Genomic DNA, 56,485 nt, shown 5'->3' on the forward strand with positions numbered 1-56,485 from the left:
GTCGGACGCGCGGCCGGCGCTGGTCCTGGTCGCGGGCGGGCTCGCGCTGCCGGTCGGGTGGGCGCTGTTCGCGGTCGCGGCGGGCGTTCCGGCCGCGGCGTTCGTGCTGGTCTTCGTCCAGGGTGCGCTGTCCTTCGCGGTCGGCTCGACCCTGATCGCCCGCGTCCTGTACGCCGCCGCCGCGGCGCCCTCGCTCGGCGGCTCCTTCGCCACGGCGGCGCTCAACGTGGGGGCCACCGCGGGCCCGGCGCTCGGCGGCGCGGCCATCGCCGCCGGGCTCGGCTACCGGTCGGCGTTGTGGGTCAGCGCCCTGCTGGTGGTCGTGGCGCTCGCCGTGGCGGCCGTTGTCCACAGGTCGCCGGCGAGCGTCACGCGGCGCTGACCGGGGACGGGAAGATGGTCCGGCGGCGGTGACCAGGCGCGGTCGCCGGGCGTGCTCTCGTGAATGCGACGGCATGCCCGGCGATCGTGTCGCTGTTGCGTAGCCAGACCGGGCTTCAGGGTGGAATATGCGGAAGGTAGGGTGTGGGCTTGTGACGACGTTCCGGATCAGCGAGGCCGCGGCGCTGCTCGGGGTCAGCTCCGACACCGTCCGGCGGTGGGTCGACGCGGGCCGGCTGGCGGCCGAGCGCGACGAGCACGGCCACCGGCGGGTCGACGGCGCCGATCTGGCGGCCTTCGCCCGTTCGCAGATCGAGTCCGACGGCGAGGGCGGCCGCTCCTCGGCGCGCAACCGCTTCCGCGGGATCGTGACCGAGGTGATCCGCGACGCGGTGATGGCCCAGGTGGAGATCGCCGCCGGGCCGTTCCGCGTGGTGTCGCTGATGAGCCGGCAGGCGGCCGACGAGCTGGGCCTGCAGGTGGGGGTGGTGGCGGTCGCCGTGATCAAGTCCACCAACGTCGTCGTGGAGATCCCCGGCCACGAGCGCGTGGCCAGTCAGGTGTGAGGAGCCCCCCTTGGTGTTCAGGCGTCTTTCGACGATCGCCCTGCCCGTCGCGTTCGCGCTGGCCGGGCTGGCCGGCTGCGGCTCGGGCGCGCCGGCAACGTCCGCCTCGTCCGCCGCCGCGTCCGCCGGCGGGGGCGCCGGGGAGGTGACGGTGTTCGCGGCGGCCTCGCTGACCGGCACGTTCACCGAGCTCGGCAAGAGCTTCGAGAGCGCCCATCCGGGAACGACGGTGAGGTTCAACTTCGGCTCCAGCGCCACCCTGGCCCAGCAGATCGTCCAGGGCGCCCCCGCCGACGTGTTCGCCGCCGCCAGCCCGGCCACCATGAAGACGGTCACCGACGCCTCCCTCGCGGGCGCCCCGGCCACGTTCGTCCGCAACAAGCTGCAGATCGCCGTGCCCGCCGCCAACCCGGCCAAGGTCGACGAGCTGAAGGACCTGGCCGACCCCGCGGTGAAGGTGGCGCTCTGCGCCGAGCAGGTGCCGTGCGGGGCCGCCGCGGTCAAGGCGCTCGGCGCGGCCGGTCTCAAGGTCACGCCGGTGACCCTGGAACAGGACGTCAAGGCCACCCTCACCAAGGTGCAGCTGGGCGAGGTGGACGCCGCGCTGGTCTACCGGACCGACGTGATCGCCTCCGGCGGCAAGGTGACCGGCATCGACTTCCCCGAGGCCGCCCAGGCGATCAACGACTACCCGATCGCGGCCCTGACCAAGGCCCCGGCCGGCGACCTGGCCAAGCAGTTCGTCGACCTGGTGCTGTCCCAGCAGGGCAAGGACGTGCTGGCCAAGGCCGGTTTCGAGGCCCCGTGACCGCTCGCTCCCGGCGTCCGGGCCCGGCGGACCCGCCCGCCGGGCGTCCGGCCGCGGGCCGTGAGACCTCGGGGCGGGCGCCGTGGATGCTGGTCGTGCCCGCGCTGGCGGGGCTGGCGTTCCTGGTGCTGCCGCTGGCCGGGCTGCTGATCCGGGCCCCCTGGTCCACGCTGCTCCAGCGGCTGGCCGAGCCGCACGTGCTGGAGGCGCTGCGGTTGTCGCTGCTGTGCGCCACCGTCGCCACGGCCTTCTGCCTGCTGCTCGGCGTGCCGCTGGCCTGGCTGCTGGCCCGGGTGTCGTTCCCGGGGCGGCGGCTGGTGCGCGCGCTGGTCACCGTGCCGCTGGTGCTGCCGCCGGTGGTCGGCGGCGTGGCGCTGCTGCTGGTGCTGGGGCGGCGCGGCCTGGCCGGGCAGTGGCTGGAGTCCGCCTTCGGCATCACGCTGCCGTTCACCACGGCCGGGGTGATCGTCGCCGAGGCGTTCGTCGCGATGCCCTTCCTGGTGATCAGCGTGGAGGGCGCGCTGCGCGGCGCCGACCAGCGCTTCGAGGAGGCCGCCGCGACGCTCGGCGCCTCCCGCTGGACAGTGTTCCGCCGGGTGACGCTGCCCATGGTGATGCCGGGCGTGGTGGCCGGGGCCGTGTTGTGCTGGGCGCGGGCGCTGGGCGAGTTCGGGGCGACGATCACGTTCGCCGGCAACTTCCCCGGCACCACCCGTACGATGCCGCTGGCGGTCTATCTGGCGCTGGAGACCGAGCCGGAGGCGGCGATCGTGCTCAGCCTGGTGCTGCTGGCCGTCTCGGTGGTCATCCTGGCGAGCCTGCGCGACCGGTGGGTGAGCGCGCCATGACCCTCGACGCCCGTCTGGTGGTCACCCGGCCGGCCTTCACCCTCGACGTCTCGCTGCGGGTCGCCGCCGGCGAGGTGGTGGCGCTGCTCGGTCCCAACGGCGCCGGCAAGACCACCGCCCTGCGCGCCCTGGCCGGGCTCACCCCGATGACCGGCGGGCGGATCAGCCTGGGCGGCGCGTCGCTGCACACGCTGCCCGCCGAGGGCCGCCCGATCGGCATGGTCTTCCAGGACTACCTGCTCTTCCCGCACCTGTCGGCGCTCGACAACGTCGCCTTCGGGCCGCGCTGCCAGGGCGTGCCCAAGGCCGAGGCCCGCCGGACGGCCGCCGCCCTGCTGGAGCGGGTCGGCCTCGCCGCCCACGCCGCCGCCAGGCCGCGACGGTTGTCCGGCGGGCAGGCGCAGCGGGTCGCCCTCGCCCGCGCGCTGGCCGTACGGCCCGAGCTGCTGCTGCTCGACGAGCCGCTGGCCGCGCTCGACGCCCACACCCGGCTGGAGATCCGCTCCCAGCTGCGCCGCCACCTGGCCGACTTCGAGGGCGCGACCGTGCTGGTCACCCACGACCCGCTCGACGCGATGGTGCTGGCCGACCGGCTGATCGTCATCGAGCACGGCACGGTCGTGCAGGAGGGCCCGCCGGCCGAGGTCGCCCGCCATCCGCGCACCGACTACGTGGCCCGCCTGGTCGGGCTCAACCTCTATCGCGGCGTGGCCGAGGGCGTGCGGGTCAAGGTCGGCCAGGTGCTGCTGCACACGTCGGAAGAGCTCGACGGGCCGGCGTTCGTGGCCTTCCCGCCCGCGGCCGTGGCGTTGTACCGCAGCCGCCCCGACGGCAGCCCGCGCAACCTGTGGCAAGCCCGGATCGAGGGCATCGAACGGCACGGCGACAACGTGCGCGTGCACCTCGACGGCCCCCTGACGGCCTTCGCCGACATCACCCCGGCCGCCGTCGCCGACCTCGACCTGACCCCCGGCCAGCGGATCTGGGCCTCCGTCAAGGCCACCGAGACGCACGCCTACCCGGCCTGAACGCCCCGATCCCACAACCGGTCGTCCACGCCGACCCGGATGCCGGTGACGCCGCTGACGTGCCGGCCGCCGCACCGGTCGCCCGGGAGCACCAGGTGCGGCCCCTGCTCGTCGAGGGCCCGGCAGTCCATGCACACGGCCAGCATCGCGGGCGTGTTGCCGAACTCCGGGTCGAGCTCGCCCCACGACAACACCGCGCGGTGACCGTCGCGGCCGAGCACCGAGATCAGGAAGCGCAGCCGGCTCTTGCGCTCGCCGGGGTCGAACAGTGGCCCGGCCGCGTGCAGCACGTCGAGGAGCAGCGGCCCGGCGAAGTGGTGACGCCGCGGCCCGGAGCTGCGGCACTCGAAGCTGACGGTGGTCTCGCGCTGCGGCATCGACCGGAGCGCGGCCATGCTCAGCTCGACCGGCACGCGTACCTCGCCGGTCAGCAGGACCGAAGTTCGCGCCGCCACGAGCCGCCTCCTCGCTTGCGAGGCTTTCAGCGTATACCCCTGGCAGATGCGATGCCAGACGGCCGAAACTCCTTGCTGTTTCAGGAGGACGGGTCGACGTACGTGATCTCCTGGATGGCCGCGACGTCGGCGAAGCCGGCGATCGTCAGGACGGGTTCGAGCACCGGGTTGGCGACGAGCCGGATCCGAGAGGCGTGCGTGAACAGCACGGTCAGGCCCGCGCTGTCCAGGTACTCCACCTCGCTCAGGTCGACGAGCACCATGCTGTCGCCGGTTCGGGCCAGCGCCTCCTCCAGGGCCCCGGCGTTGCTCATGTCGATCTCGCCGGCAGCGGCCACGACCTGCGTGCCGTCCGGCCGCGTCGAGGCCGCAAGGGTCAGAGGGGTGGTCATGAGCTGATCCTCGCTTGCATGTCGACGGTGGTACCGGCCGCGCCGGGTTCGATGGTGACCTCGTTCATCAGGGCGCGCATGAGCGCCACGCCCCGGCCCCGGTGCGGGTTCGCCTCCGGCTCCGGAGGCTTCCAGCGGCCGGTGTCGGCGACGGTGAGCCGCAGGTCGCCGGGGGTGGCGACGGCCCGCAGGCGGATCGTCCGGCCGGGGGCGTTGCGGTGGCCGTGCTCGATCGCGTTGGCGCACGCCTCCCCCGCCGCCACGAGCACGTTCTGCACCAGCGACGGGGTGAGCTGGCAGCGGGCCAGCCACTCCCGCAGGGCCGAGCGCACGGGGGCGAGCTGGCTCGACTCGGCCGGGAAGTCCACCTCCAGCGGGGCGGGCTGGCGGTAGAGCAGCAGCGCGACGTCGTCGTTGAAGCCGCCGTCCGGGGTGAGGGAGGACATGACGTCGCTGGCCAGCTCCTCGATCGGGGTGGACCGCCCGACCTGGACGGCGGTGCTGGCCTCGCCGATGCCCGCGGTCAGCGGACGCCGCCGCCGCTCGACCAGCCCGTCGGTGTAGAGCAGCAGGGTGGACCGGGGCGGCATGGTGCACCTGGCCTCGGTGCGCCCGCGGGCCGACCGTACGGCCAGCGGGGTCGAGCGGCCGCCCTCCAGCAGCTCGGTGCTGCCGTCCGCGTGGGCCAGGATGCCGGGGGGATGGCCGGCGCTGGAGTAGACGAGGTCGCCGGTGGCGGCGTCCAGGACGCCGCAGAAGACGGTGGTGCACTTGGCGCCCGGGATGAGGGCGGCGAACCGGTCGAGCGCGGTGAACACCTGGGCGGGCCCGGCGTCCTGGAGCAGCAGGGCCCGGCAGGCGCTGCGCAGCTGTCCCATGACCGCCGCGGCCTCCAGCCCGCGCCCCACGCAGTCGCCGACGACGATCCCGATGCGCTCGCCGGACAGCGGCACGATGTCGTACCAGTCGCCGCCGACCTCGAGCGGGCTGGTGGCGGGCTCGTAGCGCACGGCGAAGCCGCTGGGCAGCCGGGACGGGCCGAGGATGGCGCGCTGGAGCGCCACGGCCGCCTCGCGCTGCTGGTCGAGCTGGTGCACCCGGTGCAGCGCCTGGCCCAGGTGGCCGGCCAGCAGCGCCAGCAGGGTCTGGTCCTCGTGGGTGAACGGCCGGTTCTGGCCCAGGTCGATCCAGACGGCGAGCAGGCCCTCGGGGTGCTCCAGGGTGATGCCGGCCCCGTCCGTCTCGGAGGCGACGGCCCGCAGGGGCGGCTGCTCGCGCAGGCCCGTCAGCTTGGCCCGCACCTGTTCCGGCAGGTCCGGCCAGGCCGGGCCGGACGGCGCGGTGACCAGGCCGCGGAAGCCGTCCGCGTCCCAGACGACGGCCGCGACCTGCCGGGCGTGCCAGACCTCCTGCAGCGCGTCCAGCCCGCCGGCCAGGGCGTCGTTCAGATTGCCGGCCTGCGAGACGCCCAGGCCCAGCGCGGCGAGCGCGCTCTCGCGCTGCACGAGGTAGTGCTCGGCGGTTACGTCGCGCAGGGTGCCCACGACGCGGCGCCGCCGGGTGCCGGGGTCGGTGACCGAGTTGAACGTGACCGCTACCCACACCTGGTGCCCGTCGCGGTGGGTGACGGGGATGACCGCGCTGCCCCTGCCCTCGCCGACGAGCCGGCCGAACGCCTCGGCGACCAGGCCGTGGGCCTGCGGGTCGCGCTGCTCGTCCGGCCACCAGGGGTGGCGGGGCCGGTAGGGCAGGCCGTCGGGGCCGTAGCCGAGGATGTCGGTGAACGCCGAGTTGATCTCGATCACCGCGCCGTCCTCGTCGGTCACGAAGAACGCCTCCTGCAAGGAGTCGATCATGGCGTTGCGCCAGCGGGTGTGATGGTTGCGCAGCCGCGCCAGCTCCACGTTGGCCCGCGCCCGCGCCAGCAGCTCGGCCGCGGAGAACGGCTTGACCAGGTAGTCGTCGGCGCCCGCCTGTAGGCCCTCGATCGAGGCCTCCTGCCCGGCGCGCGCCGACAGCAGCAGCACCGGCACCCCGGCGGTACGCGGATCGGCCCGCAGGGCCGCGACCAGGGCCAGGCCGTCCAGGCGCGGCATCATCACGTCGCTGACCACGAGGTCGGGCTCCTCGGCGTGCACGGCGTCGAGCGCCTGGAGGCCGTCGCCGACGGCGGTGACGTGGTAGCCGGCGCCCTTGAGCAGCCGGACGAGGTACTCGCGCATGTCCCGGTTGTCGTCGGCGATCAGCACCCGGGCCGGCGGGCCGTCGCTCGGCCCCTGGGAGCCGCCGCCGTCCGCCGAGACGTCCGAGGACGTCCCCGCGCCGGTGACGTCGTCCTCGGGCAGCCAGCGCAGCGCCTCCTGCACGAACGGCTCGGCGCCGGACGAGACCGGCTCCGCCGGGCGGGCCGGCACCAGGCTCCCGGCCGGAAGGTGGCCGGCGCCGAAGGGCAGCCGGATGGTGAAGGTCGTGCCCTTGTCCTCGGCGCTCTCGGCGGTGATCGTGCCGCCGTGCAGGCCGACGAGCTCCTGGACGAGAGCCAGCCCGATGCCGCTGCCCTCGTTGGAGCGCGCGCGGGCGCTCTCGATCCGGTGGAACCGTTCGAACAGGCGCGGCAGCTCCTCGGCCGGGACGCCGATGCCCGTGTCGGAGACGGTCACCACGGCCTGCCCGTCCCGCACGCCCACCTGGACGGCGATCGAGCCGTCGAAGGTGAACTTCAGCGCGTTGCTCAGCAGGTTGAGCACGACCTTCTCCCACATGGTCCGGTCGATGTAGACCGGTTCGTCCAGCGGCGGGCAGTCCACCTCGAAGGACAGGCCGGCCTTGTCGACCGCCGAGCGGAAGACGCTGGCCAGGTCGGCGGTCACCGCCGCCAGGTCGACCGGCTCGTAGCGGGCCTGCATGCGGCCGGCCTCGATCCGGGAGAAGTCGAGCAGCGTGTTGACGAGCCTGCCCAGGCGCAGGGCGTTGCGGTGGACGACCTCCAGGTCCTGGCGCACCTCGGGGGCGGCGCCGGCCAGCGTGTTCCGCAGTTCCTGCACCGGGCCCATGATCAGGGTGAGCGGCGTGCGGAACTCGTGGCTGATGTTGGAGAAGAAGACGGTCTTCGCCCGGTCGAGCTCGGCCAGCTCCTCGGCCCGGCGCTGCTGGGCCTGGTAGCTGCGGGCCGAGGAGATGCCGGTGGCGACGTGCCCCGCGGCCAGCTCGACGAACCCGCGGTATCCGTCGTCCAGGGCGCGGTAGCGGTTGAGCGCGGCCACCAGGAACCCGTACGGCATGCCCCCCTGCTGCAGCAGCGGCATCACCAGCGCGTGCGTGGGCGGCTCCGGCCACTCCCCCGGCGGCAGCCCGGCGTATGGGGCCGCGTCGAGCGCCACGAGCGCCGGCTCGCCGCGGGCCGGGGCCCGGACCGGCCACACCGCGTCCGGGTCGCCGGGCGGGACGACGGCCGGGGCGGCCGGATGCCCGGCGGGCAGCCCGGTCGAGCCGGCCAGCCGCGCCCGGCCGTCGCCGTCGAACAGGTACGTCAGGGTGAAGGGCAGGTCCTGGAGGTTGCGACCGAGCTGGCGGCAGGCGAAGGCGAGCATCTCCTGCTCGGTGCGGACCACGCTGGGGTCGGAGCCGAGATCGCGCAGGGTGGCCATGCGGCGTTCGCCGATGACCCGCTCGGTCTCCTCGCTGACCACGCAGAGCATGCCGACCACCGAGCCGTGGTCGTCGCGCAGCGGGCTGTAGGAGAAGGTGTGGTACGTCTCCTCGGGGTAGCCGGCCCGCTCCAGGAACAGCAGCAGCGCCTCGTCCCAGGTCGCCTTTCCGGTGGTCAGGACGGCGTCGATCCGCGGGCCGATGTCGTCCCAGATCTCCGCCCACACCTCGCGGGCCGGCCGGCCCAGCGCCCACGGGTACTTCTGGCCCAGCGTGTCGCGGCGGTAGGCGGCGTTGCAGAAGAACGTCAGCTCCGGCCCCCACGCCATCCACATGGAGAACCGGGACGACAGCAGGATGCTGACCGTCGTCTGCAGGCTCTGCGGCCACTGCTCCGGACGGCCGAGCGGGGTCGCCTCCCAGTCGACCTCGGCCAGGTCGCGGCCGACCTCGTCGTCCACGGTGAAGATCCCGGCACCGGCCGCCGCCGTGGGCCGCCGCTCACCGTGGTCGTCGTGTGTCATCCGGCTCCCCCTCGTTCGCTGCGGGCGCGCCTACCCCGCGTCGCGCCGGTGATGCCGCCGCGGCCGTGGACCAGCAGGTCAGGTATCACCTCGACCGTAGGTAGAATAGGGCAAATCACTCCGGGGGTCGGGCCTCCGCCCCTGCTCGGCGCCCGTGCCGGCGGAGCGAGCGGAAGGAGCCGGACGTCAGCACCGCCGAAGACACGCACCGCGCGGCGGCCCTCCAGGGGCACGGACTCCCCGCCGTGCCGGGCCAGGCGACGCTGGACCGGGTGGCCTCGCTGGCCGCGCATGTTCCACGCCCCCATGGCGACCGTGACGTTCGCCGGTGACGAGGGGGTGCGCCGGGTGGCCGCCCATGGCACGCCGGACGGCCCGTTCCCCGGCGGCTGCGAGGACAGCCTGTACGCCGCCGTGCTCGCGCGGGGCGAGGTGTGCGTGATCCCGGACGTCACGGCCGACCCGGCGATGGCCGCCGATCCGCCCGGCGGGACCGGCGTGCGCTTCTTCGCGGCGGCCCCGATCACCGTCCCCGACGGCCGCTGCGTGGGCAGCGTCAACGTCATGGACGTCCGTCCCCGGCAGGCCGCGGACGAGGACGTCAGCGCCCTGCGGGACCTGGCCGCCCTGGTCACGGACGAGCTGGAGCTGCGCCTGGCCGCCTCACGCACCCTGGCCACCGAGCGCGGGCTGCGCGCCGACGCCGAGCGCCTGGCGCGCACCCTGCAGCAGACGCTCGTCCCGCACACCCTGCCGGAGGTGCCGGGCCTGCGCACGGCCGCCGCCTACCACCCCGTCTCGGTGGACGAGGTCGGCGGCGACTTCTACGACCTGTTCCCGCTCGACGGCAACCGCTGGGCGTTCTTCCTCGGGGACGTCTGCGGCAAGGGCGCCGACGCGGCCGTGCTGACCTCGCTCGTCCGCTACACCCTGCGCGCCGCCGCCGTCTACGACCCCGACCCGTGCGCGGTGCTGGCCAACCTGGACGCGGTCCTGCAGCAGGAGCACGCCGGTCAGGTCATGCCGCCGCCGTACTGCACGGCGGTCTTCGGAGTGCTCGACCCGGTGGCGGGCGGCTTCGAGGTCACGCTGGCGGGCGGCGGGCATCCGCCCTCGCTGGTGGTGCGCGCCGCGGGCGCGGTCGAGGCCGTCCATCCCGAGGGCGGGCAGCTCATCGGCATCCTGCGCGACCCGTACTTCGCCCAGGTGAGCACCCGTCTGGGGCCCGGCGACGCCCTCCTGCTCTACACCGACGGCCTGACCGAGGCGCGCACCGGCACCGGGGCCAGGCTCGACGAGGAGGGCCTGGCCGCCCACCTGGCCGCCGCCGCCCCCACCAGCGCCGACGGCCTGCTGGCCACGGTGCACAAACTGATCACGACCCTCGGCGACGGCGTGTCGGACGACACCGCGGTGCTCGCCCTGTCCGTCCCCGCCCGCTCGACGGGCGTCTCTTCTGAGGAGCCCCAGTGCAGCACGACCACGGTCTGACCATCACCTCCCAGCCCCACTCGGGACGCATCCGCATCCTCACGGTGGCCGGCGACCTCGACCACCACACCTCCCCCCGCCTGCACGAGGCCCTGGACGAGCTCGGCCTCGCGCCGGGCGACGGCCTGGTGATCGAGATGTCGGGGCTGCGGTTCTGCGACTCCACCGGCATCTCCGTGCTGGTCAGCGCCCATCAGCGGGCCCAGGACGCGGGCGCCGGCCTGGCGCTGGCCGGGCTCAGCCCGGACATCGAGCACCCGTTCAAGATCATGGGGCTGACCCGCCTGCTGTCCTTCCACGACGACGTCGACAAGGCCGTCGCCGCCCTGCGGTGAGGCGCTAGCTGGTGGCCCGCCAGGCGAGCGAGAGGCCGGTGGCCGCCCGTTCGGTACGGATCTCCATCATGGTGCCCAGGATGGTGGCGTGGTCGGACACGACGGGAACGCCGTCGGGCGTGTAGGTGATCCGGGTGCTGACCAGCACCGCGCTGCCCTCGGGCTCGTGCAGGCGGCGCGCGGCGGCGGCGTCGAGCAGGCCGGGCCCGACCACCTCCGAGGCGCGGGCGACCGCCACCCCCGCGTCGGCGAGCGCCGCGTAGAGGGAGACGGCGGTGAAGTCACGGTCGCGGATCTGGTCGGCCACCGGCCTGCGCACCCAGGACACCTGATGGACGGCCGGCCGCCCGGCGAACTCCCGCACCCGCTCCAGCCGCAGGGCCGTGTCGCCGGGACGCAGCCGCAGCTCCGCGGCGATCCGGTCGGGGGCCCGGCGCATCGCCCGCCCGGCCACCACGGTCCGCACGTCATGGCCCTGTTCCCGCAGGTCGTCGGCCAGGCTGCGGAGCGAGCCGAGCTGGTAGGCCAGGTGGGGCGGGGCCACGTATGTGCCCTTGCCGGGCCGCTGCACGATCAGGTGCTCGTCGCTGAGCTCACGCAACGCCTGGCGCAGCGTCATGAGGGTGACCCCGTAGGAGGCGCTCAGCTCCCGTTGCGGAGGAAGCGCCTCCCCGGGCGCGTAATGGCCCGACCGGATCTTCGCGGCGAGGTCGGCGGCGATGGCGCGGTATCTCGCCTCGTGCCCGGCGTCGGGGGTCATCGTGGTGCGTCACTCCTGGTCGAGGGCCTTCCGCAGGGTCGCGACGAAGGCCCGCAGGTCGTCCGGCCCGGCGCCGTCGAGCACCCGCCGCATGACCGCGGCCCCGACCACCACTCCGTCGGCGTGCCGGCCGGCCTCCCGCGCCTGGTCAGGCGTGGAAATGCCAAATCCTAGCAAGATCGGCCGGTCGGTGCTGCGTCTGAGCCGGGCGGTGAGCTCCGCCGCCGAGGCGGCCAGGGTGGACCGCTCGCCGGTGGTGCCCATCAGCGACACCGCGTAGACGAATCCGCGGCTGCGGCGCGCGATCTCGGCCAGCCTCGGCTCCGGCGTCGCCGGTGAGGCCAGCAGGACCAGGTCGATCCCGGCGGCGGCGGCCACGTCCGCCAGCTCGTCCGCCTCGTGCACCGGCAGGTCGGGCACGATCAGGCCGTCGACGCCGGCCCGCCGGAGCGCCGCGCAGAACGCCTCGGGCCCGTCGTGCAGCACGAGGTTGTAGTAGGTGCTGGCGATCAGCGGCACGCCCACGTCCCGCACGTCGGCCAGGTCGGCGAGGATCCGGCGGGTGCTCGCCCCCCGGGCCAGCGCCGCCTGGCTCGCCTGCTGGACGGTGACGCCGTCCAGCGTGGGGTCGGAGAAGGGCAGGCCGACCTCGACGGCGTCCGCGCCGGCCGCGGCGAACGCCCGCAGGTAGCGCGTCCAGCCGGGCGTGATGCCGCCGGTGATGTACGGCATGAGCAGGGCGCGGCCGGTGTCCCGGCGGGCACGCAGGTGGCGCTCGACCGCGCCGGGGGTCAGGATGTCGGTCACAGCAGCTCCTTCAGGGCGGAGACGTCCTTGTCGCCCCGGCCCGACAGCGTCATCAGGACGGTCGATCCGGCGGCCAGCTCGCCGCCGGCCGCGCGGATCACCCAGGCCAGGGCGTGCGCCGATTCGAGCGCCGGGACGATGCCCTCGGTGCGCGCCAGCCGCAGCGCCGCGGCGACGGCCTCCTCGTCGGTCACCGTGACGTACCGGGCCCGGCCCAGTTCGCGCAGGTGGGCGTGCTCGGGGCCGACGCCCGGGTAGTCGAGTCCGGCGGCGACGGAGTGGGCCTCGACGATCTGGCCGTCGTCGTCCTGCAGGAACAGCGAGCGGCAGCCGTGCAGGACGCCGAGCCTGCCGCGGGCCGCCCCGGCGCCGCCCTCCGCCTCGACGCCGACGAAGCGCGCCGTGGTGCCGGCGAAGCCGGCGAACGTGCCGGCCGCGTTGGAGCCGCCGCCGACGCACGCGACGACGTGGTCCGGGACGCCGGTCGGCTGGCCGGCCGCGAACTGGGCGCGCGCCTCCTCGCCGATGACCCGCTGGAACTCCCTGACCATCCACGGGTAGGGGTCCGGCCCGATGACCGAGCCGACGCAGTAGTGGGTGTCGCCGGTGACGCCGACCCAGTGCCGCATGGCCTCGCTGGTGGCGTCCTTGAGCGTGCGGCTGCCCGTGGTGACCGGGACCACCTCGGCGCCCAGCATGCGCATGCGGAAGACGTTCAGGCCCTGCCGCTCGATGTCGCGCTCGCCCATGAAGACGGTGGCCTCCAGCCCGAGCAGCGCGGCGGCGGTGGCGGTGGCCACGCCGTGCTGGCCCGCTCCCGTCTCGGCGATCAGCCTGCGCCGTCCCATCCGCCTGGCGAGCAGCGCCTGGCCCAGCACGTTGTTGATCTTGTGGGAGCCGGTGTGGGTGAGGTCCTCGCGTTTGAGCAGGAGCCGCACGCCCAGCTCCCCCGACAGCCGGCGGGCCGGGGTCAGCGGGGTCGGCCGTCCGGCGTGCAGCGCGAGCAGTTCGGCCAGCTCGCCGCGGAAGCCCGGGTCCGCCCATGCCTGCCGGAACGCCTCGTCCACCTCGCGGCACGCCTCCACCAGGGACTCCGGCGCGTACCGGCCGCCGTACTCGCCGAACCGGCCGCGGGCTCCCGGCTCGCCCATCAGCCCGGCCGCCGGGACGGGCTCGCGCAGTGGCGTCGCTTCTCGCATCCTGCTCACCTCGTTCTATAACTCTGACAAGAGTTCTATAACAGTGAGTGTGGCACGGCGACCGCCGGCCGCGCCACCCCGGCCCCGACCACGTCGCGGCGAACGGGGAATCTGGCACCTTCGAGTCGGAGGAGATCGTGATGAGCACCGAGGAGAGCGAAGGCGTGCGTCACGGGTGGGTGGACGACGTTCCCGTGGCATGGATCGAGCCGCCGGCCGGCGCGGGCGGAGCCACCGTGGCGTTGTGGCTCCCGCACCTGGGCGGCAGCACGCAAGCCTGCCTGCCCGCCATGCGCGAGCTGGCCGGACAGGGCATGATCGCCGTCAGCCTCGACCCGTGGCGGCACGGCCGGCGCGGCGGCGAGAGCGCCGCGCAGCTGACCGAGCGCGTCCTGGGCGACTTCCGTCAGGAGATGTGGCCGCTGCTGGGCCGTACGACGGTGGAGTGCGTCCGGGTCCTGGACTGGGCGGCCGCGGAGCTCGGCGCGGGACCCGGCGCGGTCGCGGGCGGGGTGTCGATGGGCGGCGACTGCGCGGTGGCGCTGGCCGGGCTGGACCACCGGGTACGCAGGGTGGCGGCCGTCGCGGCCACCGCCGACTGGACCCGTCCGGGCATGTGCGCGCTGGACGACCCGGCCCGCCTCCTGCCGCGGGGGCACGCGGGCCGCCATGCACAGTGGTGGTTCGACCGCCTGAACCCGCTCACCAACATCGGCGCCTACGCCCACGGACCGGCCATCGCCTTCGAGTGCGGCGCCGACGACAGCCATGTGCCGCCCCAGGGCGCCTTGCGCTTCCGCGAGACGATCGAGCACGTCTACCCGCGGCACGCCGGCCGGATCAGGGTGACCGTGCACCCCGGAACGGGCCACCTGGACGCGGCCCGCGACCCGGAACTGACCCGCCGGTGCCTGGCCTGGCTCGCCCAGCCCGACAGGCAGCCGTAGCCGCGGTCACGCCGGATCGGCGTCGGCGGTGGCTTCGAGGAGACGGGCGGCGAGGGCGCGGACGTGCCGGACGAGCTCGGGCGGCTCGTGCACCTCGAACGGCACGCCGAGCTGCGCGACCCACATCGCCAGCTCGTCCAGCGAGTGCGACCCGGCGGACAGGACGCAGGAGCCGTCGCCGGCCGGCTCGACCACCGCCATGGTCGGCGGCATCCGGGCGGCGACGACGTCCGCCGGCGCACGCACCGTGAATCGCCCCTGGTAGCGGTAGGGATCGACGGAGATCCGCTCGGAGACGTAGCGGACGAGGTCGGCGGCGGGCGGCTCACGGGGCGTGAAACGCGGGCCGTTCGGGATGTGCAGCCGCAGCCGGTCGACGCGGAACGTGCGCCAGTCCGCCCGGCCGGTGTCCCAGGCCACCAGGTACCAGCGGCGACCCGAGTTGACCAGCCGGTACGGCTCCGCGGTACGGCGATCCCCGACGCCGTCGTAGGAGCGGTAGTCGAACCGCAGGCTCTCCCGGCGGCGGACCGCCGCGGCGATCGCCGTGAGCGCGGCCGGGTCCACCGCCTCCGCCGCCCCCGCCAGCGGGACCGTCACCGAACGCAGGTCGCCGACGCGGTGCCGGAGCCGGGCCGGCAGCACCTGTTCGAGCTTGGCCAGGGCCCGGACCGAGGTCTCCTGAATGCCGGTCACGCCGGAGACCGCCGCCGTGCCGAGCCCGATGGCGACCGCGACCGCCTCCTCGTCGTCGAGCAGCAGCGGCGGGAGCCCGGCCCCGGCGCCGAGCCGGTATCCGGCCGTGCCCGGGGTGGCGTCGACGACGTAGCCGAGCTCGCGCAGCCGGTCGACGTCGCGGCGGACCGTGCGGGGCGAGACACCGAGGCGTTCGGCCAGCTCTGCCCCTGACCAGTCCCTGGGGGTCTGCAACAGCGACAACAGGCGCAACAAACGCGCCGACGTCTCCGGCATGCCGTCCATCCTAGGACGAGACCTGTCCTAACTCCTGCCTACTGTCATGGACATGAACGACGACCCGCGCATCCACCCGTTCCGCATCGACATCCCGCAGGCCCAACTGGACGACCTGCGGGCCCGGCTGACGGCGACCCGCTGGCCGGACGAGCTGCCCGGCGTCGGCTGGTCCTACGGCGTCCCGGTGGGCTACGCGAAGAGGCTGGCCGAGTACTGGCGCACCTCGTTCGACTGGCGGGACGCCGAGCGCCGGCTGAACGCCTTCGAGCAGTTCACCACCCTCATTGACGGGCAGAACGTGCACTTCCTGCACGTCCGCTCCCCCGAGCCCGGCGCGCTGCCACTGATCGTCACGCACGGGTGGCCGGGCTCGGTCGCCGAGTTCATGAACGTCATCGGCCCGCTCACCGACCCGGCGGCCCACGGCGGCGACCCGGCCGACGCCTTCCACGTCGTCGCCCCCTCGATCCCCGGCTTCGGCTTCTCCGGCCCCACCACCGAGCCCGGCTGGGACCTGGAGCGGGTCGCGCGGGCGTGGGTCGAGCTGATGGACCGCCTCGGCTACCCCCGGTACGGCGCGCAGGGCGGCGACAGCGGCTCGGTGATCTCGCCGATGCTCGGCCGCGCCGCGCCCGGGAACGTCGTCGGCGTGCACGTCAACGGCGCGCTCGGGTTCCCCAGCGGCGACCCGGCCGAGCTGCGCGAGCTCACCGCGGCCGAGCTCGCCCGCCTCGGCCAGTACCAGGACCAGGACCGGGCCGGTTACGCGATCATCCAGGCGACCCGGCCGCAGACCCTCGCGTTCGGGCTGCACGACTCCCCCGCCGGGCAACTGGCGTGGATCGCGGAGAAGTTCAAGGAGTGGACCGACCCCGCCCGCGAGCTGCCCGAGGACGCGGTGGACCTCGATCAGTTGCTCACCGACGTGAGCGTCTACTGGTTCACCGGGACCGCCGCCTCCTCCGCCCGCCTCTACAAGGAGGGGCAGAAGGGCTGGGGCGCGGTGGCCGGGTACTCCGGGCTGCCGCACGGCGTCGCCGTCTTCCCCGGGGACGCGGGGGTGCGCCGGATCGCCGAGCGCGAGCACAACGTCGTGCACTGGTCGGAGTTCGACCGCGGCGGCCACTTCGCCGCCATGGAGGCCCCCGACCTGCTCGTCGAGGACGTCAGGACCTTCTTCCGCCCCCTGCGCTGACTCCTCGGCTCGCGGCGAGCCGCCGGGGCCGGGGTGCGCCACCGACGGTCAGCCCAGGTCGGCGTCGTGCACGAGGATGGCGGCCTGCACCCGGTTGGCCAGGGCCAGCTTGCTCAGCACCCGGCTGACGTGCGCCTTCACCGTGGCCTCCGTCAGCCTGAGCTCCCGGCCGATCTCGGCGTTCGACAGGCCGCGGGCCACGGCCCTGATCACGTCCTCCTCCCTGGCCGTCAGCGCGGCGAGCCGCCTGCGCGCCGACTCGGCACGGGACGGCGCCCGGTCCACGAACGAGCCGATCAGCCGCTTGGTGACGGTGGGGGACAACATGGCCTGGCCCGCCGCGACCGTCCGGACGGCGGCGGCCAGGTCGCGCGGCGGGGTGTCCTTGAGCAGGAAGCCCACCGCGCCGAGCCGGAGCGCCTCGTGGACGTACTCGTCCAGGTCGAACGTGGTGAGCATGATCAACTTGGGTGCGTCGGGGGCGGCCAGGATACGGGCGGCGGCGGTCAGGCCGTCGGTGCCGGGCATGCGCACGTCCATCAGGACCACCTCGGGCCGGAGCCGGGCCACCGCGGCCACGGCCCCGTCGCCGTCGGCCGCCTCGCCGACGACCACGATCTCGCCCGCCGCCTCCAGGATCATCCGCAACCCCGACCTGACCAGCGCCTCGTCATCGACGACCAGGACGCGGATCATGCGGCGGGGATCCCGGCCAGCACCTGGAAGCCGCCCTCGTCCCGGGGACCGGCCTCCAGCCTGCCGCCGGCCAGCTCGACGCGTTCGCGCAGCCCGACCAGGCCCCAGCCCGAGCCGGGCAGGTCGCCGTCCGCCGCCGCGCAGGACCGGTTCCGGACCAGCACCTCCAGCTCGGCCGGCCGATACCGGACGTAGACGTCGGTCTCGGCGTCGCCCGCGTGTTTGTGCACGTTGGTCAGCGCCTCCTGGACCACCCGGTAGGCGGTGCGCTCCGCGGTGGGCGGCAGCGGGCGGGAACGTCCCTCGTCGTGGCGGTTGACCACGATGCCCAGGGCCCGGGACTGGTCGAGCAGGCGGTCGAGGTCGGCCAGCGTGGGCTGCGGGCCGCGTCCCGGATCGGGCGAACGCAGCACGCCCAGCACCTCCCGCAGGTTCGTCAGCGCCTCCCTGCCCACGCCGCCGATCAGCGCGGCGGCCTCGGCCGTACGGGCGTCGGGGGCGTTGACCTCCAGCGCGCCGGCGTGCAGCACCATCAAGGACACCCGGTGGGCGACCACGTCGTGCATCTCCCGCGCGATGCGCGCCCGCTCCTGGTCGCGCGCCTGGTCGGCGCGGAGCACCTGCTCGCGCAGCAACTGCTCGGACTGCGCGCGCATCGCGTCGAGCACCTGCCGCCGGGCGCGCACCCACAGGCCGGCGACCAGCGGCAGCCCGAGCATCGCGCCGCCCATCAGCAGCACGTTGACGGCAGTGCCCGCGACCAGCGCGCGATACCCCTCGTTCCAGGACGACACCAGCCCCGCGAGCGCGAACAGCACAACCGCGCCGACGACGTAGAGCCACAGATCGCGACGGCGGAGCCGCGTGCCCGCGTAGTAGGAGGCCACCACCGCGGCGGGCCACATCACCAGCCAGAGGTGGGCCACCGCGCCCACCACGACGAGCGGCCACCACCACCGCCGCCCGAGTGCCGCGGCCACCCCGCAGCACGCCGCCACCGCCACGAGCACCGGCAGGGGCAGCGCGGACCGCACCCCCGCCGAACCGGTCACCGAGGCCATGGACAGCAGGAGAACCGTCGTGCCGAGCGCCCACGGCGTGACCCGTTCGGCGATCGTCGATGTCCGGTCGATCATGGCCAGAGGCTACAAGTCCCGGCAGGCCACCCATCCCCTACGAAAGTCGCACATGGCCTGTCACTTTCGCGGGGGACGGTGCGGCGGGGGCGCGCGGCACGGTGGAGCGCATGAACAAGATCCTCGTCGCGAGCGCCCTCGCGCTCGCCGCGACCACTCCGTACCTCGACCACGCGGCGATCGTTGGGCCCGAGGCTGCTCAAGCGGTGACCGCCGCCCCCGTGACCGCGCTGCCCGCGCCGACCGGCCCGTACCCGATCGGCAAGGTGGACCTGCATCTGGTGGACCGCAGCCGCCCCGACCCCTGGGTGACCGGCCGCGACGCCCGCGAGCTGATGGTGTCCCTCTGGTACCCGGCCCGCAAGGGGACGAGCAGGCCGGCGCCGTACCTCACGCCGGAGGAGTCGGAACTGGTCCTCAAGGGCGTACCGCAGCTCAAGGACCTCCCGCCCGACACGCTCGCCAGGACGAGAACGCACGCCCGCGCCGACGCCCCCGCGGTCAGGCGGAAGGGCGGATGGCCCCTGGTGGTCCTGTCACCCGGCATGACGCTGCCCCGCGCGACGATGACCTCGCTGGCCGAGGAGTTCGCCACCCGCGGCTACCTGGTGGCGGCCATCGAGCACACCTACGAGTCGGTCGCCACCACCTTCCCCGACGGCCGTACCGTCACCTTCGAGGCCGGCAAGGCCGGTCAGACCCCCGAGACGGGCGAGAAGGTGGCCCGGGTCAGGGCCGCCGACACCGAGTTCGTCCTCGACGAACTGGACCGGAGCAGGCGCTGGAACGCGCTGATCGACGAGAGCCGCATCGCGATGGTCGGACACTCGGTCGGCGGCCAGAGCGCCGCACACCTGCTGCCCGCCTCCCGGCGGATCAAGGCGGTGGTCAACCTCGACGGCACCTACAACCCGAAGACCCCCGCCCAACCGCTGGACAAGCCCTTCATGATGATCGGCAACCCCCGGCACCAGCCGAGATCCGGCGGCCCCGACGGCTCGTGGGACACGTTCTGGCCGCACGTGACCGGCGACTGGAAGCGGTGGCTGACCGTGACGGGGGCCGAGCACATGAGCTTCATCGACTACGCGGTGCTCCAGCCGCAACTCGGCCTGCCCAAGACCCCGATCGACGGCGAACGCGCCATCGCGATCACCCGCAGGTACGTCACCGCCTTCCTGGACCTGCACCTCAAGCACAAGCCCACCCCCACCCTGGACAGGCCGTCACCGGCCTGGCCCGAGGTGCGCTTCTGGTAACCACAACCCGATGGCAGGACTCCGACGCCAGCGATCTGTGGGCGACCGAGGACGAGACCCGCGATCAGATCATCGGGTTCTACCGGCGCACGTGGGAACACTCGGACGCGACGATCAACGAGCTTCCCCTCGACGCCCCCGGCCACGTGCCGTGGTGGCCCGAGTCAACGCCGGCCTGGCACATGAACCTGTTCGCCATCATGGCCCATGTCCTCGGCGAGTCCACCCGGCATGCCGGGCACGCCGACATCCTGCGCGAGGGCCTCGACGGCCGGACCGGGTCGCGCGCCGAACACGGGGAGCAGATCGACGAGGAAGCCCGTGCTGCCTACTGCGCGAAGATCGAACAGGCCGCCAGGACGGCCCGAACCAATCAGGGCTCAACCCACATCGCGCCACCGTGGCCGCGCTCTTGGCGGCGCCACGGTTCACCTCCGCCCCCATCAGGCCCTCACCCCACCCGATTTCGGGGAAGGTGTCCTCGTCGCGCGGGTCCGTCCCGACCCGGCGCAATCGACAGACGTCCTCGGCCGAGGACGATGCCGCTCACAACCACCCCGTTCGGTGGCCCGGATAGCCGAACCGGTACGGCGCGGCAGTCATCCGCAGCGTCCGGCACGGGTATTCGGGCCGAGGGGCACCCGCCGCGAACCAGCAGCCGTTCAGAGGGTTCTCGCGCGCTCCCGGCGCGGACGTATGGACGATGGTCATGGTCTCCTTCGGGCCGCCCGTCGGTGCTCGCGCTGACTTCACCCTCAGGAAGGGCGCAGTGCTTTCTCATCGCCCGCCCACCTGGACTACTGCAGGGCCAGGAGCCGCGGCCTCCATGGTGGGCGCGCAAGGTCCGCGTTGGAGGCGCACCTTGATGAACGGTTTCGCCGTACTGGACGGGACGTCTGGATGAACCCTCCAGGCCGGCGGGGCGTCCTCTTGGTATGAAGAGATCGCGGTTGACCGTCATCGCGCTGCTCGCGTCGTTGTGCGCCTGCGGCCAGTCTGGTGCCGGCCCGGTGCCTTCTGTGGCCGGGACCGAGACGATCGTGTTGCCGCGGGCCGATCAGCCCAAAGCGCATCGGCCCACCCTGGAGCGGCTCAAGCGAGAGGCGGCATCGTCGGGCCGATCCCTGGAGGAGGTCGTCAAGCGGTACGCGAGCCGGATGGCTGCTACCTCCTCGCCCAAGCCGACGGACTTCGACGGTTACGACCCTGCGGTGACCGACCCGGACGTGGTGATCGACGGCATCCCCTACGCCGAGCTGGTCGACCTCGGGGCCGTCGCCAGATCGGAGGGCATCTCCTACGAGGAGGCCATCGACCGCTTCGGCTCACAGTCGTCCAACAGCCGGGTGATCGACAAACTCAATGCGGAGTTCCCTGACGAGATCTCCGGCGTCGGATACGTCGACGACCAGCGCGGGCTGCGCGTCGGCTTCAAGGGGCCCATCCCGGCTCGCGCGATCGAGCTGGCCAGGACCCTCCCCATGGAGGTCACCCTGATCGGCGGCAAGGGATTCTCAGCCTCGGACCTCCGGCAGGCCCAGGACACGGTCGTCTCCTGGCTCCGGTCCCGTCCCGAGGTGGCCACGATGACGGCGCACCCAGATGAGGAGACCGGCCAAGTCAAAGTCACAATCCAGCCGAAGGTGATGCCGGACGATGCCGAGGAGTTCAAGCGTGGGCTTCAGCTCCCGCAGCCGGACAATCCGCACATCACCGTCGAGGTCACGCTCTCCGCCGACTCGGTCGCCGTTCGGCCGCAGTGAGGGCCACCGAAGCCCCCGCGCGCACAGGCCCGACCCAAGCGCCCAGAAGCCCCCGTAACGACTCCGCTCGAACGCACTCCTGCCAGAGCCCTCACCGAGGTCGTCATCAGGCGGGCCCTCAGCGCCGACGACGCCATCACGCCCGAGGCCACGATGCAGGTGACCGAGCCGGTGGCCGTCCCCCTGCAGGACCTGTCCGAGCAGGACCGGCAGGCCCTCGCCGACCTGATCAACCCGTTCGCGCACCAGGAAACAGCCATCGAGCGGCAGCTGACGGCCTGGGAGACACCGGCGACGCTTGGGCCACTACCTGAATCACGACCCATACGCCGAGCCGGCGATCCCGAGCCCTGTGATCAGGGCAGATTCGAGCGCTGTTGCCGGCCACGAAGTCTCTCCAGCGCGGCCGCAACCTCACTGACCTGCTCAGGTTTCCGGGTGCTCCACTCGGAGACCTCGTTGAACCATCGGTTCCAGACCGCGCCCACAGCCTCGGCTGTGACCTCTTCCTCACCGCGCACCAGAGCGGTCAGATCACGCACTTCAGGGTCGTACTCGTCCTCAGGAGCCCCCATGCCTGACAGACCTTCGGGGTCGTACTGATTGATCAGCACACGGACAGCAGCGGCTGTCTGATCACCCTTCATGCCACCAGCATGCCCCGGCACCTCCGGGCCTTCCCATCACTTGCCGCACATGCCTGGCAGGCCTTCAAGCACTCTTCGCAATCGGTGACCGCATGCTCACTGCCTAGCCCCAGCCACTTGGCCACTTCCGCCGCGACCTCGTGCGCCTTGACCGAACCGCTCTCGCTTACCGGTCTCGGGATCGACGGTGATAGACATCCGGCGTGGAAGAGAATCTGGAGTTCCCTGACCTGCTGCGACTGATCGATGAACGGTCGACCGCCTTCCGGGGCGCCGTCGCCGCCGCGCCCAGTCTCGACGCACCGGTGCCGACCTGCCCCGAGTGGAAGCTGTTCGATCTGGTGAAGCACCTGGGCGGGGGAGACCGTTTCTGGGCCGCCATCGTCGGCGCGGGGCCTGCCGACGCTCCCCCGGCCGAGGCCGCCGCTGCGCGCGCCGCGCTGGAGGTGCCGCAGGAGCGCGAGGCCCTGCTGGCCTGGCTGGAGGAGTCCACGCACCTTCTGCTGGGCGTGCTGCGGGAGGCGGGCCCGGACGCCGGCTGCTGGGCGTGGTGGAGTGCCCTGCAGACGCCACGAACCTCCGGCGGAGTCGCCCGGCACCGGGTTCAGGAGAGCGCAGTGCACACGTACGACGCCCAGCTCGCCGCGGGCGCCCCGCAGCCGGTGCCGACCGAGGTCGCCCTCGACGGCGTCGAGGAGTTCCTGTTCACCTGCGTCGCGACGCCCAGCGCCTGGCCGCACAAGCCCACAGCCTTCGACTTCCACGCAGCCGAGGGCCGCTCCTGGCGCCTCACGGTCGACGGCGACGGCGCACGCTCTTCCCGCATCCCGTCGCCCACTGCCGCGGCCGGCGAGAACTCGGACGCAGCCGGCGCCTCCATCCACGGCACGGCCAGCGAATTGGTCCTCTACCTGTACGACCGTATCCAGGCCGGCTCGTTGCACGTTGACGGAGACGCAGGGCTGCTTGACCTGCTCCGCGCCTGGGAGCCGGAGGAGTAGGCCTCCGGGGAGGAACGGACCGGATCTTTGGCGCCATGAACTACCGCGGCGACCTGATCGCCTTCGCCGCCGGCGAGCTACATGGCGTCCCGTCGCCGCAACCCGAGTGGAGGGCCTCCGAGGTGCGTTCTCGGCAGCCCGCGGTGCGGGCAGGGCGCGGCCCGACGTGCGGTTCGGGCAGTGCGCGGCCCGACGTGCGGTTCGGGCAGTGCGGGGTGCGCGTTATGGGCGGCCCGAGGTTCGATTCGCGCGGCCCGCGGTCCGAGGTGCGGTTCGGGCAGCCTGCGGTGCAGGTGATGCGCGGTGCGGCGTGTGGTTCTGGTTGTCTGCGGCCGGGCGGGTGTTCCTGGTTGATGCCCGGTCCGCGCTGCCCGCGGGGCCGTTGCCCGGTGTCGCCTGCGGTCAGTCGGCCCGTGTCGCCTGCGGTTCGGGGGCGAGAGGTCGTTGGGTGAGTTCGGCGGCGACCGCTCGTTCCCGTAGGAGTGCGGCCTCGGCGCGTGCCGCGTCCAGTTCGGCCCGTACGTCCGCCAGGCGCATGCGCTCCAACCGCAACTCCCCCAGCAACTGGTCGCGTTCCTTGACCGCCGCCGCGGCCCGCACCTTCTCACGGGCGTGTTGTCTGCGCTCCTTGGCCAGCGCCGCGGCGGCGTCCTCCTCGGCCGACGCCAGCTTCCGGACCAGGTCGCCCACCTCGGTCGCGGCCTGGGCGGCCTCCCGCTGCGCGACCGCCCGGTCCCGTTCGGCCTCGGCGGCCGCCCGTTCGGCGCGTTCGGCCCGCTCCACGGCTCGCTCCCGCTCCTGCGTGGCCGCCTCCTCCCTGGCCGTGGCCGCGATCATGGCCCGCTCGGCCAGCTCGCGCGCCCGCCCGGCCGCCACCGCCTCCTCCCGGGCGCGATCTCTCTCCTCCCGCGCCCGGTCCGCCTCCAGCCCGGCCTGTACGGCCTGCGCCCGCGCCTCCTCGGCCCGCTCCTCGGCCGCCTCCGCCTGCTCGGCCAGCTCCTGGACGACCTGATCCCGGGTCTGCTCGGTCAGCTCCGCCTGGCGCGAGGTCTCTTTCACCCGCCGTTCGGCCTGCTCGGCCCGCCGGACCGCCTTCTCGGCGGTCTGCAACGCCTGCCGTTCGGTGCTGGCCGCCTCGCGCAACGCGGCCAATGCCTGCTCGCGGGCGCGTTCGGCGTCCTGCAGCGCCGTCTCGCGCTCGTTCTCGGCCTCCTCCAGCCGGGCCCGCATCTCGGCGGTCTGCCGACGCGCGTGCTCGGTGGCCTCGCGGGCCAGGCGTACCTGCTCGAAAGCCTGCTCACGTTCGGTGCGGGCGATCGCCACGCGCGTGTGCGCCTCTGCCTGGACGGCGCTCAGCTTGGCCTCGACCCCGGCCGGGCTCAGCTCATCGGACAGGGCCTTGGCCAGCGGCTCGATGGCCGCGAGGAGCCCGGTCTCCATCCGGTCGTACAACTGCTCGGCCCTGGCCAGCGCGCCTTCCAGCCCGGGGGTGGCCCGCCGCAGCTCGCGTTCCCGCTTGGCCGCCGCCTGGCAGCCCTTCTCCGGACAGTACGACTTCGGCCGCCCGCGCCCCGGCCGCTGCTCGATGGGAGCTCCACAATGCTTGCAAGGCGTCACCACGCCGACCTCCGCAGTCACGGCGACACCCTAACATTTTCTAATTTCTGGAAATTCAAATCCAGAAATTGACCATGCGCATGCGGGGTCGGGACGACGTCGCCATCGCAACGGCATCCGGAAGCGGTAGGACCTCGCCACCGCAGGTCGGCGCCCTGCCCGCGTGAACGGCCGGATGGCCGAGACTGGGCGCGGACTCGGCCGCGCTGCCTCCGGCCCCCGGACGGGACATGCAACGTCTCCGGCGTGTCGCCGCCCCTTCGTGGCTCCGACGCTCGCCAGGATGCCGTGCCGCACCGACAGGTCGTGTCCGCCGCCATGCCGACGCGTCCGCCGCCGTGCCAGCGTGTCCGCGGCCGTGCCGGGCGTGACCACCAGCACCACGTTCCCGCGCGCACACGTACAGGACGATGACGTGCTCGTACGACCCGTGCGCCGCCCTTGTCGGTCCCAGCGCCACGTCGCACCACGCGGTGCGCAGAGCTGGCCGACGGGGCAGCGTGAACGCCGCTGTGATCCCGCAGACGGTGACGGTGCGTGTCTGTGCTGGGGACGGCCGACGGTGGTGGCTGTTCGTCCGTGTCGCGCTGGTGGAGCCGGCCGTCGAATTGCTCGCGGTCACAGGAGCAGCACACCGCCGCACGCTGTGAGGGCTGCGGGACCATGGCGGCGTCCGGGGTGATCAGGGAGATGGCGCGGAGCTTCGAGGTGAGCCGCCCGACGATCAACTCCCGGCTCGCTTGAGTCGTTGAGCACCTCGGCTTCGTCGTCACCGGCTCGCTGCCCATAGCGGGCCGAGGTTGTGCAGCTGCTGCGATGGGGCCGCCCATCCAGAAGGCAGATCCCGCAGGTCCCGAACACCTGGTCGTTGACGCCGAGTTGAGCCCGGCTGCGGGCGGCTCGAACCATCGCTCGCCCCCGATGCCGCCGCCCACCAGGCGTATCCGTCAACTTCGGACCGGCCGTTGTGACGTCGCTCACAAGCTGTCACAGCCACGGAGGGGGTTCCGTCTTAGAGCGCATGACGAACACGGAACGCACCACCGCACTGATCACCGGCGCCAACAAGGGGCTCGGCCGCGAAGCCGCCCGCCGCCTCGGCGCACTCGGCTGGAAGATCTTCCTCGGCTCCCGCGACGAGGCCCGCGGGCAGGCCGCCGCCGCCCGGCTGGCCGAGGACGGCATCGACGTGATCCTGATCCCCTTGGACGTGACCTCCGACGCGTCCGTGAACGAGGCCACGCGGCTCGTCCGCGAGCACACCGACCACCTGGACGTCCTGGTCAACAACGCCGGCGCGCCGGGAAACGCCGTCCCGCCCGCGGACGCCACGGCCGGGGAGATCCACGCGGTCTACGACACCAACGTCTACGGCCCGGTCAGGGTCACCCACGCCTTCCTGCCGCTGCTCCAGGCCGCCGAGCACCCGCGGGTGGTGATGGTGTCCAGCGGCGGCGGCTCCTTCGCCGTCGTCACGGATCCGGACCAGCCCGTCTCGAAGATGCACGAGCTCGCCTACAGCTCCTCCAAGGCGGCCCTGAACATGATCACCGTCCGGTACGCCCAGGCGCTCCCGCACATCAAGTTCAACGTCGCCACCCCCGGCGAGACCGCCAACCACAAGTTCGCCGCCACCGACATGAACCGTCACACCGGCCTGCTGACGGTCACCGAGGGCACGGACTCGATCGTCCGGCTCGCGACGCTGGGCCCCGACGGCCCGACCGGCGTCTTCGTCGACCGCCTCGGCCCGATCGCGTGGTGACCTCCGTGCGCCACCGGACCCGCCTCCCTGGTCGGGAGGAGGTCCAGCCGCACGGCTACCCTGCTGGGCGTCGTACGCAAGCACCTCCGGACGGGAAGGCCGAGCTGATGAGCCGCGGTACAGGGGCCGACGCGACCGGCCCCCTGGCGGAGGAGCCGGACGTGACCGGTTACCGGCCGCTGCTGTTCTCCATCGCCTACGGGATGACCGGTTCCGTGGGCGACGCCGAGGACATCGTGCAGGACGCGTTCCTCGGTCTGACCAGGGCGCGCAACGCGGGCACCGTGATCACCGAGCCGAAGGCGTACCTGACGACCGCGGTGACGCGGCTGGGCATCGACCACCTGCGCTCGGCGCGGGTGCGACGGGAGACGTACGTGGGCGAATGGCTGCCCGAGCCGGTCGTGGCGCACCCCGGCGAGCCGGGACCGGCCGAGCACGCCGAGCTGGCCGACTCGTTGTCGATGGCGTTCCTCGTGCTGCTGGAGTCGCTGTCGCCGGTGGAACGGGCGGTGCTCATGCTGCGCGAGGTGTTCGGGTACGGCTACCAGGACGTCGCGCGGATCACCGGCAAGACCGAGGTGAACTGCCGGCAGATCCTGGCCCGCGCCAGGCAGCGCGTCGCCGCCGGCCGGCGGTCCCGCGACGGCGCGCCGCCCCAGGCGCGGCGGGCGGCGGGCGAGGAGCTGGCCCGCAGGTTCTTCGACGCGGCCGGCGGCGGCGACCTGGACGCGCTGCTCGGCATGCTCGCGCCCGACGTGGTCCTGCACGGGGACGGCGGCGGCAAGGCCCAGGCGATGGCCAGACCGGCGGCCGGGGCGCCCCGCGTCGTCAAGATGTTGGTCGCGGGGCTGCGCCGGGTCCGCGCGCTCGGCGTCACGGTACGGACGGCCTGGGTCAACGGCCGCCCCGGCGCGGTCATGTACGACGCCGAGGGACGCGTGGCGGGCGTGGTCGAGCTGGACGTCGCCGACGGCGTGATCCAGGCGATCCACTCGGTGGTCAACCCGGACAAGCTCGCCCATCTCGGCCCGGTCTCCGACGTCGCCCGCCTCCCGGAGAAGTGAGCCGGGTCAGGAGGCGGCGGCGGTGTAGCGGCGGGCCAGCTGGGCGAAGGCGTCCTTGAGCTCGGCGGGGCCGATGACCTCGATGTCGGCGTCGAACCTGCCGAGCGCGGCCGCCAGCCCCAGCCACGACCACGACCCCATGACGATCCGGCAGCGGTCCGGCCCCGCCTCCTCGACGAGCCCGTCCCGGACGTAACGGGACACGACCGCCGCGGGCAGCGCGAGGATCACCTCGCCGCGGCAGGGCCAGTCGCCCGCCTCGTCCGAGCCCCGGAAGCGCGCGGTGACGAAGGCGGCCACCCCGCCGCCGGGCAGCTCGCGCGGGATGAAGCGCGGCCCGGTGGGCGTGCGCGGCCGGATGCGGTCGGCGCGGAAGGTGCGCCAGTCCGCGCGGTCGAGGTCCCACGCGACGAGATACCAGCGGCCGCCCCAGGTGACGAGGTGGTGGGGCTCCACCCGCCGGGGCGGCGGGAGCGCGCCGTCGTCCGCCTCCGACGGGTAGTCGAAGCGCAACGCCTCACGGGCATGGACGGCGGTGCTGAGGGCGACGAGCACCCCGCCGGCGACCTGCGGCTCGGGCCGTGCGCCCGCCCGTTCGACGGCGGTCACCTGGAGGGTGTCGATCCGGTGGCGCAGCCGTGCGGGCATGACCTGCCGGACGGTGGTGAGCGCCCGCGCCGCGGCCTCCTCGATGCCCGCCCCGGCGGTGGCGGCGATCTGGAGCGCGATGGCCAGGGCGACGGCCTGCTCGTCGTCGAACAGCAACGGCGGCAGCTCGCTGCCCGCGTCGAGCCGGTAGCCGCCGTCAGGGCCCTTGATCGCCGCGATGGGGTAGCCCAGGTCGCGCAGACGGTCGACGTCGCGGCGCACGGTGCGCGGGCTGACCTCCAGCCGCTCTGCGAGCAGCGCTCCCGGCCAGTCGCGGCGCGTCTGGAGCAGCGAGAGCAGGGCCAGCAGGCGTGCTGAGGTCTTCTGCATGTCTCCCATGGTGCCGCAAGAAGAGGCCACAACCTGACCGCTTCCTCCGCCAGCATGGGCATCGCAACCGGGAGCCGGACGGCTCCCGGCGACCATGAACGGAAGCGGCGAGGAGCCTGTCATGTCTATAAATGTCGTGATTCAGCTGAACTTCCGGGGCGAGGCCGCCGCTGCGCTCGCTTTCTACCGGTCAGTGTTCGGCGGGGACGTCACCACCGTGACCTACGCGGACGCCGGGAACGTCCAGGACCCCGCCGACGCCGGCCGGGTGATGTGGGGCCAGGTGGCCGCGTCCGGCGGCTTCCGCCTGATGGCCTACGACGTGCCCGCCCACCTGCCCTGGGACCAGGGCGAGAACGCGTTCTTCGTCTCGCTCGGGGCGGGCACGGCCGAGGAGGCCACCGCGTACTGGGAGGGGCTGGGCGCGGGCGCGACCGTCGTGCGGCCGCTCGGGCCCGCGCAGTGGGTGCCGCTGCACGGCATGGTGCGCGACCGGTTCGGGGTGAGCTGGATCGTCGAGCACGGCGCGTCCTGAGCGCGGGAAAAGCACATGACCGTCACGGCGCGTCCTGGACGCGAGGAAACAGCTGAGCGCGAGAAGAGAAGATGACCGTTCTGAGCACCAGGGCGCTCAACCGCGCCACGCTCGCCCGCCAGTTGCTGCTCGACCGCGCCGGCCTGCCGGTCCTCGACGCCGTCGGGCACCTGTGCGGCCTGCAGGCGCAGGAGCCGCAGGAGCCCTTCGCCGGGCTCTGGTCACGGCTGCGCGCCTTCGACCCGGCCGCGCTGTCGGACCTGCTGACCGGCCGGGACGTGGTCCGGACCCACCTGATGCGGCGCACCGTCCACCTGGTCACCGCCGCCGACGTCCTGACCTGGCGGTCCCGGCACGACGCGATGCTGCGCCAGCGGGTGCTCGGCGTCTACCGCCGCGAGCTGGCCGGGGTGGACCTCGACGAGCTCGCGGCGGCCGGACGGGCGGTGCTGGCCGACGGCGAGCCGCGCTCGATGTCGCAGCTCGCGCGGGCGGTGGCCGATCGCTGGCCCGGGCCGGGGCCGCGGGCGCTGGGCGAGATGCTGGTCGCCGCGCTGGTCCCGATGGCGCAGCTCCCGCCGCGCGGGCTGTGGCGGGCGCGGGCGGGCGTGCGCAACCTGCCGTTGTCGTCCTGGCTGGGGCGGGAGGTGGACCCGCCGTCCGCCGACGGCTCCGATCCCGTGGGGCAGGCTCTCGTACGGCGTTACCTGGCGGCGTACGGCCCCGCCGCCACGGCCGACCTGCGCGCCTGGTCCGGCCTGGCGGGCCTGCCCAAGGCCGTGGCGGCGGTACGCGACGAGCTGGTCGCCTTCCGGGACGAACGCGGCCGCGAGCTGCTGGACCTGCCCGGCGCCCCGCGCCCCGACCCCGGCACGCCCGCCCCCGTGCGGTTCCTGCCGGCGTTCGACAACGCGATACTCGGCTACGACGACCGCGAGCGGATCATCGACCGCGAACACCGCGGCCTGTCGGTCGCCGGCGCCCGGGTGGTCCTGGTGGACGGCCGCGTCTCGGCCACCTGGACCGTCGAGGACGACACCGTGCTCGTCACGCCGCTGCGCGGCCTGTCCCCGGCCGAGCGCGCCGCCGTCGGCGAGGAGGGAGGTGCCCTGGCGTCGTTCCTCTCCGACGGGGCCGGCGACCGCACCCGGATCCTCGGCGACTGAATACATCCCCATAAGCTCGGCCATACTGTCAGGACCGCGGGCGTCCCTGGTGACGGACGGGTCGGCGGGTAGGAGGTGGGGACGAGAGGAGCCGACACCATGAACGTGCCCGAGCACGACGGCGGGCCGCACCGGCCGCAGGACGGACGTCCCCGCGGGCTGTGCGACCTGACCCACGCCGGCGGGTACGTCGTGGACGACCGGGGCCGGATCGTCGAGGTCGCCCCGCGCACCGAGGCGCTGCTCCGCCGCCCCGCCGCCGAACTGCTCGGCGGCGACGCCCACGACCTGCTCCACCGCGGCCCGCGCGGCGAGACGCTGCCGCGCAGCCGGTGCGCGATGCGACGCCCGCTCATCACCGGCGGCACCTCCCAGGGCGAGCGGGAATGGCTGGCGCGCGGCGACGGCTCCCTGCTGCCGGCCTCCTGGCTGGTCACGCCCTGCCTGCTGGCCGACGGCAGGACCGGGGCGCTGGTGCTCTTCCACGACGCCGACGAGCCCGGCGCGCAGGTCCCCGAGCCGGCGCACGAGACGTCGATGTCCGAGCTCGACCGGCTGGCCCTGCTGGCCGAGACCACCACGACGCTCACCGCCAGCCTCGACGTGGACGAGACGCTGCGCCAGCTCGTCCGCCTGGTGGTGCCGCTGCTGGCGGACTGGGTGGTGGTGGACCTGCTCACCGAGCACGGCGGCGTGAGCCGCGCCGCCGTCGTCCACCACGAGGACGGCGTCCTGGTGCACCACGCGGACCTGGAGGGGCCGATGCCCGCGGTCCCCGAGGAGTCGCCGATGCCGCTGTCGCGGGCGTTGCGCGGGGTCACCGCGACGCTGGCCGGGCCGGAGACCTACCAGGGCGCGCCCGACTCCGGCATCGCGGTCTTCCAGCAGGAGCTGTTCCGCAGGACCGGCATGCACTCGGCGGGCATCGCGCCCATCCGCGGCGTGCGCGAGGTGGTCGGGGCGCTGACGCTCGGCCGCGCCGAGCGGCCCGGCGCGTTCACCACCGCCGACCTGCTGCTGGTGGAGGACATCGCCCGGCGCGCCGGGCTCGCCCTGGACAACGCCCGCCTGTACGAGCGGCAGCGCCGGGTCGCCGAGACCATGCAGCGCCACCTGCTGCCGCGCCTGCCGTCGGTGCCCGGCCTGGAGATGAGCGCCCTCTACGTGCCCGCCCCCCGCGCCTCGCAGGTCGGCGGCGACTGGTACGACGCCTTCACCATGCCCGACGGCGCCACCGCCCTGGTGATCGGCGACGTGGTCGGCCACGACCTGGAGGCCGCCGCCGGGATGGCCCAGGTCTGCAACATGCTGCGCGCCTACGCCGGCGCCGAGCAGGACCTGCCCAGCGCCATCCTCGACCGGCTCGACCGCGCGGTGGTGCGCATGGCGCAGGCCACCATGGCCACCGTCGTCCTGGCCCGGCTGGAGCACACCGACGACGGCCGCTGGCTGCTGCGCTGGAGCAACGCGGGCCATCCGCCGCCGCTGCTGGTCGAGCGCGACGGCCGTACCCGCTTCCTGGAGGAGGGGCAGGGCCTGCTGCTGGGCACCGGCATCCGCGGGGAGCGCGCCGACGCCGTCGTGGAGCTGCCGCCGGGGTCCACCCTCGTGCTCTACACCGACGGGCTGATCGAGTCCCCGAGGCATTCCCTGGACGAGGGGCTGGCCCGCCTGAGCCGGTACGCCGCCTCCCACACCCACCGGCCGCTGAACGCGCTCGGCGACATGCTGCTGGCACGCGTCCGGCCCGAGGACAACGACGACGACGTCGCCATGCTGACGCTGCGCGTGCCGCCGCGCGTCACGGCCCTGGACGGCCTGCGCGGCGGCGTGCTGAACGGCGACCGGGGCCTGCCCGCGATCTGACGACCGGCGCGCGTCACGACCGTCCGCGCCGCGCGCCCGGGCAGACGTCCCGGTAGGGCACGTCCTTCAGGTGCCGCCGCCACTCCTGCGGGCTCATCGTGCGGCCCGCGCGCTCGCACACCAGGCGGGCCACGGACTCGGCGCCCACCGGGATCCGGATGATCGTCCCTGAGGTGTTGCCGGAGACGTACAGGGTCTGGTCGTCGGGGCTGAAGGCCAGCCGGTCGAGGATGCCGATGGGGAAGGAGCCGATCCGCTCCCGCGAGCCGACGTCCCAGACCTGGACGGTGTACACGTCGTCGAACGTCTCCCCGATGGACCTGCCGATCAGCGCGAGCAGCGAGCCGTCGTGGCTGAACAGCACGGTCTCGACCTGCGCCCGGGCGGCCACGCGCAGCGCGGGCGGCAGTTCGCGGCCGGTGGCGACGTCCCACAGCTCGACCGTGGCCGAGCCGAGGGCGAGCACCTGCGCGGTGGGGCTGAGCGCGATCGCCAGGCCCGACCGGTTGAAGCCGGGGCCGACGGCCTTGCCGGTGCGCAGGTCGTAGACCTTGCCGGTGGCGGTCACCACGCCCGTGCCGTCGCGGGTGGACACGATGGTCTCGGTGGCCGTGGCCAGGGGGTGGCGGGCGAGCGTCCGGCCGGTGCCGGCGTCGAGGACGACCAGCTCGTTGCGGGCGTCCCGCTGGCTGAGCTCCTTGAGCGACAGCACCAGGCGGCGGCCGTCGGGGGTGAACGTCTTCGACAGCACGAACTGCGTGCGCGGCACGGCGTGGCGCCACAACCGGCGGCCGGTGGCGACGTCCCAGAGGCCGGCCGAGGAGTCCGCGCCCTCGGCGGACAGCCGGGCGCCCGCCGGGTCGAACAACTGCCCGCTGACGCCCGCGCTGCCGGCCATCGGGACGCCGAGCCGGCCGCCGTCCCACACGCGGACCGGCCCTGAGTCCTTGGTGGCGGCGGCCAGGCGGCCGTCCTGGCTGAAGGCGTCCAGCTCGTAGCCCTGGGGCAGCCGGGTGGAGGGGAGGCGGGAGGTCAGGTCGGCGGTGACGGTCGAGTTGTCGAGCACGTAGCGGACGGTGTGGCCGTCGGCCTCCAGCCAGACGTCCTCGGGCTCGCCCTCGGCCTGGTAGAGGGCCAGCTCGTCGCCGTCGGCGGCGTCGAGCAGGTGCAGGGTGCGGCCCTCGACGGCCAGCATCCGGCGGCCGTCGGGGCTCAGCCGCAGCCGTCCGGCCAGCGTGTCGTCCAGGGCCGACTCCTGCCAGAAGGGCCGGTCGGCGTCGGGCACCTTCCTGGCGGTGGCCAGGTCGAAGGCCGCGATGTCGCCGTTCGCGCACAGCAGCCGCCTGCTGTCCGGCGTGAACGCCACCACCGGCCCGCACGCCTTCGGCAGGCGGGTGTCCACGGTGAGACTCGGCAGGCGGATCACCTTGAGGCCGCCCTGGTTGGGCCCGACGCCCGCGATGTAGGCGCCGGAGGGCGCGATCGCCGGAGCGACGCCCGCCTCCAGCTTCGGGGTGTAGGAGGCGCCGGTCCTGGTGTCCCACAGGAAGTCCAGGGTGCTGTCGCGCATCACCGCGGCCAGGTTCTCGTTGCCGTCGAAGGCGACCTGCACGCCGCCCTCGCCGACGCGGTGCTCGCGCAGCTTGGCGCCCGTCCTGGCGTCCCAGGCGTAGACCGTGTCCCTGCTGACCACCACCAGCGTGCGCCCGCTCGGGCTGAGCGCCGCCGCCGACGGCAGTGCGTCCAGGCCGCGCGGCCACCGCCAGAACGCGGTCTGCCGCCCGGAGGGCACGTCGTAGACGCGCACGCCGTCCTCGCCGGCGATGGCCCGGACGCGCCCGCCGGCCGCCGACGCCGACGCCGAGACGCCCTTGGCGCCGGGGTCGCGGAAGACGGCGCTCTCCGGCATCGTCAGCGAGGTCGTCAGGCTCCGCCGGGTGCCGGGAGTGGGCGCCAGCCGCCAGCCCGCCACGCTGAGCAGCATCGCCGTGACCGGGTCGCTCGTCCGCAGCCGGTCGGCCTCGGCGGCGGCCTGCCGCCCGACCGCCTGGTCGCGCTGCCGGCCCGCCAGGCTGCTCTGCTCGGTCACCTGCCTGCCGCGCAGCACGGCGAGGCCGCCCGCGGCCAGCGCCACCACCAGCAGCCCGGCCAGCGCGGCCGTGGTCAGCCGCCGGCGGCGCACGCGCCGCCTGGCCAGGCCGGTGCCCGCGGCCAGGAAGTCACGTTCGAGCGGGGTCAGCGTGATGTGCCTGCGGCCGGTGGCGGCCCAGGTCAGCGCCTGGTCGAGGCGGCTGCCCTGGAGCAGGTCGCCGTCCTTGCGGCCGTTGCCGGCCCACTGGCGGGCGGCGTCGCTCAGCTGGCCGAGCACGGCGAGCCCGTCGCGGTCGCCGTCCACCCAGACGCGCAGCCGCGGCCAGGCCCGCAGCAGCGCGGGACGCGACAGCGCCACCGCCTCGTTCTTCTGCGTCACCAGGTAGGAGAACACCTGGAGGATGTGCTCGATCGCCCGCGTCTCCCCCTCGGAGCGTCCGGCGAGCAGGTCCTCCTTCAACGCCCAGCGCACGGTCTCGTGCCCGTCCTCGGTGACCGTCACCAGGCGCAGGAACACCTCGGCGGCCAGCTCGCGCTCCTCGGGCGCGAGCGCGCCGTAGGCGTCCTCGGCGATCGTGCCGAGCGCCGGGTCGCCCTGCTCGGGCACGTGCACGCCCCTGGCGGCGCGGCTGCCCGCCGTCAGCAGCCCGCGGGTGTCGGCGCTGTTGCCGCTGACCAGGGCGAGCAGCAGGTCGCGGGCGGTGGGACGGGCCGCCGGATCCTTCTCCAGCGTGGCCGACACCAGCGAGGCCAGCCGGGGCGGCAGCCCGCTCAGGTCGGGCTGACTCGACAACACCCGGTGCATGACCCCGCCGAGGTTGTCGGCGCGGAACGGGTCCTCGCCCGTGGCGGCGAACACGATGATCGCGCCCCAGGCGAACACGTCGGCGGGCGCGCCCGCCCGCTGCCCGGTGAACACCTCGGGCGCCATGTACGTGGGCGTGCCGGCCACCTCGCCGGTCCTGGTCAGCGACATGTCCAGGGTGCGCGCGACCCCGAAGTCGATCACGCGCGGGCCGTCGGTGCCGAGCAGCACGTTGTCCGGCTTCAGGTCCCGGTGGATCACGCCCGCGTCGTGCACGGCGGTCAGGGCGGTGGCGATCGCCGTGGCCAGCCGGTGCAGGTCGTCCCCGGCGAACCGGCGCCCCTGCTCGACCGCCCGGCGCAGGCTGGGGCCCGGCACGTACTCGCTGACGATGTACGGCCTGCTGCCCGACAGGTCGCAGTCGAGCACCCGCGCCGTGCAGAACGACGCCACCCGCCCGGCCGCGGCCGCCTCCTTGGCGAACCGCTCACGGCTCACCTGGCTGTCGGCCATGTGCAGGACCTTGAGCGCGACCCGGCGGCCTTCGGGGTCGTAGGCGTCGTACACCACCCCCTGGCCCCCGGACCCCAGCCGTCCGGCCAGCCAGTATTGCCCTATACGCTGCGGTTCTCCGGCGTTCGACGCTTCCACGGCGTGTTAGATGCCCTCTCCGGTCGCAAAGTTCCCCTCGCGCAGGTAGGCGTCCAGCGCGCCGGCGGCGGTGAGCATGGCCAGGCCCCTGGCCGTGAGCCGGTCGTGCCAGTCGCGCAGCGTCGCCTGCAGGGGTTCCATGCCGCCGGCCGCGCGCACCTGGTCCAGCACCTGCCGGATCTGCTCCAGCCCGTAGCCGCCGCGCCGCAACTGGTGGGCCAGCAGCACGTCGCGGACGTCGGCGGCGGTGTAGACCCGGTAGCCGGTACGCGGGTCGCGCCGGGGCACGGTCAGCCCGGCCCGCTCCCACTTGCGCAACGTCGCCGGCTTGATGCGCAGCCGGCGGGCCAGCGGGCCGATGAACGTCACGCCCGGCTCCGGCTCGCGCGGCGGCGCCAGGTCGCGCAGCGCGCGTTCGACGGCCTCCAGCGTGCCGCGGTCCTCGGCGAGCTGGGCGTGGCCCTCGTCGATCAGGCGCAGCGCCGCCGCCAGGCCGCCGCCGTTCACGGCCCGCATGATCGCGGTCGCGGTCGCGTGCCCGTGGGCGGGGACCAGCGCCAGGAACGTCCGCAGCGCCGTCGCATGGCGCGGGGTGTAGACGCGGTAGCCGTGCGCGGAACGCTGGGACGGCGGCAGGATCTCCGCCTCCTCGTAGTTGCGCACCGCCTGCGTGGACAGGCCGTGCGCGCGCGCCAGATCGATGGGCCGCATGTTGAAGGTATGCCCTCCTGCCCGCTGGGGGATCGGCCAGAAGTTTACACGAGAAGTTCAACGATACGGTTGAAGGCATGATGACCTCGATCCGGGCCGCCGCCCAGGCGTTCACCGGCGGCGCCCTCACCGCGCTGCTGCCCCCCGGCGTCCGCGTGCTGGGCCTGGGCGAGCCCACGCATGGCGTCGAAGCCTTCCTGGAGCTGCGCAACGAGCTCTTCCGTCACCTCGTCGAGCACGAGGGCTACCGGTCGATCGTCATCGAGAGCGACTGCCTGGCCGGCCTGACCGCCGACGCGTACGTGACCGGCGGCGACGTCACCCTCGACGAGGCGATGAGCCGTGGCTTCAGCCACGGGTTCGGCGCCTCGCCCGCCAACCGCGAGCTCCTGCGCTGGATGCGGGCCCGCAACGAGCGGTCCGCGCCGCGCGACCGGCTGCGCTTCGACGGCTTCGACGCTCCGGTGGAGATCACCGGCCCGGCCGCCCCGCGCCCTGCCCTGACCGCCCTGTACGACTACCTGGCCCCCCACCTCGACCTGCCCCTGACCCGCGAAAGGCTCGACGCGCTGCTCGGCCCCGACGAGCGCTGGACCGACCCGGCCGCCCTCACGGACCCGGCCCGCTCGATCGGCGCCGCGCCGGAGGTAAGGGAGCTGCGCCTGATCGCCGACGACCTCGGCGTGCTGCTCACCGCGCACGCCCCGCACCTGGCGGCCGTCACGTCCGGCGACGACCGGTGGCGCGCCGGCCTGCACGCCCGCGCCGCCACCGGGCTGCTGCGCTACCACGCCGGCATGGCCGATCCCTCGCCCGCCCGCCTCGGCGCGCTCATGAGCCTGCGCGACGCGATGATGGCCGGCAACCTCGACGCGATCGTCCGGCGCGAGGAGCGCCGGGGCCCCACCCTCGTCTTCGCCCACAACCGTCACCTGCAGCGCGACGAGAGCCGGTTGCGGTTCGCGGGCGAGGAGCTGCGGTGGTGGAGCGCGGGGGCGGTGCTCGCCGCGTGCCTCGGCGACCGGTACGCCTTCGCCGCCTCGATGTTCGGCTCCCGCGGTGCCGATGTCCCGGCCCCCGACACCCTCGAAGGCATGTTGTCGGACGCGTGCGACGCCCGCGCCGTCGTCGATCCGCGCCGCCTGGCCGGGGCGCTCGACCGCGGGCCGGCGCCCCGCGTCCCGGTGGACCACACGTACCTGGCCCTCGATCCCGCCACCGTCCACCAGGCGGACGCGATCGTCTTCCTCAAGGAGATCTGAGGCCGGCATTGTTGTTTATTCTGTTTGGCGAATAATGTCCTCAGGGCGAATTCTTTTTGCGTGGCGACGCCGGACGCGCGCTCGTTAAAGTCGGGGTGACGTCAGGCTCCACGAAGCCCCAACCAGAGGACTGAGCTGATGAACTGCGGTCACTGCGACAGCCCCAATTCGCCCGATTCCCTGGTATGCGCTAATTGTGGCCGCCATTTCCAGGGCGATCGCCCGGCCGCGACGGAAGTCACCCGATATCTCTGCATCGCCATGATGCTCGACGCGAAAGTGCGTAATTCCACCATTCGCTCGATTCTTCATGACCGCTTCCGGGCCGTCGCCCAGTCCCCCGGCGTCGACCTGGCCACGATGCTCAAGTACGGCCTGATGGCCCGAAGACGCCAGCATGTGCGCGACGCCGTGCTGGCCGTGCTCGCCGTGGCCACCCTGGCCCTGCTGTCCAGCCCGCTCGTCCTGCTCCCGATCTTCCTGGCCTGGCTCGTCGTCTTCGCCGAGCTCTACGACGCCCACGAGTCGGTCATCCTGACCAGGCTCACCCGCGACTCCTTCGACCCGGCCGAGGCGCCGCTGCCCAGCTCTCCCGCGCTGCGCGACCATCTGGTCGACATCGCCGACCGCGGCGCCGGGAACGTCACGGTGTTCGCCGACTACTCCCCTTTCGTCGGCTACGGCAGCAGGATCAACAACTGGTCGTTCACCATGAACGTCGCCAAGGCCCGGCCCGGCGAGACGGTCGTGCCCTTCGCGGTCGGCGAGCTCTACGACCGGGTGGCCGCCGAGATCGCCGCCCTCGGCCTGCCCGGTCTCACCGTCGGCGACAAGCTCTTCGTCAACGGCCTCGACCTGCGTTACGAGACCGACCCCGAGCTCCAGGCCGCCGTGCTGCCCGACGCCCTCCTGCCGCCCGTGCCGACGGTGAGCGAGCGGTTCATCCACCAGCTGCGCGACAACCCGCGCACGCGGGCCCGCCCCTACCTCACGGTGAGCGTGACAGGCTGGGAGGGCGAGGTGGTGATCTCGATCTTCCTGCGGTTCGTGCTGCTCGCCGAGAAGGGCATGATGTTCACCGAGGCCGGCTACTCGCTGCTGCCGCCGCTGCGGGAGGCCTACCGCGACGTCGACCGGCTGGTCAACTGCGCGCCCTCGGAGCGGATGGCCCGCATCGCGCTGTCGGCCCTGCGGCGCACCGCCGCGGGGCTGGTGCTGGCCCTGCCCAACACCCTCGCCGCGCTCTCGGAGCCGAGAAGGCGCAGGCGGCAGCAGAAGGCGAGCATCAAGGCCATCCGCGGTCACACCTTCAACTACGGCGCGGCCTACAACCCCCGCGAGCACGCCACCGACCACCTCTACCACCGCTACTTCCAGCAGCTCGACAAGGAGATGTACGTCAAGGCCGCCGAGCAGCGCATCATGGACACCGTCGCCGACTTCCTGGAGGAGCACAACGTCGACGTGAGCGACCTGCGCGACCGCCAGACGACCATCCTGAACAACGGCATCTTCGTCACCGGCCAGGCCCAGGTCACCGGGGCCAGCATGGCGGCCGGCACGGGCGCGGTCGCGCGGGTGGAGAGCCGCATCAGGCAGGGGGTCGGCCAGGCCGCCGCGGCGGCGCAGCGCCGGACTCCGGCCGGCTGACCCGCTCCCCGAACGGGGCCGAGCGCTCATCGCGTGTCGCGGAGCCCCAGGATGTAGGTCGCGGTGAGCGCGACGGCGCGGTCGTCGTCCTGCGCCAGGTCGGCGAGGGCGCGTGACGCGGCGGCTCCCGGGATGTCGGCGAGCGCCTGCGTCAGCCGCCGGCGCGCGGACGGCTCGGCGCCACGCCGGGCGAGGCGGTCCACGAGTCCGGCGGCGATCGGGTCCGCCGCGCCGGGGCGGCCCGCCAGCGCGCTCAGGGCGTCGGCCGCGTCGACGTCGTTCGTCCCCTCGACGACCATGTCGATGAGCGTGGGGATGGCCTCGTCCACGCCGCGGGCCCCGAGCGCCAGGGCCGCGTAGCGGCGGACCACGACGTCGGGGCTGGTCAGGGCGTCCCGGAGCAGGGCGGTCGCCGCGGCGTCCGGGAGCTCGGCGATCGACTGGACCGCGCGCTTGCGCACCTCGGCCGCCGGTGCGTGCAGGCCCTGCGCCAGCAGCGCGGCGGCGCCCTCGCCCGACTGCGCCAGAGCCCATCGCAGGGCTCCGGCGACATGCGGATCGCTCTCGCCCAGTGCCGCCTCGACCAGCGCCTCCACCGGGACCTCGGCGGCCGAGGACAGCGCCGCGCTCTGGCGTCGGCCGGCGTTCTTCGAGCCGAGCGCCTGCAGGAGGGAGACGACCTGGAGCACGTCGTCCCAGCCGGCGGGGCCGGCGGCGTCGATCCGGCGCAGGCGCGTGAGCAGCTCCGTCTCGGCCGCGATGCGCTCCCGGGTGCGCCGGATGAGGTCCTCGACGAGCCCGGACGGCGTGAAGCCGGGATCGTCGAGCGCCCGGCCGACGTCACGCAGCGACAGGCCCAGCGACCGCAGGCTCTCGATGTGGAAGATCCGCCGGATGTCCTCGCCGGAGTACTCGCGATAGCCGGCGTGGCTGCGGCCCGTCGGGCGCACCAGCCCGAGCGCGTCGTAGTGGCGCAGCATGCGGGCGCTCACCCCGGACCGTCGCGCGACGTCGCCGATCAGCACAGCCCATCATCCCTCCTGGCCGCCGGCGCCGAGGGCCACGACGCGCTTCGCCTCCTCGATCGCGAACTCGAATCCGGCCTCCGGGTCGCGCAGCAGCCGTTTCGTGGCCCCGGCGTGCGTGCGCACGCCGGGATCCGGGTCGGCCATCGCGGCCCGCAGCACCGGCTCGATCACCTCGCCGAGCGCGACCAGCGCCCGGCTGAGGCTCAGCTGGGTCTCCCGTCGGCCGCGCCCGAGCTGTGTCGACAATACTTCGGCCAGTCCGTGCTTCTCCTCTTCGGGTGCCAGCAGCACCGCGGTCCGCCAGGCGCTCCGCGCCACCTCGTCGTCGGCGTCGGTCAGCAGCTCGCGGGTGATCGCCGGCCACGCCCGCCGGTCGCCGATCTTGGACAGCGTGTGCAGCGCCTGGCTGCGGGCCTGCGCGCGTTCCGAACGCAGCTCGCCGAGCAGCCTCGGGACCGTCAGCTCCGCCGGATGGCGGGTGAGCGCCCAGGTGAGCATGTCGCGCACGTGGAACTCCGGCTCGACCGCGCAGCGCTCGACGAGCGCGCCGACGAGGCGCGGGTCAGGCGTCGTGCCCACCGCCAGGGCCGCCCGCAGCCGTACGGACGGGTCGCCGGCCGCCAGCCCTCCGACGGCGCCGCTCGGGTCCGGGTCCTGTTCCTGTCTGGTCATCGGGACCACCTCCTCGGCGACCAGTGAAGACCTTGTCACAGTGTCAAGGTCAAGCGGCCCGGCCCGCGGTCAGTCGCGCGGCCCGGTGACCGCGTGCTGCCGCCCGGGCTCCACGGGCATCGGGCGTTCGTGGAAGCCGCCCTGCGCGCTCCGGACGATCACGCCGCTCTCCGGCCCGTGCTCCACGTCGTGCCGGTCCTGGAGTCGCAGGCCGAGGCAGAGCCGGTGGGTCAGCCAGAAGGCGACGACCGGGCCGAGCAGGACGGCGTACCTGAAGAAGATCGTCACGGCCTCCACCGAGAGGTGGAACTGGTGGGCGAGCTGGTCGTTGGCCGCGGCGGCCCACAGCAGCCCGTAGAAGGCGACCCCGGCGGCGGCGACGGCGGTTCGCACGGGCGCCTCGCGCGGCCGGTCCAGCACGGCCGGCCCGGTCGCCTCGGCGGCCAGGCGGCTCCTGCTCTTGGGCCGGCCGAGCGCGTCGCGCCGGCCGGGTCGCCGCAGGACGATGCGCTCGCCCAGCGGGTAGCCGGCCAGGACGGTGAAGAACGCGCCGGGGACCACCAACGTGGGCACCAGGACCGCGAGGCTGAGCGTGTACCCCCCGATCGTCAGCTCCCAGCCCGGCATGATCCGCAGAGCGCCGTCGAGGAAGCCCATGTACCAGTCGGGGACCGAGCCGGCCGAGATCTGGCCGGGCCCGGCCGGGCCGTACAACCAGATGGGGGCGATCTGGAAGGCCAGGCCGAGGATGACCAGGACGCCGATCGTCGTGCCCGCCATCAACGGCCGCACGCCCGCCCGGACCGGGACCGGCGCGGCGAACCGCGAATGCCCGTGCCGCCGCACCAGCCATTCACGGGCGGCCAGCAGCGCGACCATGGCCGCCGGGATCACCAGCACGTGCGTCCAGTACATGGTGGGGATGATGCTGTCGCCGGGGAACCCGGCGCCGAAGAGCAGCTGCGCGCCGTACGACCCCACGACGGGGATCGACAGCAGCACCGACTGGATCAGCCACAGGCTGCCGCCGGAGAGCATGTCGTCGGGCAGGATGTTGCCGGTCTCCCCCGCGGCCATCCCGAGCGGCAGCAGCGTCACCCAGATCAGCCACTGCGGCACGCGCGGCCGCCGGAACGCGCCGGTCACGAACATGCGCAGCAACTGCATGGCGACCGCCGCCACGAACACCAGCGCCGACCAGTGGTGCATCTGCCGGACGAAGAGCCCGCCGCGCACCTCCAGGCTCAGCCGCATGGTCGAGTCGAACGCCCTGCTGACCGGGACGCCGCTCAGCGGCGTGTACACGCCGTGGTAGAGCACCGGGGACATGTCCGGGTCGAAGAACACCATGAGGAACAGCCCGGTCACCACCAGGACGGCGAAGGACCAGATCGCCACCTCGGCGAACATGAACGACCAATGACCGAGCCCCGACGACTGACGTTTCCGCACCGATGAGCGCATCGGACCCTCCTCGTTTCGCCTTCGCCTTCAAGACGGGATCGGCGGCCGAGATGTGACGTCGAGGAGGGTGAGTTACGTCATAACGGGTCGTTCCCGGCGGCCGGCCTGCCGGAGCGCGGGCACTCCGGCAGGCCGACGTCAGCGGCGGGGCCGCGGCCTCACCCCTTCACCGCTCCGCCGAGCAGCCCGGAGACGAACTGCTTCTGGAAGACGAAGAAGATGAGCATCAGCGGCAGCGTGGCCAGCAGCGCGCCCAGCATCAGGCCCGAGTAGTCGACGCGGGTCAGCCCGGTGAGGTGGCTGAGCGCGACCGGCAGCACGTACTTCTCCTCGCTGGTGAGCATGAGCAGGGGCCAGATGAAGGAGTTCCACTGGCTCATGAACGTGAAGATGACCAGCGCGCCGAGCTGCGGCCGGACCACGGGCAGCACGATCCGGTAGAAGATCCGCAGGTCTCCGGCGCCGTCCAGGCGTCCGCTCTCGATGAGCTGGTCGGGGAAGTCGAGGAAGGCCTGGCGCATGAGGAAGATGCCGAACGAGTTGGCCAGGAACGGGATGACGATCGACTCGTAGGAGTCGACCCAGCCGATGCTGGCCATCATCTGGAACAGCGGCACCAGCAGCACCTGGAACGGGATCATCATCGTCGCCAGGATCACCGCGAGCAGCAGGCCGCGCCCGCGGAAGCGGTACTTGGCCAGGCCGTACCCGCCCATGGCGCTGACCAGCACGGACAGCGCGGTGTAGACGAGGGCCGTGCCGAGGCTGTTGAGCACCACGCGGGAGAAGCCGATCGTCTCCTCCAGCGACCGCAGGTTGTCCAGCAGGTCGTCGCCGGGCAGGAACGGGGGCGGGCTGCGGAACAGCTCCGACGTGTCGTGCGTGGAGGCGACGAACATCCAGTAGAACGGCGCGACGCTGACCACCGCGCCGGCCGCCATGAGCAGCCAGAGCAGCAGGCGTTTCATGACTTCTCCTTCCCGAACCACTTGAACTGGGCGTAGGAGAGCACCCCGATGAGCAGCACCACCACCCAGGCCATCGCCGCGGCGTAACCGAAGTCGAACTGCTTGAAGCCGACCTGGTAGAGCAGCAGGATCGGCGAGGTGGTCGCGTCGTCGGGGCCGCCGTCGGTGAGCAGCTTGTTCTCGTCGAACAGCTGGAGCGTGCCGATCGTGGAGGTGATCGAGCAGAACAGGATCACCGGCTTGAGCTGCGGCACGATCACGCTGACGAACGACCGCAGCGGCCCGGCCCCGTCGATCGAGGCGGCCTCGTACTGCTCCTTGCCGATCGCCTGCAGGCCGGCCAGCAGGATGATCATGTTGTAGCCCGTCCACCGCCAGGTGATGGACGCGATCAGCGCCACCCGCGCCCAGGCCGGGTCGTCCAGCCAGGCGATCTCGGCGCCGAGCAGCTGGTTGACCATGCCTCCGTCGGTGCGCAGCAGCACCCGGAAGACCACCGCGTAGGCGACCAGCGTCGTCACGGCGGGCAGGAAGTACGCGATCCGCAGCGTGGCGCGGAACCGCAGCCACGACTGGTTGAGCACGTACGCCAGCGCCAGCGCCAGCCCGATCATGATCGGGACCTGCACGACCAGGATCAGCCCGACGTTGACCAGAGACTGCAGGAACCTGTCGTCGTGCAGGAGGCGCTGGTAGTTCTCCAGGCCGGCCCATTCGGTCACGCCGTCCTCGGTCCGCTGGAGGCTCTGCCAGAGGCTGGCCCCGAGCGGGTAGGCGAAGAAGAGCGCCAACAGCGCGGCGGCGGGCCCCGCGAAGATCCAGGGGACCAGGCGGCGCCGAACGATCATCCGATCTCCCGCTTCGTGGCGGACGCGATCTGCTCGGCTGCCTCGTCCAGCACGGCCTTGGGGTCCTTGCCGCCCACCACCGCGCGCTGCAGCAGCTTCTTCAGCAGCTCACTGGCCTCGGCGTCGTCGTCGGTGGACTCCACGGCCGGGATGGCGCGCACCTGGTCGGCGAAGATCTTGTTGACCGGCTGCCCGTCGAAGTACTCGACCGGCTCGGAGAAGTACGGGTCGGCCAGCGCGGGCAGGTAGGCCGGGAAGAGCGACTCCTGCTTCATCATCGACAGCTGGCTGTCCTTGTTCGCCGTGACGAACTCGACGAACGCCCACGCCGCCTGCTGGTTCTTCGTCTGGCCGGTGACCGCCAGCATGGACCCGCCGTTGGCCGAGGTGCGCACCCCGCCCGGCTCGAACGCGGGCAGCGGGATCACGCCGAACTTGCCCTTGAGCTCCGGCATCTCCGACACCAGCGTGCCCGTCCACCAGACGGCGGTGGGCGCGACGGCCGCCTTGCCCTCCTTGGTCGCGGTGACCCGGCCGTCCCAGCCCTGCTCGTTCTGGAGCAGGCCCTTGTCGTTCATCGTCTTGATCAGGGTCAGCGCCTTGACGGCGGCCGGGGTGTTGACCGCGACCTTGCCGTCCACGAACCTGCCCTGCTTCTGCTGCTGCAACAGGGTGGTGAACAGCGGCTCACTGTTGCCCAGGTCGGAGACCATGAGCTTCTTGCCGGTCTTGGCCTTCAGCGTCTCGCCGGCCCTGATCAGGTCGTCCCAGGTCTGGATGTCGTCGGCCTTGATGCCGGCCTGCTCGAAGTAGTCGCGCCGGTAGAACAGGCCGACGGGCGCGGAGTCCCACGGCAGCGCGAACAGCTTGCCGCCCTCGCCGGAGGCCGTCTGCCACTTGGCCGGGTCGAAGTCGGCCTTCAGCTTGCCGGCGACCGGCCCGAGGTCGGCCAGCCCGTTGGGGAAGTTCTTGGCGTAGCCGGGGACCCGCTCGTCCTCAAGGTGCACGACGTCGGGCAGGCCGGTGCCCGACTGCATGCCGACCGTGACCTTCTCGTAGATGTTGTCGTAGCCGACGTCCGTCACGTCGATCTTCACCTTGGGGTGCAGCTTGGTGAACTCGGGCGCCAGACGCTTCAGGGCGGTCGCACCCACGTCGAACGACCACACCTTGACCTCACCGGACAACTCCGCGGGAGTGGAGGCGGCGATCGAGGGAGCGGGCCCCTTGGCCGTGCCGGTTCCGCCGGTGGCGCATCCGGCGGCGAGAAGTCCGGTGGCCAGCAGCCCGGCGGCGATTGTGTGGTTCTTCACGGTGACCTCTTGGATCTGTAACATGTCACACTCTGAATACTGAGTGCTGAGTAACGTACGCTGAATACGCGTGGTGCACCAGAGGTGAAATCGAACCGTTCCCGATGGATGTGAGCGGACGGGCGGAAAGGCCGTTGCGCCCTCCTCGTCCTGCCGGAATGATCGGCCGCCATGGGGAACGTGCTGCTGACCGGGGCCACCGGAGGCATCGGAAGGCCGCTGGCCGCCGCGCTCGGCGCGGCCGGGCACCAGGTGATCGCCGTCGGACGTGACGTCGGGCGGCTGGACGTCCGCGGGATCGAGGCCGACCTGACCGACCCCGCGTCGCTGGCCCCCGCCATGGCGGCGCTGGCGGCGGAGCTGACGGAGATACGTGCTGTGGTGCACTGCGCCGGCGTCTCCCCCGTGGAGGCCGTCGCCGAGGCCGGCCCCGACACGTGGCGGCGCACGATGGCGGTGAACGTGGCCTCCGCCGCCGAGCTCGTCCGGCTCGCGCTGCCCGCGTTGCGGCGGTCCAAGGGCCATGTGATCTTCGTGAACGCCTCCCCCGGGCTGACCGGCGTCCCGCGCTGGTCGGCGTTCGTGGCCAGCAAGGCGGCGCTGCGCGAACTGGCCGACTCGCTGCGCGAGGAGGAGGCCGTCCACGGGGTCCGGGTCACCACGGTCTACCCCGCGGCCACGGCGACCGACCTGCTGGGCGAGGTCAGGGCCGCCTTCGGCCGTCCGTACGACCCGCAGGCGTGCATCCGGCCGGAATCGCTGGCCGCGATGGTCGTGTGGGCCCTGAACGCGCCGGCCGACTCCTACGCCTGCGAACTGTCGGTGCTACCGGGCTGAACCCCGCACGTGGTCCGGGCGCGCGCCTCAGCGCTGCGCGGCGGTGTCGAGCTCGACCTCGATGTGGGGCGACAGCGCCCGCAGGAAGTCCGGCGCGTCGAAGATGCGCCCCGCCGACGCCACCCCGGCGGCCCTGGTCCGGCCGGTGAGGATGCGCTCGACGGCCTCCACCGCGAGCGGCGCGCTGACGGCGTAGATGTCCCGGCCGCGGGCCACCGCCCGGCGTTCCCCGGCGCCCGAACGCACGACCACGTCCACGACGAACGGCTGGGCCGACCGTCCGTGCTCGTCGGCCGCGACCGGGGCCGGGGTGTCGGGGTTCACCACGTCCGTGGCCGCCTCGACCGTCATGTGGTTGCGCACCTCCGGGATGTCCAGGTGGCTCGGGACGGTCACGATGTCGGCCATCGAGAACTCCGCGATGACGTCGCGCGTCCCGGTCGGCTCGGGGAAGGACCACTTCCCGGCCGGCGCCCGGTCGCCGCGGTACTCCAGCCGGCCGCCGGCGTGGCGGACGCGCCGGCCGTCGCGCCGCTCCCTGGAGACCTTGCCCGCGGCCCGGGTGCCGGTCGTGGGGTGCCAGCTGTCCAGCCCGTAGGCCACGTGCGCCTCGTCGGCGCCGGTCCAGTCGTCCATCGCCGCCGTGACCAGCAGGTCGCCGAGCCCGCCGAAGAAGGCCATCGCGGGGACGATCACGGCCCCCGCCTGCCGGGCGCGCTCCGCGAACAGCTCGAAGGTGTCCACGTTGGCCTCGATCTCGGCCGCGACGTCCACGTACGGGACGCCGGCGCGCAGGGCCGCCTCGATCACGGGGGCGGCCGTGGCGGCGAAGGGCCCGGCACAGTTGATCACCGCGGTCACGCCGTCCAGGGCGCGGTCCAGCGCCGCCGGATCGTCCACCGACGCCTGCCTGACCGCCGGCCCGGGGTACGCCTCGGCCAGCGCCTTGAGCGCGTCGCCGTCGCGGCCCGCCAGGACGGGCACCAGCCCGCGCCGCAGCAACTCCGCCACCACGAAACGGCCCGTGTGCCCGTACGCGCCGTAGACCGCCACCGCGGAGCCGGTCGTCTTCATCTGTGTCATGTGCGCATCAGCCATGCGGACATCCTGGCGGTGCACCGCGTCGCCGCACGAGCGTCCGGAACGACATGATGCGTACAATTCCGGACGTGACCACAGTCGCGGTAGCCGTCGCCGACGGGATCCTGCACTTCGAGCTGGCCCTGGCCTACGAGCTGTTCAGCTCGCCTCCGCCCGTCCCCGTCGAACGCTGGTACGAGCCGGTCATCTGCGGAGCCGGTCCCGTACGGGCCGACGGGCGGTTCCTGCTCGAACCCGACGCCGGGCTCGACCGGCTCGTCGAGGCCGACACGGTGATCGTCCCCGGCTGGGCGGAGGTGGACGAGGAGCCGCCGGCCGACCTCGTCGCGGCCGTGCGCGCCGCGCACGAGGCGGGCGCGCGGGTCGCCTCGCTGTGCACGGGTGCGTTCGTCCTGGCCGCGGCCGGCCTGCTGGACGGACGGCGGGCCACCACCCACTGGGCCCACACCGAGACGCTGGCCGCCCGCCATCCCCGGATCCAGGTCGATCCCGACGTGCTCTACGCGGACGAGGGCAGCGTGCTCACCGCCGCGGGCAAGGCCGCCGCCCTGGACCTGTGCCTGCATCTGGTCCGCCGCGACCACGGCTCGGCGGTCGCCAACGCGATCGCGCGCCGCCTGGTCGTGGCGCCGCACCGGCCCGGCGGCCAGGCCCAGTTCGTCGCGACTCCCGTCCCCGAGCCGCACGGGCATCCCCTCAGCGACCTGCTCGCCTGGGCGGGCCGGCACCTGGACCAGCCCCTGACGGTGGAGGACCTGGCCCACCGGGCGAACCTGAGCTCGCGCCACCTCGGCCGCCACTTCAGGTCCATGACCGGCACCACCCCCTTGCAGTGGCTGCTCACCCAGCGCATCCGCCGCGCCCAGGAGCTCCTGGAAACCACCGACGACGCCGTGGACGCCATCGCCGAGGCCACCGGCATGGGCACCGCGGCCACGCTGCGCCGGCACTTCAACCGCACGGTCGGCGTGCCTCCGGACGCCTACCGGCGCACCTTCCGCGCCCGCGGGGCGACGCCCGCTCAGCGGCCCGCGGGGTGGAAGTCGTAGGGCTCGGAGTCGTACACGTAGTAGACGCAGTCGGCGCCCGCGGCGCACTTGCCCCAGTGCTCGGCCTTCGACGGGTAGTACAGGTAGTCGCCCGCGCCGATCCGGTACGTCTTGTGGCCCTTGACGTTCCACAACATCACGCCGGATACGCCGACGACGTGCTCGGGGCTGGTGTGCCAGTGCGGCGGGAACGGGGTGCCGGCCTTGAGGGTGAACACGGCCTCCGAGGGGCCGGTCTTAGGGTCGCCCTTCAGCTGCACGAACGTGCAGCCCTTCAGCCCCTCGCAGGGCGATCCGGCCTCCTTGTGCGAGTGGTGGACGACCTTGCCGGGGCCCGAGTCGGCGTACGCGCTCGGGGCGCCGAGCACCATGAGCGCCAGCGAACCGGCCGTGATCATTTTCTTGAGCATCTCGATCTCCAAGTGGACTGCGGTCCGAATATGTCCGGCAACGTATCGGACTACGGTCCGGTTGGTCAAGGGCGGCACGACCCGCCGCCGCGTGCCAGACTCCTGGCCATGGCGGACTCGACCAGGCCGGACGGCGACGGCGGACAGCTGCGCGTGGGCATCCTCGGCCCTCTGTCGCTGGTGACCGCCGGTGGCCCGGCGCGGGTCGGCGGCGCGCGGCTGCGGGGGCTGCTGGCCAGGCTGGCCCTGGACGCCGGGCGGGCCGTCCGGCCCGAGACCCTGGCCGAGGCGTTGTGGGACGACGCGCCGCCGGAGGCCCCCATGCACGCGCTGCAGTCGCTGGTGTCCCGGTTCCGGCGCGTCCTCGGGCATCCCGGGCTGCTCACCTCCGGCCCCGCCGGGTACCGGCTGGCCGTCGAGCCGGACGCCGTCGACGCCGTGCGGTTCGAGCGGCTGGTCAGGCAGGGGCGGGCGGCCGTTCGGGACCGGCCCGCCGAGGCGGCCGCCATCCTGCGGGAGGCCCTGGGCCTGTGGCGCGGACCGGTCCTGGCCGACGTGCGGGCGGCGCCGTTCGCCGCCGCCGAGGCCGACCGGCTCGAACGCGCCCGGCTGGCCGCCCTGGAGGACCGCATCGAGGCCGACCTGACACTGGGCGCTGGCCTGACGTTGGGCGGTGACCCGAGGCTGGGCGCTGACCTGACGTTGGGCGCTGGCCTGACGCTGGGTGCTGACCTGACGTTGGACGGTGACCCGAGGCTGGGCGGTGACCTGACGCTGAGCGCTGACCTGAGGCTGGGAGGTGACCTCGGCCTGGTCGCTGAGCTGGAATCGCTGACAGTCGCCCACCCGCTGCGCGAGCGCCTGCACGCCCAGCTCATCCGGGCGCTCGCCCGCGACGGCCGCGGGGCCGAGGCGCTGGCCGCCTACCAGCGCATCCGCGCTCGGCTCGCCGACGACTTCGGCGGGGACCCGGGGCCGCACCTCCAGCAAGCCCACCTGGCGGTCCTGCGCGGCGACCTTCCCGGCCCCCACCGGCCGTCCCGGTCGCCTGAGCCCTCCGGGCCGCCTGGGCCGTCCGGGCTGCCTGGGCCATCCGTTGCCTTCGGGCCGGCGGGACCGTACGGGCCGTCGCCGTCGAGCCGGTCGCATGGCAATCTCGACGTTCCGCTCACCAGTTTCGTGGGCCGCGACGAGGACGTGCGCCGGGTGACCGGCCTGCTCGGCCGGGCCCGGCTGGTCACCCTGGTCGGCCCCGGCGGGGCGGGCAAGACCCGGCTGGCCGGCGCGGTCGGCCGGCGGCTCACGCCGTCCGGCGGGGTGTGGTTCGTGCCGCTGGCCGCAGTGGGGCCCGACGACGTCCCCCGCGTGCTGCTCGACCTGCTCCGGACGCGCAAGGAGGGCGCGCCCGCGCGGGCCGAGCCGGACGACCTGGTCGAGCTCCTCGCGGACGACGACCTGGTCCTCGTGCTGGACAACTGCGAGCACGTGATCGAGGCCGCCGCCACGCTGTGCGGGACGCTGCTCGGCCGCTGCCCGCGGCTGCGGGTGCTGGCCACCAGCCGCGAACCCCTGCGCATCGACGGCGAGATTCTGCACCCGGTGCCGCCGCTGGACCTGCCAGAGCCGGGCTCGACGCCGGAGGCGGCACGGTCCGTCGCGGCGGTTCGGCTGTTCCGCGACCGCGCCGCCGCCGTATGGCCCGGCTTCGTCCTGGAGGGCGGCGCGCTGGCGGCGACCGTCGAGATCTGCCGTCGCCTCGACGGCCTGCCGCTGGCTATCGAGCTGGCCGCCGCCCGGCTGCGCGCCCTGCCGGTCGAGGCGGTCGCGGCCCGGCTGGACGACCGGTTCCGGCTGCTCACCGCCGGCAGCCGGACGGCGCTGCCGCGCCACCGCACCCTGGCCGCCGCCGTCGCCTGGAGCTGGGACCTGCTCGACCCCGGCGAACGGTCCCTGCTGGAACGGCTGTCCGTCGTGCGCGGCAGCTTCACCGAGGCCGCCGCGGCCGCAATCGGCGGCTCTGACGACGCGGCCGCAATCGGTGGCGCGGGGGGCGTGTCGGAGTTGCTGGCGGCGCTGGTGGACAAGTCTCTGCTGCACCTGGTGGACTCCGCCGACCCGGCCGAGCCGCGCTACCGCCTGCTGGAGACCATCCGCGAGTACGGCCTGCGACGCCTGGCCGAACGCGCCGAGGTCGCCGCCACGCGCGACCGGCACGCCCGGTTCTTCCTGCTGCTGGCCGAGGCCGCCGACCCCCACCTGCGCACGTCGGAGCAGCTCCGCCCGCTGGCCCGCCTGTCGGCGGAACGGGACGACCTGGCGGCCGCGATCCGTTGGACGGTCGAGTCCGGGGACGCCGGGCGGGCCGTGCGGTTCGGCGTCGCGCTGAGCTGGTACTGGTTCCTGCGGGACTTCCCGCCCGAGTCGCTCGACCTGCTCGGCCGGGTGCTCCAGGCCGACGGCCCGGCCGACCCGCGCGCCCGCGCGCTGGTCGCCGCCGCCCACGCGATCGCCATCGTCGAGGCCGCCGGGCCGGAGGAGACCGACGCCGCCTTCGACCGGATCAGGACAGCCTTGGCCCAGCTCGTCCCGGGCACGCATCCCATCGCCGAGATGGCCCGCCTGGCGGTCGGCATAGCCGCGAAGGGCGACCACGCCGTACCGGCCGAGGGGACGGATCCGTGGAGCCGGTCGCTGGCGTTGCTGGTCAGCGGCGTGCTGGCCATGAACACCGGCCACCTCGCCGAGGCCAAGGACACCCTGGCCCGCGCGCTGGCCGGGTTCGAGCAGCTCGGCGAGCGGTGGGGCCAGGGCATGACGCTGAGCGCCCTCGGCTCGGCGCTGGTCCGGTCCGGCGCAGCGGGTGCCGCGCCCGCCCTGGCAGAGCACGCCACCCGGTGCTTCCGCGAGCTCGGCATGCCCGAGCACACCATGGAGAACGAGGTGGCCGCCGCGCTGCACCGGGCCGAGTCCGGCGACGTGGACGGCGGCCGGCGGGATCTGACCGGCCTGCTCGACCGGGCCGGGCGCAGCGGGTCGGCCGAGTCGAGCACGCAGGCGCGCCTGGGCCTGGCCCGGCTGGAGCTGGCCGCCGGGCGGGCGGCGGCGGCCCGCGAGCACGCCCTGGCCGGTCTGGCCTGCGCCCCTCCCGACCGTTCGACCACGCCGCCGCTGACCGCGCTGCTGCTCGGCGTGCTGGCTCGGGCGGACCTCGCCGAGGGGTTCCCCGACCGAGCGGCCCGCCGGCTCGACCATCCGGCGGTGCGCCTGACGCTGACCTGGCACACGCCGGTCGCGGCCGCGACCGCGGTGGTGGCCGCCGCGATCGAGCTCGGCCGGGACCGGCCGGAACGGGCCGGCCGACTGCTCGGGGCCGCCACCGTCCTGGGCGGCTGGACCGGCCCCGGCGACTCCGACCTGCGGCGGCTCACCGGGCTGGCCGAGGCCGCCCTGGGCCCCGCCGGGTTCGCCGCCGCACACGCGGGCGGCGCGGCGATGTCACGAGCCCAGGCCGAGAGCCTGGTGACAGCAGCCGTCATGACGCCGCCCAGCTAGCGCCGCCCAGCCGACGCCGCCCGGTCAACGCGCCGCCCGGTCACGCGCCGCTCAGTCGGCGGCCGGCACCGGCTTGCCGAACATCGTGCAGGTCACCGCCGTCTGCAGTGCCTGGACGGCCTTGGCGAGCTTCGGGTCGGCCTCGAACTCGGCCCAGTACTCCGACGCGACGAGCACGGTGGCCGTGCGGCCGCCGGTCCGGTCGGTGAGGTTGGTGGTCAGGTAGCCCGGCATGCCGCCGTCGTGCCCCCAGAACGTGCCGCACGGATGGGCGGCGGTCTGGATGCCCAGCCCGTAGCCGGGCCCGTCCGGCTGCCGGGGGTCCATCGGGACGGTGGTGCGCAGCTGGGCGAGCTGGGCGGCGGGCAGCAGCCTGCCGGACATGAGCGCGGCGTGGAAGCGGGCCCAGTCGCGGGTGCTGGACACCACCGCCCCGGCCGGGCCGCCCCAGCCGGGGTCGTGGCCGGAGACGTCCACGTGGCCGTCGTGGCGCGGCCCGGCGAGCCGCCGGAACGCGGCCGGCACCGCGGGCGGCTGGTGGGCGGCGTCCGGCTCGTAGCCGCGGGCGTACGGGCCGCGCCAGGCGGGCCCGGTCGCGTAGTAGGTGTGGCCGAGGCCGAGCGGCCGGGCGATGCGGTCCCTGACCAGGCGGGCCAGGCTTGCCCCGGTGACCCGCTCCAGGACCGCCCCGATGGCGGCGTAGCCGGTGTTGCTGTAGGACCATCTGGCGCCGGGCGCGAACAGCGGAGCGTGTTTCACCCCCAGGGCCAGCAGGTTCGCCGGGGTCCACCGCCGCCGGTCCTTGCCGAGCAGCGAGGGCCGGATGGCGGGGTCGTCGGTGTAGTCGTACAGGCCGCTGGTGTGGTTCAGCAGCATGCGCAGCGTGATCGCGCCGCCGCCGGGCACCTGGCCGGGCAGCCACTTGTCCACCGGGTCGGTCAGGGCGAGCCTGCCCTCGGCGACGAGTTGCAGCACCAGCACGGCGACCATGGTCTTGGTGTTGGACCCCATGCGGAACTCGTCGCCCGCTTTGAGCACGTGGTCGCGTCTGGTCCACGCGGCCTGTTCGGCGATCTCGACGGGCCGGCCGCGCCCGTCGTCGACCCGGACGAGCACGCCGGGCGCCCCGGCCGCCACCGCCTCCCGCGCCAGGCGTTGCAGCAGGGCGGGCGTCCCGTCCAGGGCCGGCCGGGACGTGGCGGCGGCCGGGAGCGCCGCGACCACGGCCAGGCCCACGGCCGGCACGACGGCCGTGAGCGCGCGCAGCCACCGCGGCCGGGCAGCCCGCCGGGACGGGACATCACAGGGGTACATGAACCGGTTCCTCCTCCATCGGGTGACACCAACGCCCTCACCCTCCGGCCCCCCGCTCACAAACCGCACACATCCCGCTGTCAACCCGCCGCCACGGCGATGAGTTCGCCACACCGGCGGAGTCTGCACAGGGACAGGAAGGAGTGGTCCGAGTGGATCTGTACAGCGTGGTGTGCGTACGCGACCGGGCGGCGGCGCAGCAGTGGTACGAGGTGTTCTTCGGCCGCCCGGCGGACGAGGTCGTCGGCGAGGAGCACCTGTGGCAGGTCGGCGAGAACGCGTGGGTCGTCATCGACGACCGGCACATGCGGGCCGCGCGCGTCGGCGGCACCATGATCACGTTCGGCGTGTCCGGCCTCGACGACATCCTGGCCAGGCTGGCCGGGCACGGCATCGAGCACGGCCCCGTGGAGACGTACGGCAGCGGCGTGCGCCACGTGGACGTCCTCGACCCGGACGGCAACAGCCTCTCGCTCGCCGAGGCCCCGCCGCGGTGATCCGGTTAGGCTCGGGACGTGTTCGACTCGCCCGACTTCGACCTGGCGCCCTACGCCGGCCTCGACACCTCGGCGTACGTGCGGCACACGTACAACAGCTGGGACGACGCCGGCTGGCGGTCGCTGCTGGTGCAAGGCTTCCGGCACGCGCCCGAGGCCGAGCACTTCGCCCTGCCCGCCGTGTCCGACCTGCATCTCGTGCTCTGCGTGGCGGGGAACGCCGACCTGCGGATGCACGCGGGCGGCAGGCCGGTCCGGCGGCGCTGGGTCCCGGGCCACCTGGAGCTCATGGTCCCCGGCCGCGCCGGGTCGATCAGCTACCGGGCGGCGGCCGGGCTGAGCACCGTCCAGGTGCACGTCCCCGCGGCGGCCGTCCGGCGGGCCGCCGACGCGCTGGGCGGTCACGAGCCCGACTTCGAGGCGACCGCCGCGGCCCTGGCGGCCGGTGATCCGGTCGTCGAGCAGCTCCTGCGCGCGCTGCCGGGCCGCGCAGCGGCCGGCGACCTGTACGCCGAGTCCGCCGCCGCCTTCCTCGTGACGCATCTGCTGACCCGGGGCGGGGCCGAGCGCCTGCCCGGCCCGGAGCACGCGGCCGTCCGGGCGGCTGTCGCCATCATGACGGAGCGCCTGGCCGAGCCGTTGACGCTGGCCGCCGTCGCGGCCGAGGTGCATCTGAGCGTGTACCACTTCGTCCGGGTGTTCCGGGAGGGCACCGGCCAGACGCCCCACCGGTACCTCACCCGGTTGCGCGTCGAGGAGGCGCGGCGGCTGCTGTCGTCCACCTCGCTCAGCGTCGAGCAGATCGCCGGGCGGTGCGGGTTCGCCGGTGCGGGCTCGTTGTCGTCGGCCTTCCTGCGGCAGACCGGCGTGCGGCCGTCGGCGTACCGCAAGAACTGACCGATCGACGGCAATCGTGCGCATGGCCTCCGGGCGGGGCCGGTGCCTACGTTGGGGCTCATGCCGTACTCCTTCGCCGTGACCGCCCGCTCGCAGGCCGCCCCCGAGGCCGTCTTCGCGGCGCTCACGCACGCCGCCACCTGGCCGTCGTGGTCGCCGATCGACTCCGCCGACGTCGAGGGCGGCGATCCGGCGGCCCGGCAGCAGGCGGGCGACACCAGGGTCTTCCGCACCGGGCGCAACGTCTCGCGCGAGCGCGTCGTCGAGCTCGTCCCCGACCGGCGGTTCGTCTACGACAACCTGGGCGGCCCGTTCCGCTCCTACCGCGGGACGGTCGAGCTCGCGCCGGCCGCCGGCGGCGGCACCGACATCACGTGGTCGGCCGCCTTCGAGCCGAGGATGCCGCTGTCGGGTGGCTTCTGGCGGTGGTACCTGACCCGTTTCGTGCAGGGCATGGCCGACGGCCTCGCCGCGTACGCCGCCCGCGCGGCAAAGTGACCGCGGCCCGATGTTTGCCGCGGCTGAACCGGGAAGAGTGGGTGGGCAACGTTCTCTAGATCATCAGGAGGAAACGCCTTGTCTCAGGACATGTGGAGCTACGGTTCCGACGTCTACGGCGACAAGACTCTCGACGTGGTCGGCTTCGACGTCGAGGCCACCGACGGCTCGATCGGCTCGGTGGACGAGGCGAGCCACACCGTCGGCGACAGCTACCTGGTGGTCGACACCGGTCCGTGGATCTTCGGCAAGAAGGTCGTGCTGCCGGCCGGCACCGTCACGCGGATCGACCCGCAGGAGCGCAAGGTCCACCTCGCGCGGACCAAGCAGGAGATCAAGGACTCGCCGAAGTTCGACGAGGACGCCGTGTACAACGACGACGTCCACCGCAACGAGGTGGGCGCGTACTACAGCCGCTTCAACGGCACCGTCTGACCCCGCGTAATCCGGGTACCCGCCGGGGTGCCCGCCGGGCGCGACGCGCGCCGCAGCAGCTGTCAAGGCCCCACAGCTCTGCGACCGGCGGGCCCCCGAGGGCCGGACGTCTCAGGACGTCCGGCCGGTCTGGTGGGTCAGGATGCGCAGGGCGTCGGCGGAGGACGGGTCGGCCGGGGTGTAGATCTCGACCCGGTGGTCGGGGCTGTCGGGCTGGAGCCAGACCTGGTAGTCGACGTCGAGCGCGCCGACCGTGGGATGCCGCAGGCGCATCGTGCCCACCGTGCAGTCGGCGACCTCGCCCACCGCCCACAACGCCGCGAACTCCGCGCTGTGCATCGTCAGCTCTCCGATCAGCTCCGCCAGGCGGGCGTCCGAGGGGAAGCGGCCCGCGGTGAGCCGGAGGTAGGCCACGTGGATGCGGGCTAGTTCGTCCCAGTTGCGGTGCAGGTCGCGGAAGAGCGGATCCAGGAAGAACATCCTCGGGACGGACGGGCGGTCCGCCGGATCCCACGGCGCCTCGAACGGCAGATGCTCCCCCATCAGCGCATGACCCGTTCGGTTCCACGCGAGCACG

At 73.7% G+C, this 56,485-nt stretch carries 51 protein-coding genes (2 of these 51 cut by a window edge); 27 read left to right on the forward strand and 24 right to left on the reverse strand.

Annotated elements, in window-relative coordinates; genetic code table 11:
- From AB0J46_RS24985 to AB0J46_RS25005, 5 genes are all read left to right on the forward strand, one after another.
- Nucleotides 1-382, forward strand: the final stretch of a protein-coding gene (locus AB0J46_RS24985; protein ID WP_364335876.1) for a Cmx/CmrA family chloramphenicol efflux MFS transporter. 776 nt of this gene lie to the left of the window's left edge; only the last 382 of its 1,158 coding nucleotides appear in the window; its start codon lies off the left edge, out of view; the stop codon is at nt 380-382.
- Nucleotides 383-533: 151 nt separating this feature from the next.
- Nucleotides 534-947, forward strand: coding sequence for a helix-turn-helix transcriptional regulator (locus tag AB0J46_RS24990; protein ID WP_357979097.1), 414 nt, complete (start codon nt 534-536; stop codon nt 945-947).
- Between the two features lie 10 nt (nt 948-957).
- Nucleotides 958-1,755 (forward strand): molybdate ABC transporter substrate-binding protein, encoded by a 798-nt coding sequence (gene modA, locus AB0J46_RS24995; protein ID WP_364335878.1) that lies wholly within the window; start codon nt 958-960, stop codon nt 1,753-1,755.
- An 86-nt stretch (nt 1,756-1,841) separates the two neighbouring features.
- Nucleotides 1,842-2,603, forward strand: coding sequence for an ABC transporter permease (locus AB0J46_RS25000; RefSeq protein WP_364336169.1), 762 nt, complete (start codon nt 1,842-1,844; stop codon nt 2,601-2,603).
- Entirely contained in the window at nt 2,600-3,631 is a 1,032-nt protein-coding gene (locus AB0J46_RS25005) for an ABC transporter ATP-binding protein (protein WP_364335880.1), read from the forward strand. Before AB0J46_RS25000 ends, AB0J46_RS25005 begins: the two co-directional genes overlap by 4 nt.
- Here AB0J46_RS25005 and AB0J46_RS25010 read toward each other — a convergent pair.
- From AB0J46_RS25010 to AB0J46_RS25020, 3 genes are all read right to left on the reverse strand, one after another.
- On the reverse strand, nt 3,619-4,086 hold the full coding sequence (locus AB0J46_RS25010) for a hypothetical protein (protein WP_364335882.1): 468 nt from the start codon (nt 4,084-4,086) through the stop codon (nt 3,619-3,621). The two genes, AB0J46_RS25005 and AB0J46_RS25010, sit on opposite strands and share 13 nt — an antisense overlap.
- Before the next feature lie 80 nt (nt 4,087-4,166).
- Nucleotides 4,167-4,478 carry an STAS domain-containing protein gene (locus tag AB0J46_RS25015; RefSeq protein ID WP_364335884.1) on the reverse strand — a complete coding sequence of 104 codons (312 nt, stop codon included), beginning with the start codon at nt 4,476-4,478 and terminating at the stop codon, nt 4,167-4,169.
- Nucleotides 4,475-8,650, reverse strand: coding sequence for a SpoIIE family protein phosphatase (locus AB0J46_RS25020; protein ID WP_364335886.1), 4,176 nt, complete (start codon nt 8,648-8,650; stop codon nt 4,475-4,477). The genes AB0J46_RS25015 and AB0J46_RS25020 overlap by 4 nt, the downstream gene beginning before the upstream one ends.
- Nucleotides 8,651-8,956: 306 nt before the next feature.
- Here AB0J46_RS25020 and AB0J46_RS25025 point away from each other — a divergent pair, with 306 nt between their 5' ends.
- A complete protein-coding gene (locus AB0J46_RS25025; RefSeq protein ID WP_364335888.1) occupies nt 8,957-10,141 on the forward strand; it encodes a GAF domain-containing SpoIIE family protein phosphatase in 1,185 nt (394 codons plus the stop codon).
- Complete coding sequence (locus tag AB0J46_RS25030) at nt 10,120-10,476, forward strand: STAS domain-containing protein (protein WP_364335890.1); 357 nt, start codon at nt 10,120-10,122, stop codon at nt 10,474-10,476. Before AB0J46_RS25025 ends, AB0J46_RS25030 begins: the two co-directional genes overlap by 22 nt.
- Before the next feature lie 4 nt (nt 10,477-10,480).
- Here AB0J46_RS25030 and AB0J46_RS25035 read toward each other — a convergent pair whose 3' ends face one another.
- From AB0J46_RS25035 to trpB, 3 genes are read right to left on the reverse strand one after another with little or no spacing between them, the layout of a single operon-like run.
- The gene (locus tag AB0J46_RS25035) at nt 10,481-11,236 is read right to left on the reverse strand and encodes a GntR family transcriptional regulator (RefSeq protein WP_364335892.1); all 756 of its coding nucleotides are present in this window, start codon (nt 11,234-11,236) and stop codon (nt 10,481-10,483) included.
- Between the two features lie 9 nt (nt 11,237-11,245).
- On the reverse strand, nt 11,246-12,043 hold the full coding sequence (gene trpA, locus AB0J46_RS25040; RefSeq protein ID WP_364335894.1) for a tryptophan synthase subunit alpha: 798 nt from the start codon (nt 12,041-12,043) through the stop codon (nt 11,246-11,248).
- Nucleotides 12,040-13,242, reverse strand: a complete 1,203-nt coding sequence (gene trpB, locus AB0J46_RS25045) for a tryptophan synthase subunit beta (RefSeq protein ID WP_364335896.1) — start codon at nt 13,240-13,242, stop codon at nt 12,040-12,042. Before trpB ends, trpA begins: the two co-directional genes overlap by 4 nt.
- Nucleotides 13,243-13,382: 140 nt before the next feature.
- On the opposite strand from trpB, the gene AB0J46_RS25050 reads away from it, so the two are divergent.
- On the forward strand, nt 13,383-14,189 hold the full coding sequence (locus tag AB0J46_RS25050; RefSeq protein WP_364335898.1) for a prolyl oligopeptidase family serine peptidase: 807 nt from the start codon (nt 13,383-13,385) through the stop codon (nt 14,187-14,189).
- Nucleotides 14,190-14,195: 6 nt separating this feature from the next.
- On the opposite strand, the gene AB0J46_RS25055 is transcribed toward AB0J46_RS25050, so the two are convergent.
- Nucleotides 14,196-15,161 (reverse strand): WYL domain-containing protein, encoded by a 966-nt coding sequence (locus AB0J46_RS25055; RefSeq protein WP_364335900.1) that lies wholly within the window; start codon nt 15,159-15,161, stop codon nt 14,196-14,198.
- A 52-nt stretch (nt 15,162-15,213) separates the two neighbouring features.
- On the opposite strand from AB0J46_RS25055, the gene AB0J46_RS25060 reads away from it, so the two are divergent.
- On the forward strand, nt 15,214-16,359 hold the full coding sequence (locus tag AB0J46_RS25060; RefSeq protein ID WP_364335902.1) for an epoxide hydrolase family protein: 1,146 nt from the start codon (nt 15,214-15,216) through the stop codon (nt 16,357-16,359).
- Between the two features lie 48 nt (nt 16,360-16,407).
- Here the strand turns inward: AB0J46_RS25060 and AB0J46_RS25065 are convergent, their stop codons facing one another.
- Complete coding sequence (locus AB0J46_RS25065; RefSeq protein ID WP_364335904.1) at nt 16,408-17,055, reverse strand: response regulator transcription factor; 648 nt, start codon at nt 17,053-17,055, stop codon at nt 16,408-16,410.
- Nucleotides 17,052-18,191, reverse strand: a complete 1,140-nt coding sequence (locus AB0J46_RS25070) for a histidine kinase (RefSeq protein ID WP_364335906.1) — start codon at nt 18,189-18,191, stop codon at nt 17,052-17,054. Before AB0J46_RS25070 ends, AB0J46_RS25065 begins: the two co-directional genes overlap by 4 nt.
- Nucleotides 18,192-18,301: 110 nt before the next feature.
- Here AB0J46_RS25070 and AB0J46_RS25075 point away from each other — a divergent pair, with 110 nt between their 5' ends.
- From AB0J46_RS25075 to AB0J46_RS25085, 3 genes are all read left to right on the forward strand, one after another.
- The gene (locus AB0J46_RS25075; protein ID WP_364335908.1) at nt 18,302-19,450 is read left to right on the forward strand and encodes an alpha/beta hydrolase; all 1,149 of its coding nucleotides are present in this window, start codon (nt 18,302-18,304) and stop codon (nt 19,448-19,450) included.
- Entirely contained in the window at nt 19,444-20,316 is an 873-nt protein-coding gene (locus tag AB0J46_RS25080) for a DUF664 domain-containing protein (RefSeq protein WP_364336170.1), read from the forward strand. The genes AB0J46_RS25075 and AB0J46_RS25080 overlap by 7 nt, the downstream gene beginning before the upstream one ends.
- 84 nt (nt 20,317-20,400) lie before the next feature.
- Complete coding sequence (locus AB0J46_RS25085; protein ID WP_364335910.1) at nt 20,401-21,213, forward strand: hypothetical protein; 813 nt, start codon at nt 20,401-20,403, stop codon at nt 21,211-21,213.
- 356 nt (nt 21,214-21,569) lie between these two features.
- Here the strand turns inward: AB0J46_RS25085 and AB0J46_RS25090 are convergent, their stop codons facing one another.
- Entirely contained in the window at nt 21,570-21,860 is a 291-nt protein-coding gene (locus tag AB0J46_RS25090; protein ID WP_364335912.1) for a hypothetical protein, read from the reverse strand.
- A gap of 203 nt (nt 21,861-22,063) precedes the next feature.
- On the opposite strand from AB0J46_RS25090, the gene AB0J46_RS25095 reads away from it, so the two are divergent.
- Nucleotides 22,064-22,861 (forward strand): maleylpyruvate isomerase family mycothiol-dependent enzyme, encoded by a 798-nt coding sequence (locus AB0J46_RS25095; RefSeq protein WP_364335914.1) that lies wholly within the window; start codon nt 22,064-22,066, stop codon nt 22,859-22,861.
- 402 nt (nt 22,862-23,263) lie between these two features.
- On the opposite strand, the gene AB0J46_RS25100 is transcribed toward AB0J46_RS25095, so the two are convergent.
- Nucleotides 23,264-24,499 carry a hypothetical protein gene (locus AB0J46_RS25100; RefSeq protein ID WP_364335916.1) on the reverse strand — a complete coding sequence of 412 codons (1,236 nt, stop codon included), beginning with the start codon at nt 24,497-24,499 and terminating at the stop codon, nt 23,264-23,266.
- A gap of 1,000 nt (nt 24,500-25,499) precedes the next feature.
- Here AB0J46_RS25100 and AB0J46_RS25105 point away from each other — a divergent pair.
- Together AB0J46_RS25105 and AB0J46_RS25110 are read left to right on the forward strand one after the other, a co-directional pair.
- Entirely contained in the window at nt 25,500-26,243 is a 744-nt protein-coding gene (locus tag AB0J46_RS25105; protein WP_364335917.1) for an SDR family NAD(P)-dependent oxidoreductase, read from the forward strand.
- Between the two features lie 107 nt (nt 26,244-26,350).
- On the forward strand, nt 26,351-27,310 hold the full coding sequence (locus AB0J46_RS25110) for an RNA polymerase sigma-70 factor (RefSeq protein WP_364335919.1): 960 nt from the start codon (nt 26,351-26,353) through the stop codon (nt 27,308-27,310).
- Nucleotides 27,311-27,316: 6 nt separating this feature from the next.
- On the opposite strand, the gene AB0J46_RS25115 is transcribed toward AB0J46_RS25110, so the two are convergent.
- The gene (locus AB0J46_RS25115; protein ID WP_364335921.1) at nt 27,317-28,288 is read right to left on the reverse strand and encodes a WYL domain-containing protein; all 972 of its coding nucleotides are present in this window, start codon (nt 28,286-28,288) and stop codon (nt 27,317-27,319) included.
- Between the two features lie 121 nt (nt 28,289-28,409).
- On the opposite strand from AB0J46_RS25115, the gene AB0J46_RS25120 reads away from it, so the two are divergent.
- The 3 genes from AB0J46_RS25120 to AB0J46_RS25130 all read left to right on the forward strand — a co-directional run bounded on the left by AB0J46_RS25120 (nt 28,410) and on the right by AB0J46_RS25130 (nt 31,855).
- Complete coding sequence (locus tag AB0J46_RS25120) at nt 28,410-28,823, forward strand: VOC family protein (protein WP_364335923.1); 414 nt, start codon at nt 28,410-28,412, stop codon at nt 28,821-28,823.
- Nucleotides 28,824-28,894: 71 nt separating this feature from the next.
- Nucleotides 28,895-29,989 (forward strand): winged helix DNA-binding domain-containing protein, encoded by a 1,095-nt coding sequence (locus AB0J46_RS25125; protein ID WP_364335925.1) that lies wholly within the window; start codon nt 28,895-28,897, stop codon nt 29,987-29,989.
- Between the two features lie 99 nt (nt 29,990-30,088).
- Entirely contained in the window at nt 30,089-31,855 is a 1,767-nt protein-coding gene (locus AB0J46_RS25130; protein ID WP_364335927.1) for a SpoIIE family protein phosphatase, read from the forward strand.
- A gap of 13 nt (nt 31,856-31,868) precedes the next feature.
- Here the strand turns inward: AB0J46_RS25130 and AB0J46_RS25135 are convergent, their stop codons facing one another.
- Together AB0J46_RS25135 and AB0J46_RS25140 are read right to left on the reverse strand one after the other, a co-directional pair.
- Nucleotides 31,869-35,402 carry a serine/threonine-protein kinase gene (locus AB0J46_RS25135; protein ID WP_364335929.1) on the reverse strand — a complete coding sequence of 1,178 codons (3,534 nt, stop codon included), beginning with the start codon at nt 35,400-35,402 and terminating at the stop codon, nt 31,869-31,871.
- A 6-nt stretch (nt 35,403-35,408) separates the two neighbouring features.
- Complete coding sequence (locus AB0J46_RS25140; RefSeq protein WP_364335931.1) at nt 35,409-36,113, reverse strand: TioE family transcriptional regulator; 705 nt, start codon at nt 36,111-36,113, stop codon at nt 35,409-35,411.
- A 77-nt stretch (nt 36,114-36,190) separates the two neighbouring features.
- Here AB0J46_RS25140 and AB0J46_RS25145 point away from each other — a divergent pair, with 77 nt between their 5' ends.
- Both AB0J46_RS25145 and AB0J46_RS25150 read left to right on the forward strand, forming a co-directional pair.
- Nucleotides 36,191-37,375, forward strand: a complete 1,185-nt coding sequence (locus tag AB0J46_RS25145) for an erythromycin esterase family protein (RefSeq protein WP_364335933.1) — start codon at nt 36,191-36,193, stop codon at nt 37,373-37,375.
- 279 nt (nt 37,376-37,654) lie between these two features.
- Complete coding sequence (locus tag AB0J46_RS25150; protein ID WP_364335935.1) at nt 37,655-39,025, forward strand: hypothetical protein; 1,371 nt, start codon at nt 37,655-37,657, stop codon at nt 39,023-39,025.
- A gap of 26 nt (nt 39,026-39,051) precedes the next feature.
- Here AB0J46_RS25150 and AB0J46_RS25155 read toward each other — a convergent pair whose 3' ends face one another.
- From AB0J46_RS25155 to AB0J46_RS25180, 6 genes are all read right to left on the reverse strand, one after another.
- Complete coding sequence (locus AB0J46_RS25155) at nt 39,052-40,050, reverse strand: HEAT repeat domain-containing protein (protein ID WP_364335936.1); 999 nt, start codon at nt 40,048-40,050, stop codon at nt 39,052-39,054.
- A gap of 6 nt (nt 40,051-40,056) precedes the next feature.
- Nucleotides 40,057-40,725, reverse strand: coding sequence for a HEAT repeat domain-containing protein (locus tag AB0J46_RS25160; protein WP_364335938.1), 669 nt, complete (start codon nt 40,723-40,725; stop codon nt 40,057-40,059).
- Nucleotides 40,726-40,794: 69 nt separating this feature from the next.
- Nucleotides 40,795-42,189 carry a cytochrome b N-terminal domain-containing protein gene (locus AB0J46_RS25165; RefSeq protein WP_364335940.1) on the reverse strand — a complete coding sequence of 465 codons (1,395 nt, stop codon included), beginning with the start codon at nt 42,187-42,189 and terminating at the stop codon, nt 40,795-40,797.
- Between the two features lie 158 nt (nt 42,190-42,347).
- Nucleotides 42,348-43,157 carry a carbohydrate ABC transporter permease gene (locus AB0J46_RS25170; RefSeq protein ID WP_352356636.1) on the reverse strand — a complete coding sequence of 270 codons (810 nt, stop codon included), beginning with the start codon at nt 43,155-43,157 and terminating at the stop codon, nt 42,348-42,350.
- Nucleotides 43,154-44,005 carry a sugar ABC transporter permease gene (locus AB0J46_RS25175; RefSeq protein WP_364335942.1) on the reverse strand — a complete coding sequence of 284 codons (852 nt, stop codon included), beginning with the start codon at nt 44,003-44,005 and terminating at the stop codon, nt 43,154-43,156. Before AB0J46_RS25175 ends, AB0J46_RS25170 begins: the two co-directional genes overlap by 4 nt.
- Nucleotides 44,002-45,318 carry a sugar ABC transporter substrate-binding protein gene (locus tag AB0J46_RS25180; RefSeq protein ID WP_364335944.1) on the reverse strand — a complete coding sequence of 439 codons (1,317 nt, stop codon included), beginning with the start codon at nt 45,316-45,318 and terminating at the stop codon, nt 44,002-44,004. The genes AB0J46_RS25175 and AB0J46_RS25180 overlap by 4 nt, the downstream gene beginning before the upstream one ends.
- Nucleotides 45,319-45,489: 171 nt before the next feature.
- Between AB0J46_RS25180 and AB0J46_RS25185 the strand changes: the two genes are divergently transcribed.
- Nucleotides 45,490-46,155 (forward strand): SDR family NAD(P)-dependent oxidoreductase, encoded by a 666-nt coding sequence (locus tag AB0J46_RS25185; protein ID WP_364335946.1) that lies wholly within the window; start codon nt 45,490-45,492, stop codon nt 46,153-46,155.
- Between the two features lie 27 nt (nt 46,156-46,182).
- On the opposite strand, the gene AB0J46_RS25190 is transcribed toward AB0J46_RS25185, so the two are convergent.
- Entirely contained in the window at nt 46,183-47,253 is a 1,071-nt protein-coding gene (locus tag AB0J46_RS25190; protein WP_364335948.1) for a saccharopine dehydrogenase NADP-binding domain-containing protein, read from the reverse strand.
- 71 nt (nt 47,254-47,324) lie between these two features.
- On the opposite strand from AB0J46_RS25190, the gene AB0J46_RS25195 reads away from it, so the two are divergent.
- Nucleotides 47,325-48,305: a helix-turn-helix domain-containing protein gene (locus AB0J46_RS25195; protein ID WP_364335950.1), complete on the forward strand. Its 981-nt coding sequence runs from the start codon at nt 47,325-47,327 to the stop codon at nt 48,303-48,305.
- Here the strand turns inward: AB0J46_RS25195 and AB0J46_RS25200 are convergent.
- Nucleotides 48,278-48,715 carry a cupin domain-containing protein gene (locus tag AB0J46_RS25200; protein WP_364335951.1) on the reverse strand — a complete coding sequence of 146 codons (438 nt, stop codon included), beginning with the start codon at nt 48,713-48,715 and terminating at the stop codon, nt 48,278-48,280. The genes AB0J46_RS25195 and AB0J46_RS25200 overlap by 28 nt on opposite strands.
- A gap of 108 nt (nt 48,716-48,823) precedes the next feature.
- Here AB0J46_RS25200 and AB0J46_RS25205 point away from each other — a divergent pair, with 108 nt between their 5' ends.
- Nucleotides 48,824-52,267 (forward strand): BTAD domain-containing putative transcriptional regulator, encoded by a 3,444-nt coding sequence (locus AB0J46_RS25205; RefSeq protein ID WP_364335953.1) that lies wholly within the window; start codon nt 48,824-48,826, stop codon nt 52,265-52,267.
- A 51-nt stretch (nt 52,268-52,318) separates the two neighbouring features.
- On the opposite strand, the gene AB0J46_RS25210 is transcribed toward AB0J46_RS25205, so the two are convergent.
- The gene (locus tag AB0J46_RS25210) at nt 52,319-53,581 is read right to left on the reverse strand and encodes a serine hydrolase domain-containing protein (protein WP_364335955.1); all 1,263 of its coding nucleotides are present in this window, start codon (nt 53,579-53,581) and stop codon (nt 52,319-52,321) included.
- A gap of 152 nt (nt 53,582-53,733) precedes the next feature.
- Here AB0J46_RS25210 and AB0J46_RS25215 point away from each other — a divergent pair, with 152 nt between their 5' ends.
- The 4 genes from AB0J46_RS25215 (at nt 53,734) to AB0J46_RS25230 (ending at nt 55,908) form a co-directional block, all read left to right on the forward strand.
- On the forward strand, nt 53,734-54,078 hold the full coding sequence (locus tag AB0J46_RS25215) for a VOC family protein (protein WP_364335957.1): 345 nt from the start codon (nt 53,734-53,736) through the stop codon (nt 54,076-54,078).
- Nucleotides 54,079-54,096: 18 nt separating this feature from the next.
- Entirely contained in the window at nt 54,097-54,975 is an 879-nt protein-coding gene (locus tag AB0J46_RS25220; protein ID WP_364335959.1) for a helix-turn-helix domain-containing protein, read from the forward strand.
- 60 nt (nt 54,976-55,035) lie between these two features.
- Nucleotides 55,036-55,473 (forward strand): SRPBCC family protein, encoded by a 438-nt coding sequence (locus tag AB0J46_RS25225; RefSeq protein ID WP_364335961.1) that lies wholly within the window; start codon nt 55,036-55,038, stop codon nt 55,471-55,473.
- A gap of 78 nt (nt 55,474-55,551) precedes the next feature.
- Entirely contained in the window at nt 55,552-55,908 is a 357-nt protein-coding gene (locus AB0J46_RS25230; RefSeq protein WP_352356660.1) for a PRC-barrel domain containing protein, read from the forward strand.
- A 111-nt stretch (nt 55,909-56,019) separates the two neighbouring features.
- On the opposite strand, the gene AB0J46_RS25235 is transcribed toward AB0J46_RS25230, so the two are convergent.
- Nucleotides 56,020-56,485: the 3' portion of a helix-turn-helix transcriptional regulator gene (locus AB0J46_RS25235; protein WP_364335963.1), read on the reverse strand. It continues 383 nt past the right edge of the window; 466 of the gene's 849 nt are visible here — the last part of the coding sequence; its start codon lies off the right edge, out of view — the gene reads right to left on this strand; its stop codon occupies nt 56,020-56,022.

The organism is Nonomuraea sp. NPDC049758, assembly GCF_040674635.1.
GTDB lineage: Bacteria > Actinomycetota > Actinomycetes > Streptosporangiales > Streptosporangiaceae > Nonomuraea.

Coding starts and splice junctions, on each gene's coding strand:
- AB0J46_RS25000 (WP_364336169.1), top strand. CDS start 1,842: ATGCTGGTCGTGCCCGCGCTGGCGGGGCTGGCGTTCCTGGTGCTGCCG.
- AB0J46_RS25005 (WP_364335880.1), top strand. CDS start 2,600: ATGACCCTCGACGCCCGTCTGGTGGTCACCCGGCCGGCCTTCACCCTC.
- AB0J46_RS25015 (WP_364335884.1), bottom strand. CDS start 4,478: ATGACCACCCCTCTGACCCTTGCGGCCTCGACGCGGCCGGACGGCACG.
- AB0J46_RS25020 (WP_364335886.1), bottom strand. CDS start 8,650: ATGACACACGACGACCACGGTGAGCGGCGGCCCACGGCGGCGGCCGGT.
- AB0J46_RS25025 (WP_364335888.1), top strand. CDS start 8,957: ATGGCGACCGTGACGTTCGCCGGTGACGAGGGGGTGCGCCGGGTGGCC.
- AB0J46_RS25035 (WP_364335892.1), bottom strand. CDS start 11,236: ATGACCCCCGACGCCGGGCACGAGGCGAGATACCGCGCCATCGCCGCC.
- trpB (WP_364335896.1), bottom strand. CDS start 13,242: ATGCGAGAAGCGACGCCACTGCGCGAGCCCGTCCCGGCGGCCGGGCTG.
- AB0J46_RS25050 (WP_364335898.1), top strand. CDS start 13,383: ATGAGCACCGAGGAGAGCGAAGGCGTGCGTCACGGGTGGGTGGACGAC.
- AB0J46_RS25055 (WP_364335900.1), bottom strand. CDS start 15,161: ATGCCGGAGACGTCGGCGCGTTTGTTGCGCCTGTTGTCGCTGTTGCAG.
- AB0J46_RS25060 (WP_364335902.1), top strand. CDS start 15,214: ATGAACGACGACCCGCGCATCCACCCGTTCCGCATCGACATCCCGCAG.
- AB0J46_RS25065 (WP_364335904.1), bottom strand. CDS start 17,055: ATGATCCGCGTCCTGGTCGTCGATGACGAGGCGCTGGTCAGGTCGGGG.
- AB0J46_RS25070 (WP_364335906.1), bottom strand. CDS start 18,191: ATGATCGACCGGACATCGACGATCGCCGAACGGGTCACGCCGTGGGCG.
- AB0J46_RS25075 (WP_364335908.1), top strand. CDS start 18,302: ATGAACAAGATCCTCGTCGCGAGCGCCCTCGCGCTCGCCGCGACCACT.
- AB0J46_RS25090 (WP_364335912.1), bottom strand. CDS start 21,860: ATGAAGGGTGATCAGACAGCCGCTGCTGTCCGTGTGCTGATCAATCAG.
- AB0J46_RS25105 (WP_364335917.1), top strand. CDS start 25,500: ATGACGAACACGGAACGCACCACCGCACTGATCACCGGCGCCAACAAG.
- AB0J46_RS25110 (WP_364335919.1), top strand. CDS start 26,351: ATGAGCCGCGGTACAGGGGCCGACGCGACCGGCCCCCTGGCGGAGGAG.
- AB0J46_RS25115 (WP_364335921.1), bottom strand. CDS start 28,288: ATGCAGAAGACCTCAGCACGCCTGCTGGCCCTGCTCTCGCTGCTCCAG.
- AB0J46_RS25120 (WP_364335923.1), top strand. CDS start 28,410: ATGTCTATAAATGTCGTGATTCAGCTGAACTTCCGGGGCGAGGCCGCC.
- AB0J46_RS25125 (WP_364335925.1), top strand. CDS start 28,895: ATGACCGTTCTGAGCACCAGGGCGCTCAACCGCGCCACGCTCGCCCGC.
- AB0J46_RS25130 (WP_364335927.1), top strand. CDS start 30,089: ATGAACGTGCCCGAGCACGACGGCGGGCCGCACCGGCCGCAGGACGGA.
- AB0J46_RS25140 (WP_364335931.1), bottom strand. CDS start 36,113: ATGCGGCCCATCGATCTGGCGCGCGCGCACGGCCTGTCCACGCAGGCG.
- AB0J46_RS25145 (WP_364335933.1), top strand. CDS start 36,191: ATGATGACCTCGATCCGGGCCGCCGCCCAGGCGTTCACCGGCGGCGCC.
- AB0J46_RS25160 (WP_364335938.1), bottom strand. CDS start 40,725: ATGACCAGACAGGAACAGGACCCGGACCCGAGCGGCGCCGTCGGAGGG.
- AB0J46_RS25165 (WP_364335940.1), bottom strand. CDS start 42,189: ATGCGCTCATCGGTGCGGAAACGTCAGTCGTCGGGGCTCGGTCATTGG.
- AB0J46_RS25170 (WP_352356636.1), bottom strand. CDS start 43,157: ATGAAACGCCTGCTGCTCTGGCTGCTCATGGCGGCCGGCGCGGTGGTC.
- AB0J46_RS25175 (WP_364335942.1), bottom strand. CDS start 44,005: ATGATCGTTCGGCGCCGCCTGGTCCCCTGGATCTTCGCGGGGCCCGCC.
- AB0J46_RS25185 (WP_364335946.1), top strand. CDS start 45,490: ATGGGGAACGTGCTGCTGACCGGGGCCACCGGAGGCATCGGAAGGCCG.
- AB0J46_RS25190 (WP_364335948.1), bottom strand. CDS start 47,253: ATGGCTGATGCGCACATGACACAGATGAAGACGACCGGCTCCGCGGTG.
- AB0J46_RS25200 (WP_364335951.1), bottom strand. CDS start 48,715: ATGCTCAAGAAAATGATCACGGCCGGTTCGCTGGCGCTCATGGTGCTC.
- AB0J46_RS25205 (WP_364335953.1), top strand. CDS start 48,824: ATGGCGGACTCGACCAGGCCGGACGGCGACGGCGGACAGCTGCGCGTG.
- AB0J46_RS25210 (WP_364335955.1), bottom strand. CDS start 53,581: ATGTACCCCTGTGATGTCCCGTCCCGGCGGGCTGCCCGGCCGCGGTGG.
- AB0J46_RS25225 (WP_364335961.1), top strand. CDS start 55,036: ATGCCGTACTCCTTCGCCGTGACCGCCCGCTCGCAGGCCGCCCCCGAG.